We start from the raw sequence: 54452 nt of genomic DNA on the forward strand, positions 1-54452 counted from the left end.
ATCGCCCTCCGAGTTCGGGGGGGGCCCCGCCTCAGCTCCCCTGCCGGCCGTGTGGGATTTTGGGGCCCCCCGGTTGCGTGTGGTGGGGGGGGCGCCCCCGTCTTCTCCCGCTGCGCGGCCGGCCTGCCGTCCTACTGCCCTGCCGACCCGCTGCCCTGTTGCCCTGCCGACCTGTCGTCAGCCGGTCAGCGCGGCCTTCACCGCGGCGGCGACCCGGCCGCCCTCGGCCAGACCGTCGACCTTCGGCTTCACCAGCTTCATCACGGCGCCCATGCCCTGCGGCCCGGTCGCACCGCTCTCGGCGACGGCGGCGGTCACGATCGCCGCCAGCTCGTCGTCGGAGAGCTGCTTGGGCAGGTAGTCGGCCAGCACCTCGCCCTCGGCCCGCTCCCGGGTGGCCTGCTCGGTCCGGCCCGCGGTGTCGAACGCCTCGGCGGCCTCCCGGCGCTTCTTCGCCTCCCGGCCGATCACCTTCAGCACCTCGGCGTCCGAGAGCTCCCGCTTCGTCTTACCCGCCACCTCCTCGCTGGTGACCGCGGAAAGCGTGAGCCGGATGGTGGACGAGCGGAGCTCGTCCCGGACCCTGATGGCAGCCGTGAGGTCCTCCTGCAGCTGCGCCTTGAGCGTCGTCATGGCCCGAGTCTTTCACCTGCGGCGTTCAGCTGCCCGGCATTAAGCCGTGGGCCTCCGAACGAGGCCGGCCCCGTCGGCCCGCCCTCCCGCCGTCCTTCCTGTCCTCTTCTCCTCGGCCCCCATCCGCTCCCTTCCCCTCCCCTCCGTTCCCTTCCCATCGCGCAGAGTAACCCTTTAAGGTGGTTACATGACCGATGAGCGAGCCCCGGGGCTGGTCCTGCACCCCCCCGGCGGAGGAACCGCCTTCCACTTCGACCCCGGCGCGCTCTGCCTGGAACTGCTCGCCACCGGCGCGCCGGCGCCGTACACGCGCTACGAGACGCTGCACCGCCCGGCGGACCTCGCCGGGTGGCTCCCGCAGTCCCGGCTGGGCCTGCCGTACGAGGCCGTCCGGATCAGCGACGAGCAGCTCGCGGGCATCCGCACCCTGCGGGACGCCCTCTGGAGGCTCGCCGCGACCCGCGCGGGCGGCGGCGCACCCGGGCTGCTCGACAGCGGCAGGAGCGCCGGGGCCGGCGGGACGGCCGACGACTACGCCGTGCTCAACCGGGCCGCCGCGCTGCCGCCGCTCGCCCCCCAGATCGCCCCGGACGGCACGCCCGCCCCGCCGCTGCCCGGCGACGGCGCCCAACTCGCCTCGACCGTCGCCCGCGACGCGATCGCACTGTTCACCGGCCCGTACGCGGAACGGGTCCGCGAGTGCGGCGCCCACAACTGCCACCTGCTCTTCGTCGACACCTCGCGGCCCGGGCGGCGGCGCTGGTGCTCGATGGAACGGTGCGGCAACCGGCACAAGGTCCGGGCACTGCGGGCCCGGCGCGAACAGGCCGAGTAGCCCCAGGAACGCCGGCCACCCGCGAACCCCGTCGACGCACCCGGCACGTCCGGCACCTCCGGCGCATCCGGCATGCCCGAGTCCACCGGTGACGCACCCGGTCGGCCCAGCCGTCGCACCGGCCGACGACTGAACCGACCGGACGCACCACCGGTCGGCCCCCGCACGCCCACCGGCAGTTCACCCGCTGATCCGCCGTCTGAGACCATGGACCGATGCGACCGCTGTACTCCGTCCCCCTCGGAATCGCCGCCACCGGCGCCGCCTGCCTCGCCTACTCCGTTGGGTACGAGGTCCGTTCCTTCCGCCTCCGCCGGGTCGAGATTCCGGTCCTCCCCCGAGGCGCCCGCCCCATCCGGGTACTGCAGGTCTCCGACATCCACATGGTGAGCGGGCAGGGCAGGAAGCAGCGCTGGCTGCAGAGCCTCGCCGGACTCCGGCCCGACCTGGTGGTGAACACCGGCGACAACCTCTCCGACCCGCTCGGCGTCCCCGCCACCCTGGACGCGCTCGGGCCGCTGATGGAGTTCCCGGGCGTCTACGTCTTCGGGTCCAACGACTACTACGGCCCGGCCCGCAAGAACCCGGCCCGCTACCTCCAGGCCCTGCGCAGCGGCGTCCACGGCATGAACAACCCCGACGGCACCGCCGGGCGCGGCGTCAACGGCGCCGTCCACAACCCCTGGGAGAAGCTGCGCGACGGCTTCGACGCCGCCGGCTGGCTCGACCTCACCAACGCCCGGGGCCGGCTCACCGTCGGCGGACTCGACCTGGAGTTCACCGGCCTCGACGACCCGCACATCCGGCGCGACCGCTACAGCGCGGTCACCGGCGGCCCGTCGCCCGACGCCGACCTCTCGCTCGCCGTCGTCCACGCCCCCTACCTGCGTGTCCTCGACGCCTTCACCGCCGACCGATACCCGCTGATCCTGGCCGGCCACACCCACGGCGGCCAGCTCTGCATCCCCTTCTACGGCGCCCTGGTCACCAACTGCGACCTCGACGCCAAGCGGGTCAAGGGCCTCTCCACCCACCAGGCCGGCGGCCGCCGCTCCTATCTGCACGTCTCGGCCGGCTGCGGCACCAACCGCTACACCCCCGTCCGCTTCGCCTGCCCCCCCGAAGCCACCCTCCTCACCCTCACCCCGGCCGCCCGCTGACCCGCCCGGACGCTCGCCGAGAATCGGATTTCGTCTCTCGGCAAGCGTCCGGTAGAGTTCTACTCGTCGCGAAGGAGACGGAGCGACAAACAGCAGGACCGGGGTGTGGCGCAGCTTGGTAGCGCGCTTCGTTCGGGACGAAGAGGCCGTGGGTTCAAATCCCGCCACCCCGACCCAGTAAGACCAGCTCAGGGCCGGTCTCCCGCAAGGGAGACCGGCCCTGACTGGCTTTCCGGAGCCCCTCGGGAGAATCCTGGGAGAAAACCGCTCCGGACGATCTCCCGGCGGCCCTCCTACTGACCGACCCTCAGCAAGGTGTCGAGCACCCCCACGGGCGACCCCGGCGACATTCGTCGGCGGGCTTCGAGTGACGCGCCCCATACGGCCGTGAGGTCATCCATGAGCCGGCTCCGCATCTCGGGCGTGATGTGCGAGTAACGGGCCTGGACCGATCCGTCCTCGTGCCCCATCCGCTCATCCTTGAGCTTCGGCGGCGTGCCGAACCCGTCCATCATCGTCTTGTGCGTGTGCCGCAGACCGTGCGGCGTGAGACCGCGCTGAATCGGCATCCAGCACGCCTCCGCCCGGCCGGAGGCTCCCCGGCCGCGCGCCGGAATGCCTGGCCACGGCTCGGCGAGCAGCGGCACCGGGCGGGCATCCTCCGGTGCCTTCTTCGGGTACCAGCCGGTGACCGCAGGATGGAACAGCCACGTGGCGAAACCGTTCCTGCGCCAGTGCGCGGCGTTCTCCCCGGACGCCCACGCCCGGATGTAGCCGAGCTCGGCGATCGCCTTCTCCACCCGGGACCGGGTGTCGGGGGCGACCGCGTGGGGGCGGTTGAGGACGTTGGAGACCGTGCCGGTAGAGACGCCGACGGCGCGGGCCACGTCCACCAGCTTCGCGCCGGGCCGGCGGGCGGCTCCATTGGCGGCGCCGTGCCCGCTGAAGAGGTACCGCCGACCGTGGCACTCACACGGCTTCGCGCCAGCACGGACCACCTGCCCGGCGAGCAAACCGGCGAGGAACGGCGGGGTATCGATCGTCCGGTAGGAGTCGTCCTTGGGCGGGCAGCGGTGCATCTCTCCCGAGTCCAGCTCGTACAGCTGCCATTCGACGCGCACGGCCGCCGGGCGGATGAACTCAGCTTCGAGCCCGACGATCTCGCCCCAGCGCATACCCGTGTAGCCCTTGAGCACAACACCGACGAACTCGTCGTCCCGGCCCGACAACAGCGCGGTTCGCTCGGCAATCAGCAGAATGCCGAGCCCGGTAGTGATCACCTTCTCGCGGCTGCGGTTGCGCGAACGCCCGGCCCGCTTGCCCCGACCGCGCCGCCTACTCGCCGGGTTGGAGTCACGCAGTCCAGCGTCCACGGCATCGGCGAGGATCAGGTGAAGCGTGCCGCGCCACGTCTTGATACTGCTCGGCGCGTATTCGCGTTCACGCTCACGCCGCTCCCATGCGTCGACCGCACCCTTGGCGATCTCGTCTAGATAGACGTCTTCGAACTCCGGGAGCAGGTGTTCTTCGATGTGACGGCGGTAGTTCTGCATCGTCGACGCAGCAAGGTCTTGATCCTCGTACCAGACACTGGCGTACTCGCCGAACGTCATCCGCTCAGGGCCTGAAACGGCGGGCGGTTGAGCAGCCTCCTTGGCGGCCTCCTCCTCGGCAATCGAAGCGGCCTTCTCCGCCGCGCGCTTGGTCTTGTAGCGGACCGCCTTCCCGTTGGTGTCGAGGACGGTCCCGTACTTGCCGGGTGCGATCTTGTAGCGGGCGCGCCAGTAGTCGCCCCGGTTCTCGCCGTATCCCAATGTGAGCTCTCTATGTCAGGGGCCCGCCCGGTGGAGCCACCGGGCGGGCATTTGGGTGTGATCAGGCAGCGTCCGGCTGGTGGAGCGATGCCCTGCGCGGCGGCCTCGCGCGAAGGCGGACAGCGGGCCGGACCTGCTGCGGATTACGGTCCGGCGTCTTCAAGACGGCGACGGCGGTGACCTTGATCTGTGGCGCGACTCCCAGTGCCGGCCGCACCTCGTACATGCGGACGATCTCGGCGAACTGGTCAGCCGTGAAGCGGTAGGCGCGTCCGGGCTTGGTGAAGGGGATACGGCCACGACGGGCCTGCTCCTTCACCCACCACTCAGACATGCCAATGGCCGCAGCGATGTCGGCCGGGTAGTACAGCGACGGCAGTTGACCCCTGCCCTTGGGCATAGAGACCCTCCAGATCATCGGTTCCGGGGCTTTGCCCCTTCCTTCTCTGGGATCCGCTACTGCCGCTACTGCCGCTACCTCCCTGGTCAGAGGCATGTTTTTGGTAGCGGATTGGGTAGCGGTAGCGGATTGGTGCCGCTCCCGGCAGTGGTCGGGAGCGGCATGGCGACTACGGCAGCGCGCCGACCGCAGTGGCGTGTTCCGGGGTGGGTAGCGGATCGGTATCCGCTACCGCGTCCATATCCGCTACCGGAAACAGGGCCCTGACCTGCGCGGTAGCGGCAGTAGCGGCAGTAGCGGATTCCTCGGAAGAGGGGGGAGAGCAGTACCGCAGCCACGCGTCCGCAAGGTCGGCAGCGTAGTAGCCCTTCGCCGAACTCTTGGGACCCGTCTTGATGTTGCGGGGCTTGATCGGGTCGTTGTCAGCGGTGACGTAGTCGCCGAGCATGCGGGCGAGGGCGCGGGCGGTGATCGGCTTGCCGTCGAGATCGGCCCACGGCGCGTCGTCCACCTCGGCGAGCTTGCTGAGCAGATCGGCGCTGAGCAACCGCTCGGCGCCGCCGAAGATGTCCCGCAGGTCCGACAGGAGCCGGATACCGATGCTGCCCTTGTCGTTGGCCTTGGCTGCGGTCACGAGCTGGACGCACGCGGCGCGGGCGCGCTCCGGCCAGTGCCCGCCTGCGGCGTCGGCGATAGCGAGCAGTGGCTCCCACACGTCGGCGGGACGGTCGGTGACGCCCTCGGGCATCTCGGGCACGGCGTCCTGGAAGGTGGCTCGGGTGGCCTCGGCCCAGGCCGCGAGTCGCTTGCGCAGGGCGTGCCCCTCGGGCGCGGTGGTCCGCTCGCGGAAGGGCTCGACCTTCTCGTTGGGCGCGCGGCGGCGCATCCGGATGATGATCGAGCGGCTCATGATGGTGTCCGGAAGGTCACCGAGTCCGCCCATGGCGAGGGCGGCGTAGACCGGGAACGCCTGGACGGTCTGAGTGCTGCCGTCGCCGACACAGCGGTGCACGACCCCGGAGCGACGGTGGCCCGAGTTGATGAGTCCGCGCAGATCCTCGTTACCACCGGCCTTCGGCCCGAAGGTGGCATCCACCTCGTCGAACAGCACGGTCGGCCGGGCCTCGGGGTCCGAGACGGACCGAAACAGTGCGGCCGGCGACACGTCGGTGGTGAACATCGACCGGGGGGTGAGCGTGTCGATGATCTCCAGCGCACGGGTCTTCCCGGACCCGGGCTCCGGGGAGAGGAACGCAATGCGCGGGGTGGACTCGAAGGCGTCGAGCAGGTGAGTGTGGGCGTCCCACAGAACAACGGCTGTGTAGGCGGCCTCGCTGGGGAAGACGTTGAAGCGGCGGTGGAACGCTTCCACGGCGTCGAGCACAGCGGCGCCGTCCTCGGTGGTGACGGTCGGGGTGGGATCGGTCATGCTGGTCTCCGGTTCCGTAGGGACTGGATGGGAGCGGGCCGCCGGTCTTTGCCGAGAGGGCGGCCCGCTTCGAGCAGGTCAGGCAACGTGCGCGCCTGCGGCGGCGAAGCCCCGGTCGACGGCACGGGTGGCGTACTCGTGCGGGACGCCCACCGAGACGGCGGCGGCGATGACGTGCTGGGCGAGGGTGTCGAGACCGCAGGGGCCGGGGCACTGGGAGTGTTGGGCGGCCAGGAATCGGGCGACGCCGAAGGCTTGCGATCCGGCGCCGCTCTCTCGGTGGTCCGCGATTTTGGCGAGGCCACGTTGCAGGCCGGTGTGGATGTAGCGCTCGGTGTGGCGGCACCCGGCGGCCACGGTGCGGGTCCAGGGCGGCGGGGGTGAAGAGGCCACCCGCGCCCCGTTCGCCGGCCGGGTGGCCTCTTCCCTGACCATCAGCGCGCGGACGGCATCAGGCAGCGAGACCATGGAGCCGGTGCCGTAGCCGAGCCAACGGGCGTACTGCATTAGCGACTTGACGTCGACGCTGGGCCGGACGGCGTTCGCGGAGGCCACGGTGCCCCGGTAGACCCAGTGCTCGCCCCGGGTGGTGGTCACGGTGAGCGTGGCGGGCAGGGTCGCGCGGGCCCAGGCGAGGGCGTCGGCGCTGTCGAGGTCGACCACGGTGAGACCGGCGCCGCCCGGGTGGTAGGCCACGGTCTCGGCCTCCCTCCACGCGCGGGCCCATGCCCGGCTGGTCAGGACGGAGGGGTCGGTGGTGGCGGCGGCCCACGCGTGGCACGGCGCCGGGCAGGCGCACGGGCCGGGGTCCTTCATGTTCGACCGGCCGCCACAGGCCATGTTCGTGCAGGCCGGGCAGTTGTGGAGCGGGCCTTTCCCGGCCCGCAGTGGCAGCGCCGGAAGGCCGAGCCGGGCCAGTTCGAGGGCGAGTTGGAGGAGAGGGTTCACGCCGATCTCCAGACGTCGACGGAGGACTGTTCGGTGACGTGCTGTTCGGCACAGACCTTGTGCGCGGGTCTGCGCTGCTCGTCCCGCAGCGGGGTGGGGCGACCGCACCACCGGCACGGCAGGGTACGGGTGCGGTCGTAGTGGGATGCGTCGCGCCATTGGAGGGGAGAGGGCATGCTGATCCCTGTCTGTTAGGGACGCACGGCCCCGCAGCAACCGGTGTCACCAGCCAAGGTCTTCCGGTCGGTGCGGGGCCTCGTGCTGTCTGGCGGGAGCGGGTCTGTCCGGTCCCCCGCACCACCCGCGCCCCGGCCGCCGGCTGCGGCAGGGTTCGGGCGGCACGGCCGGTCGGGCAGACCGGGCTAGAAAGGCGGCTCGTCGCTGTAGACGGCGATGGACCAGCCGATCCAGCGGCGGGCGATCCAGCGCGGAACGGGCATCAGGCGGCGGACGTGGTCCGGGTCCCAGCAGTCGCAGTACTCAGTCCTGGTGCCGTCGTACTCGCCCGTCTCGGGGTGGCCGTAGTCGTAGTCCCACCCGCCTTCGCCCTTGCAGCCGGGGCACTTCGGGTTGGGGGTGTCGGTCAGCTCGATCACGGGGTCGGGCCAGATGTTGAAGCGCAGACGCATGCGGGCCATGGCGTTTCTCCTGGTCAGCGGTTGCGGTTGGAGACGGTCACGTTGACGTTCACGGCACCCTGGCCGCCCCGGCCGCCCCCGCTGCCGGTGGTTTTGGCGAGGGCGTAGGCGCCGACGCCGAGTGCGGCGAGGCCGCCGATGCTTCCGGCGGCGGCGGCAACGGCCTGGACCGCGTAGCCGACGCCGAGACCACCCGCGCCGAGCGCGACTCCTCCGGCGAGCAGACGGGCGGGCCACGGGTCCCGCTGCGAGGTGGGTGCGGTGGCCGGGGGCGGGGCGGGCAGGTAGACGGCGGTCGGGGCGAGCGCCGGGCCGTAGGTCGCCGGGGCGGGGGCGGTGGGGTGGTAGATGGCGGGCGGGGCGGTGAGAGTGGGGGCGGGGGTGAGGTAGTAGGGGGTGCCGTCCGGGCCGTGGTGCACCGGGGCGGCGAACGGCTGCTGCGGGGTGGTGCGGTCCATGGGGGGTCTCCCGTCGGCGGGGTGGTGCGCGGGTGGGGTCAGTGGCCGGAGATGAGCCGGACGAGGGAGGTGAGGAAGTCGTTCACGGGTCCGGCGACGCCCGTGGTGGCGGCGGTGAAGCCGGACAGCCAGAGCACGAGGGCGGTGGGCAGGGAGGCGCGTCGGCCCCGGATCAGGAGGGCGGAGATGACGGCGAGCACGGTGGCGGCGGTGGCGGTGACGATCACGGTGGGGACCTCTTGTCGGTCGGCGGGACGGGAGCAAACGGCCCGTCCGGGGCGGTGGTCCGGGCGGGGGTGTACCTGTCGTGCGGCCTGTCGCCTGTCCTGTCGCGTGCCTGTCCTGTCGCCTGTCCTGTCGCCTGTCGTCCGCAGGTCACAGGGGGGATACAGGGCGCGCGACAGGTGACCCGCCCCCTTTTCGGGGCCGGGCGACAGGCGACAAGACAGGGGCGGTCTCAGTCCTCGGCCGGGGGCCGGGGGATGTGCTGGCTGTGGACGTAGCGGGCCTTGCTGCCCTCGCCGACACGGACCGCCTCACCGCTCTCAGCCCAGGTCTTGAGCCATCCGGCGATGGCCTGACGACGGGTCCCGAATTCAGGGTGCAGGATCTTCTCCAGGGCGGACGCTCCGGTGCCTTCGGGTCCGGCGTCGCGCAGAAGCCGAAGCGCGGCGTCCTTCGCGTCGGGCGTCTCGGGCGCGGCGCTCTCGCGGCCGGTGGCCCAGGTGGACGGGTCGGACCAGTCGACGCCCGGCGGGGCGGCCTCGGGCTCGGCGGCGGGCAGGAGCCAGATGGATTCGAGGTCGTCCGGGTCGACGGCCGGGGTGGGGGCGGGCTGGTCCCAATGCGCGGTGGCCTTCCAGCCCCCGGCCGGAGCCGCACCCCGGCCCGGCCCTCCCGACGGCCCCGGGCCGGTGGCGGTCGAGGGGGAAGCCGCGGCTGCGAGGGGCGCGGTGTCGGAGTCGGCCCAGAGGTGGCCGCAGCGCTCGATCAGCCACCGGTCGGTGTAGTCGGTGCCGGCCGCTTCCAGCGACGGGGCGTCCAGGCCGGGGCGGCGGTGGGAGGTGAGCGCGCTGATGTCCTCGATCATGTCGGGGGTGATGCGCCACTGCCGGCCCTTGGCGGGTTGCTTGCCCTCGGTGCCGGCCAGCACCGACCCCGGCCCGGAGAAGCTGTCTTCCGCGCGCAGGGCCCGCCACCCGAAGAGGTGCCCGAGCTCGGAGTCTTCGAGGGCGCCGGTCGCGAGCCTGTTGGACGCCATCTTGCGCACGAGCGGGTCGGGCATGACGTCCTGGGTGACGCGCAGGACGGAGATGACCGCACGGATCGCCATGGCGCGGGCGATGCGCACGACTTCGGAGACACCGGAGAGCACGGCGCGGGCCTCGCGGGTGGCGGCGGCCTCCGCGCCCTCGTCCATGACGATGACGATCTCCGGTGTGTCCGGCCCGACCGGGAGTTTGTCGTCGTTGGCGTCGCGCATGGCGTCCTGGTAGGCGACCTTGCGACGCTTAGCGATCCGCACCGCCGCCGCCAGCATGCGCTTGGCCTCCTCCGGGGTGGAGGCGACCCAGTCCACGCCGGGCACGGGGATGTGGGCGTCGGCCCACCGGGAGCCGGGCCGCTTCAGTTGGGCGTCGCGCCATGCGTTCAGCCACGGCAGACCGATGCTCCCGCCGTTCAGGTCGATCACCCACACCAGTACGTCGTTCGTCTGGTTCAGACGGCCGATCAGGGTGTGGAGCCAGTTGGTCTTCCCGGTCCCGGTGGGGCCGGTCACGATGGTGGACGCCTGCCGAAGGTCCATCTCCGCGCGCGCCCCGGTCGACAGCAGCGCCACCGGCAGCGGGTTGTTGACGGTCGTGGTCTGCGCCATCTCGTCCATCGGGAAGGGAAGTTCCTCGCCAGTGAGGTTCTTCGTGGTGACGTGGATCAGCACGCGGCGCCGGGAGATGCCGGGCATCGTCTGAAGTCCGCAGCCGTCGGGAAGGTCCAGATCGGAGCCGAGTGCCTCGGTGCGATCGGTGATCGCCCGTCGGGTGGTGCCGCCCTCGGGAAGCTCGATCTCCACCGTGTATCCGGCGCCGGAGGGCCAGTGCTCGATCCCCAGCACGGTGACGTCCACCGAGCAGACCCGCTTGATCCGGTCGGTCCACTCGGCGGCGATCTGCCGGCGGGCCCCGATCAGCAGCAGGTGCGCGCGCTTGGACTGCTCGACCTCCTCGTGCGCGGCGAACCCGACCGCGAGGGTGCCGGCGGCGATTCCGGCGACGGCGAGGGACCCGATCTCGGGCCACTGCCAGGGCCCGCCGTGGGCGAGGGCCCAGGACGACCAGCCGCCGGCCGTCATCCAGCACGCGCCCCGGAAACTCAGGGTCGCGGCGGTCACCTTGCGGCGCAGTCCCGCCCCGAGGGCTCCGAGCGCACCGGCCGCTCCGGCGGCCAGGGCCCATCCGGCGGGCATGCCGGTCGCGTGTCCGAGGGCGGTGGTGGTCAGCGCTCCGGCGACGCCGTTGAGGGTGCCGGTCAAGGGGCCGTGTCCGGCCTTCCAGTCCACCCGCGACCGGGGCGCGGGGGTCTTCGTCTTCGGGGTCTTCGGAGTGTTGGTCATGTCGGCTCCAGCCGGATGCGGGCCGGGCCGCCCACGTCGTGTGGGCGGCCCGGTCGGGGTGCGGATTCAGATGGCGCGGGACGGGTGGAGGGACAGGGTCAGACGTTCCACTTCCGCTCGGCCTCCAGGCCGTTGCGCGGGTTCTCGTGGCGCTCCAGGTCTTCCGCGTGGGCCTTGCGGAAGGTCGCCCCGACCTCTTCCAGGGACTGGACGACCTTGCCCATGGCGCGGTAGCCCTCGGCGATCTCCTCCGCCACCACCGGGTCCAGCGGCAGCTGCTGGGCTCCCTTCTCGGCGAGGACGCGCAGCACGTCCTGGATCGTGGTGAACGCGACGGGCAGGTCGTCCGCGAGGGCCTGGAACTCGATCATGGTCTCGGGGTCGAAGGTGGTGGCGGCCTGCAACAGGACGTCGGCGGCGGAGGAGAGGCTGAAGGTGGCGGCGGTGCCGCCGAGCTGGTCGGACACGGTGGTGGGCTCCTTCACGGTGGGCTTTCCGAGGGCGATCGGGTCGGCGGTGCGGGTGTGGCCCGGGACCTTCAGGTCCGGCCGGGCGAACAGGCCGACCACGCCCGCCACCCGCGCGGCGGCGCTGGCCGGGGTGGGGCGACCGGGGATGTTGACGCTCTGAGCGGGGACCGGCACCACGGGCAGCTGCCCGCCAGCGGGGCCATTCGTGGCGGGGTTGGCGATGCCGTGGATGGCGGCGTCCCGCGCGGCCCGCACGGCGCGGGCACGGGCGGCCATCCGGGTCCAGACGCGGCGCATGTGGCCCGCGACCTTGCCCTTGTGGCGCCAGTTAAAGGCCGCCGCCGATGCGAGGCCGACCAGCCCGGTCGCGGCGGCGACACCGGCCATCCGCGTCCGGTGGCGCATCGCGGAGCGGCGCAGGGCCTTCGCCTGTACCGGCGACACACCCCCGCCGGCAAGCGGCGCCGTACCTCCCCGGGCGACGGCCGTCCCCGCTCCGGTGGCCGGGTCAATCCCGGCCGCCCGTTCCGCCTTCGCCTGGCCCTTCGCGACCCGCCGTGCCGTACGCTCGGCGACCTTCGCCAACCGGTCGTCCCTGCGCGCGGCCCGCACGGTGCCCGCCGGATCGGCGGAGCGTCCGGCCGTACCGGCCCGCACGGCGGCGGCCTTGGCCAGGGTGTGGGCGGCGCCGGACGCCACCCGGTGTCGCATCCCGCCCGCCCTCGGGCCGGTACGGCCGTTCGTGGCGCCCTGCGCGCTGCGAGCAGGACCACCGCCACCGGCCGTACCGGCGGCGGTGCGGCGGGCGGTCGGGGACGGGGTTCCGGCCGTTCGACCCATGGCGGAGGATCCTTTCCGAGACGCGGCGGAGGAGGTGAGACCGGCGGACGGGTGCCCGGCGGCGGTCGACGGACCGGCGGCACGGCCGGGCGAGCGAACACCGGGCGGGGAGTAACGGCTCGCCGTGGGAGCGGAGTTGGAGTTGCTGCCCGCCGTCGCCTGGCGGGCAGCGGAGGGGGCGGGGGTGAAGAGGCCACCCGGGCCGCCGGAGTGCCGGTCGGCGGTCCGGCGGAGCGCGGTGTTCGGGGTGTGGTGGCGGGCGGTGCGGGCCCGGCGGGCGAGGCCGCCGAGCGCGGCGGCACCGGCTGCGGTGCCGGCCACGGCGAGGGTGACCGGGCCACCGAGGGCCAGCGCCCCGGCGACGGTGCCGCCGAGCGCGTTCGCCACGGCCACGGCGAGCGGCACACCCGGCACCGCCCCCGACGGCGCGCCGGGTGGTGTCTTCACCCCGGGATCGGCGGCGGGCGGCTGGACCGGCGGAGCGGAAACGACCTCGACCAGCGTCGGGGTCTGTGGTTCGGACATGACTGCCTCCCTGGTCAGCGGTCGACGACGGGCTTGTCGAGGTCGCGGTGGGTGAGGCGGACGGTCGTGCCGGTCTTGCCGAGCCGTCGGGCCAGCGCCATGGCGACGGTGGCGGCGCGGTGCCGGCCGCCCGCGCAGCCGACCGCGACGGTCAGCGGCGCGTCGGCCGGTCCGGCGTCGAACGCGTCGACCACCAGCGCGGCAGCCACGATCGCCTCCCGGATGCCGGGCGTGCCGAGCACGGCCTGACGCACGGGCAGGTCGTTCGCGGTCTGGTGGCGAAGGGCCGGGTCGACGTGCGGGTCCCGGAAGTGTCGGCGCAGGTCGAGGGTGAGGTGGGCCTCGGGCGGGGCGCCGTGGAGGTAGCCGAAGCTGACCACCCGAATATCGGTCACGGACATGACAGGGGCCTCCTGTCGCTGGGGCAGCGGAGAAGATCAGGGAGGGTGGTTCAGGCCGCGCGCGGGATGCCGTCGGCGCACGGAAGGCAGGTGCCCAGGTGCGCGGGCAGGATGTATCCGGCATCCGCAGCGCAGGTCGGGCAGGTGCGGCGCGCCTTGTTGGCGGCGGCCAGCGCGCGCCACCGGCCCGGCGTCATCGGCCGCACGGGCTTCGCCCGGTCGAGCCGGTACAGGAAGGCGGCCCGGTCGCCGTCGCTCCGGCGGGAGCGCCAGAGGATCTGTGCGGCGACGTCCTGGCCGCCCGGCCGCAGCCCCCGGGCGCGGAGCTGGCGGCGGGTGAGGAGGTGGTCGGGGGCCATGCGCCACGGGTAGGTGGGCATCCCGCCGTGGCGCTCGCCGGTCGGGTCCCAGTGCCGGGGGCGGCTCATGGCTAGGACCAGGTGGTGGCGGGTTCGGGCAGGTAGTAGTAGCCGACCAGCTCCACGGGGACGCCGTAGGCGGTACCGGTGACGATGAGCCAGGCCAGGTTTCCGCCGTAGCTGTGCTTGCGGTTGACGTCGGCCGGGTCGAGGGCGAGCGCGTCGCGCCACTGCTCGAACTGGTCGAGGCCGTCGTGCAGGGACAGGCGCACGCCCCACGACCAGGTGCCGGCCGCGCTGATCTCCCGCAGCTCCGGGGACGGCGTGGGCAGAGCGCGGTGTGCGTGGACGATGGCCAGCAGGGCCCCGGCGGCGGCGATCTGGCCGGCGGCTGTGGCGGTCTCGGTGGTGTCGGTGGTCATGATGCGTACTCCCTCACGGCGGTGTCGTCGGTGGCGGGAACAGCGGAAAGGGCGGGGAGGGCCGGGCGTTCGGCCGTTGCGGCGCGGTGTTCCTGGTAGCGGGCGGCGACCCATCCGGTGGACCAGCCGGTCAGGTCGACCGCCCGGCGCTGCGGTAGGTCAAGTTTTGCGGCGGTCTGGACGGTCATCCGGGCCTGGTCTTCGGGCAGGCGCTCGGTCACGGCGGGCGCGGAGAGGAGCTCCTTTCGCAGTGTCTCGGCGGCCCGCTGCGCGTGCTGCTCGCGCTCACGGTGGGCGGCCCGCTCGCGGCGCTCACGGTCGTCCGCCTCACGCTCACGGCGCTCACGCTCGCGCTCATCGGCTGCCGCCCGCTGCTGCCGATCGGCCCTCTCGGCGGCTTCCCGACGGGCCTGCCTGTCCTCCTGTTCGCGGGCCGTGCGGTCGGCGTGTTCACGCTCATCGCGTGCCATCTGCCTCTCGTGCTCACGGCGCTCACGCTCGCGCTCATCGGCCCGCTCGTACTCCGCCACCCGATCCGCGCGCTCCTGGCGCCGCCGCTCCTCAGCCGCCCGCTCACGCTCGGCCCGCGCATCGCGCTCAGCCGCCTCACGAGCGGCCAGAGCGGCGGCGATCGCCCGCCGGTAGGCCAGCGAAGTCTCCGCCGTGACGATCAGCAGCAAAGGTGCCACCGCGTGGACCGCCACCCCGACCGGATCCCGGTCCAGGGCGGACTGACCCACGTTGAGCAGCACCGTCATGAGTCCGGTCATCCAGCGCAGGACCACCGGCCAGCGCCCGCCGTCGCCGCCAAGGCGGGCGAGCGTGGCGTCCATGCGGACCACGATCACCACCGCCGCGTCCACAACGAGCGGCAGGATCGGCGCCGTCCACCCCCACCCGGCCGGGCTGTGTCCGGACATCAGCGGGGTCACCGTGAGCACGCTGTACAGAACCGCCCCGAACGTGATCGCCCACGTCCCGACGGACAGCGCCCGGTCCGCCGAACGGATCTGCGCGGGACTCATCGGCGCCTTCATCGCGGCCCCCGAACCGGGCGCCGTGAGCGGGCGGTGAGCGCGCTCACGGTCGCCGTGAGCATCGCCAGCGCGGTCATGAGCGACCACCCCCGGCGACGCGCCGCACACGGGGACGGGTCGCCCTCCGCACCAGGTTGTAGCGCTCCCGCGCGGTCAAGCCACCGAAGACCCCGGCCGGTTCCTTGCGCTCCAAAGCATCGGCCAGGCACAGCGACTTCACCGGGCATCCCGCGCAGATCATCTTGGCCCGGCGCTCGGCCCACTCGGCGGCCTCCGGCCCGATCTCATCGGCGTCCGGGTAGAACAGGGCGGGGTCGGCCCCCTTGCAGGCGGCGCCCCGCAGGTCACCGTCCCCCGACGGGACGTACTCGGCGAGCACGGTCACGGCCGGGCGGGCCGTCCGGTGCGGGGTGCGGGTCGCCGCCCCGTTGAGGAGGCTGCGGGACTGGGTCATCACGCCGCCGCCTTCCACGTCTGCACCCGACGGCGCTCGGCGGTGCGCATCAGCGCGGACGCGAACCGGGCGGCCGGCGGGTCCAGGTCCCGCAGGACCTCCCGCGCCACATCCAGACGGGCGATCCGGTCGATCGGCGACTCGCCCTCGATACCGGTGAACAGCTCGGCATCGAGACCGAAACCGAAGGCGAGTTCCGCGAACTCGGCCGGCGTCGCGGCATCCTGCCCTGCGACAATCAACTTCATGGGTCGTGTTCCTCTACTCAGGACGGCCCTGAGCGGTCCCGGTGTTACAGCACCGGGACCGCAGCCGTAAGGCGAATCGGGCGCTCAACGAGCAGCCGCGCAAATCCGACGTGCCGCACCGCCAGCGAAGCGAACGGAACGGCACGGCACGTCGGAAGTCGTGAACGCTGGTGGAGCAGCCTCACCGGCCAGCGAAGGCCCGGCGAGGCGACCTATGTCTCACGCGGTCGATCAAGCGCATCAGGCACCTCCTTCGGTTCGAACGGTCAAGGGACACACACTGCAAGGGGGCCACTCATGCCCCACTCTCCGGCCGTTGCTCGCGGTCGCCGGGCCACCTCACCAGTCAGAGCCGAAGCCCCTATCCCCTGGCCTTTGCGGAGATTGCAGCGTCCTCCGCCTCAACTCACAGCCCCTTCGAACGCAGTCGAGCCGCTCGCCAGGGTGCGTTCGTGCAGGTCAGAGCAGCCCAAAGAGAGCCCCTCTGTGTCACCCCGGTCTCACTCGGTGTGATGCTGCGAACGTACTCGCAGAGAAACTGCGAGTCAAGGGCAACTGCTAGTCGCAGAGATTCAGCGACCGTGTCAGACTGGTGTTCTTCCTGATAGAGGAGCTGTGACCATGGGATATGGCCTCGTTGTCCGCTTCACCGCCACGGACGAGGCGGCTGCTCGCGCCTTCGATGAGCTCGTTGCCACCACACTGGAAGGCATCCGGGCGCATGAGCCCGGCACGCTGGTATACGTGAACCACCGTGTGCCAGACGAGCCGCGGGTGCGCGTCTTCTACGAGCTGTACGCCGACCGGTCAGCCTTCGAAGTGCACGAGGAACAACCTCACGTCCGGCACTTCCTGGCTGAGCGGGGGCAGTACGTGGAGTCGTTCGAGGTGACGTTCCTCAACGAGGTGGCTGGCAAGCTGCCCGCAGGCTCGGTGGGCAAGTGATGACTGAGGACTCACGCGCGTTCGGCGCCCGGGTTGCGCAGCTGCGGAGGCAGCGCGGGCTCAAGCAGGATGAGTTGGCGGCGGCGATTGGCCGTACCGCGAGCTGGGTGTCACAGGTGGAGCGTGGCGTCCAGCCGGTCGCCCGGCTGGACGTTCTCCAGCTATTGGCCGCAGGGTTGGGCGTCTCCGTGCAGGTGCTGAGTCCCGAGGTGCCACAGGCCGCGCCTGTCCCGCCACCGGTGGAGGAACAGCCCAACGACTTGGACGAGGCGCGACTCCTCATCTCCGGCCACCCGGCACTCGGCGTACTGCTGGCGCCCGTGCCGACGAGCGAGCAGCCGACGGTGGCGGAGCTGAAGGCCGCCGTTGCCGAGGTGTGGGAGCTCACCCACGCGGCACGGTTCTCAGAGCTGAGCGCACTTCTGGGTCGGGCCCTGCCACGACTGGAGAGGGCAGTGCGGATGGCCTCGCCGAAGGACCGGGCGGAGCTCGCGGGTCTGCTCAGCCAGTCGTACCAGGCACTCGCCGCCGCCTTCGTTCGCCAGGACGAGGCTGATGCGGCGTGGCTCGCAGCTGACCGTTCGATCCGCGCGGCCGAGCAGGCCGGGCGGCCCCTAGATGTCTTCGCCGGCATCTTCCGGTTGGCACAGGCCTTCGTCCGCTTGAAGCGCCTGGATCAGGCCGAGCATGCCGCGAGTAGTGCCGTGGCCGTGCTCAATCAGCACGCTGCAGACGCAGAGCCCGAGTTGTTGTCGGTTCTCGGTTCGTTGCATCTCGTGCTGGCACTCGTCGCAGCCCGGGGCGGCCAGCGAGAAGAGGCGCGCGCTCAACTGAGCCACGCTCGCCACGTCGCGGCTCGCATTGGAGAAGACCGGAATGACTTCAACCTGGAGTTCGGCCCGACGAACGTTGAGATCCAGACGGTCTCAACTGCCGTAGAACTCGGCGACGCTGGCGAAGCACTGGACGTGGCCCTCGGCATCGACGCGAGCCGCTTGTCGCCGGAGCGGCGGTCCCGTCTGTTGATGGACATGGGGCGGGCACATGCCCAACGCCGTCACACCGGGGAGGCTCTCGACTGCCTACTCCGGGCAGAGGAGTTGGCCCCCGAGACGGTGCGAACCCACATCGCCACGCGGGCCACTATCCGTGAGCTCGTTCTGGTCGCGGGGAAGGCAGCCTCGCCAGAGCTGCTGGCGCTGGCGGATCGATCGAACTCAGTGGGATAGTTCGTTGCATAGAGACTTTATCCACTGCTTCAAGGGCGTGCACGGCGTGCCAGCGCTCGGCCCTGCCGCTCGCCGCCGCTCCTGTCTGCGCCCCGCTCCGGCGGCGGCCGGCCGCAGAGCGGCCAGGCGCCGGGGAGGCTGAGCTTAGAACCTGCGGTGGCTGGGGCGGGTGGCTCACTTCACGAAGATCTCCACGACCGTCACAACGATCAAGGTAGCGGTGGCCCAGACCATGGCCCAGGTTGCCCTCCCAAGGCTCGCGGCCTGAGTCTCTGCCGCCTTCCTAGCCTCCAGGGCGGCTGCTCGGGTATCGAGCGCCAGTTGCGCATCGAGCTTGGCCCGAGCGGCGTGGTGAGCAGGCATGGTGGGGGTGTTCGAGGCGATCTCCCCCACGAGGGTCGCGTAGGGTTCAGGAAGAGGATCTATCGACGTCATGCCGCAGAGGGTAGAGCCGAACGCCCTCCAGGCGCGAGGCAGTTAAAGCAATCGGCCCCGCGCTCGTGGGAGGTCCCCGCCTCGCCCAGGCCGCAACCGGCCGCCAGCGATCAACCCCTTGTCTGCGGGGATTGCCCCGGTCGGGAAGCCGGTCGCTGGGAGAATCTGGGGAGAAGATCTTGGAAACTAGCCCACGTGAACCGAAGCGAGTCCGAGAGTAGCCAACGCTGTGACCTGTGCGTGAGCACGCCCGTGCAGGTCATCCACCACCCCGGACGTCATTCGGGACGAAGAGGCCGTGGGTTCAAATCCCGCCACCCCGACCCAGCAGTACAGAGGGCCCATCGGAGAGATCCGATTGGCCCTCTGGCGTTATGCGCGTTTAACTGAGTGACCGAGCCTCAGGGCCCTGGGAGAACAGGCCATCCATGACCGTGGCGCCAGTCTGGATCATGGGGCGATCTGGTGGCGGTAGGTCTCTTCGGTGGCCGCCGTACTGAAGGGGCCGACCAGACTGGAGATCGCTTCCAGGGACACACCGCTGTCCGAGAGCAGGGACACGAAGCTGTGGCGTAGCTCACGGGGAGCAAGAACGCCATACGGCGATGTGTGGCGGGATCTGCGGGGTGCCCGCGGGCCGGCTGATCGTGGATCGTGGTGGGTCGCCGGGTGGTTCCCTCGTCGCCCGGACCCCAAAGGCGCAGCCGGAACTCCAAGACCGGCGAGGCTGCCCGATCGACGATCGAACCATCCGCTCAACCTGAGTCATGGCAGCAGGTCATGCCGGGCGGTACGGGGCATAAATCGCAGGCGGGTTGTCATCTCGCCATGCGAAGCTGGATGCATGATTGGCGAGCCGCCCGGCGCTTACGTCGGCCAGGATTTCAGCACCCGCCGCTTGGCCCACGAGGCGGGAGTACACCGTCCGCTACAAGCCGGCATCTGTGGGACGAAGGTGACCGGCGCTGAGTCGATCGTCGTCTCTGGTGGCTACAAGGACGACGAGGACTACGGCGATGTCGTCGTCTACACCGGCCACGGTGGACAGGACTCATCGAAGAACCAGGTCGCTGACCAAACACTGGAGGATCCCGGGAACGCTGCCCTGGTCACCAGCTACCTGGAAGGCCTTCTTGTCCGAGTGCTGCGCGGGGCACACAAGGGCTCCAAGTATGCGCCCAAGTCGGGCTACCGGTACGACGGACTGTTCCGAGTCACGGGCTACGGCAGCAAACTCGGAATTGACGGTCACTTGATATGGCAGTTCCGCATGGAGGCGCACGAGGGCACGCCGATCCCCGCGGCCGTAGAAACAGCAGACCTACACAAGGCCGACGAACTCCCGCTCGAAGACGACGCTGAACAGCCTGTCACTGGCAGTGAAACCCCCGAACGGGTACCCACCACAGTGCAGCGCATCGTCCGTAGTAGCGCTGTAAAACGACAGGTCAAGGCCTGGCACGACAACCAGTGCCAGGTCTGCGCACTGCGCATTGAGGTTCCCGGCGGCAACTACAGTGAGGGCGCCCACATCCAAGCCCTTGGCAGCCCCCACAACGGACCTGATATCGCTGCGAACGTTCTCTGCCTCTGCCCGAACTGCCACGTCATGCTTGACGCCGGCGCCATAGTCCTGACTGACGATCTCATGGTCATCAAGGGAGGCGCCGAGATCGGCCCCCTGCGGACCCACCCCAAGCACAAGATCGACCTCAGTTGTGTGCGCCGGCACCGCGAGCGATGGCGTCAATGAGGAGCTCCAGTCGGCTTAGCAGTGCCGGACCGGTGGAGTGGGACCGGTGGAGTGTCTAGCATCCGAGTTGCCTCGGGACGAAGAGGCCGTGGGTTCAAATCCCGCCACCCCGACCCAGTAGTACCAGTCAGGCCCCATCGGAGAGATCCGACGGGGCCTGACTGGTTTCTGTGTGACTGGGCCTCAGGGGCCTGCTGGAACAGGTCGTGCATGACCGTCACACCCGCCCGGGCCGGACTTGCGGCTCCTGGCGTCGCACCGGGCCGCCCCGTGCGTGACGGCTCAACCGTGCCAGGTACGGCTGTCGCGGGCCACGGCGAAGATCTGGTCCACCTGGTCGCTCCGAAGCCGGGGCGACCACCCGGACAGATGCCGGTCCACGTGCGCTCCGTCCAACAGCAGAACCGGGGACTGCGCTGATCCGATCGTGATCGAGGCCGCCCCCACCACGGCGACCACCGGCTGGACCGGCACCGGGAACCCCGAGCGCGCCGAGAGCACTCGCGCGACCTTCGCCGATTCGCTCTGGCTCGCGGGCACGTAGCGTGTGGCCGAACGGTTGACGGTGATCGCCCGGTCCCCCTGCCAGACGGTGGCGCCCCGGTGGTGCTTCGTGTTGATCGTGAAGACGCCCGGCGGGCCGATGACCAGATGGTCGATGTCGGTTCCGCTGGAGAACTGCACCGAGTGGAGCACCCTCCACCCGCCGGGAAGACGGTCCAGCCGGCGGCCGACCAGACGCTCACCCCGCAGGCCGACTGCCCACGGGTGAGCCTGCGTCTGCTCCGAACTGAGCCAGTAGGCAAGGCGTCGTTTGATCCAGCTCGGCTCGACCTCGTCGATCTTTCGGCGGATGGAGTCACCAGGAGCGTTCAGCGACAGGTCGAAGCCGGGTGCCGCGGGAGGCGCGACAGGAGGTGCGGACGGCACGGGAGGCGGCACGGGCGGCGGCGGCACGGGAGGCGGCGGGGGCGGCTGAACCGGCGTCGGTTCGGGCCCGCCGGGTGCCGTGGCCAGGTGAGCGGCCAACACGGTCTCGACAACGGCCCGTTGGCGCTCGTCCCGCACCACGGTCTCGCCGGTCTTGAAGTCGTACCAGCCGAGGGCCTTCTCGGCACCGCGCCGGTTCACGTACAACCTGTCGTGGCCGTGACGGCGCCAGCGTCCGACGGTGAACTCGTCCATCCCCACCCCCGAGACAACGATCGTTCGACGATCCACCTCAGCACGGGGAAGGACGGCTGCCAAGAGGGCGTCGGGGACTGCCGGTCGGTATTGCGCGGGCGGGGAGCCCCGCCCGGCAGGGTCCTGCCGGAGAGGTCCGGCAGGACCCTGCCGATGGTCCTCGCCGAGCGTCGGCTCAGGCTCGCTGCGGCGGGCCGGACCTGACAGAGGGTCGGGCCGGCGGCGGACGGGCGGGGGAACCGCAGGCCGACGTTCTCCTGCGGCGCGGCGGTTCGGTTGTCGCGACCGTGCCAGGATCGGGCCGGACGGGGAGTAGCCTGGGCATCACCGAAGGCACTTCGCATGCCGGCACCGGATACTGGCGTCGTCTCCGGCGAACGGCCATGCCGGACTCGGCCTCCGGGTCGAGCCCGGAGACGGGTCCTTGATCATGACTGCGACCCTCGATCGCGCGACGACGCCCGCCGCCCCGGAACCCACCGCCCGGATCTCCCTCGCGCCCGTCGGCGCGCGGGCCGGCCGGTTGGACGGTGCCTGGTGGCCCCGCTCGCGTGATCTTCTTCGCGAACTCCCCTCCCTGGCCGCCGAGATCGACGAACGGTGGGGCCGGGTCACCCGGATCACCGTGAACCCCGCGCAGTGGCCCGTCGTCCCCCGGCGCATCCCGGTCGTCGGGCACACCGTGCACGCGGGTTGGTTCGGGGCCGAGCAGGACGAGCACACGATCGCGGTGTGCTCGTACGCCCCACGTCGGCTGAACCTGCTGGTCGTCCCGCCGTCGACGGATGCCGCCGTCGCCGCGCGGCTGATGTCCGAGGCGGCCGGCCCCGCCCGTATGCGGACCGCGAGCGAACTGCTCGCCGCCGAGGCGGACGGCGCTGCGGACGGGCCGGACTTCCGTTCCGACTTCCTGCCGTCGGCCGCCGCGCCGGGCGACGGCCCCGGCGAGGCCGGACGGCGTGCGGGCGTCGCCCGGAGCCGTGCCGCAGCCTGGCCGGCGACCGCCTAGCCCGCGGTCCTCCGACCGGCCGGGGCCGGGGCCGGGTGCGTCACTCGCGTGACCACTCGGTCTCGGCCCGGGGTTCGGCGGCGGGAACGGACCCGGGCTCGGCGTCGAGGTCGGGATCGAGCGCGTCCCAGAGGCGGACCCTGATCGCCCGGGGGCCGGGAGCGGGCCGGGAGAGCGTACGCACCAGCACGTCGCGCAGGTGGTTGGCGGCCCGCTGCGGCGGTCCGTCGTACTCCAGGGGGTTCGGCAGGGGGGCCTCGTCGTGCCGGGCCCAGTGGCCTTCGTCGTCCTGGGTGTCGAGCACCCACCGGTAGCGCGGCATCCTGTGCCTCCTGTGACGACCGACCTGTTCCAGGACAGACCGTAAGCGCCGGACCGGGTGGCGGCGACCGGTGGGCCCCGCGGGGGGCTGTCCGCTCAGAGGACTTCGCCCGGAGGGACGGACCCGATGCCGGCGGCGATCAGGATCTGCTGCGCCGAGTCGGTACCGCCCGCCAGGACGGCTTGTGCCATCGCGGCGTGGGCCGCCTCCAGACTCGCCTGCGGGGGGACGACGAGCAGGCTGAAGTGATCGCGGTCGCCCCGGGTGATGATCACCGTGTCGTCGCCCACCTGGTGGCGGTCGATGTGCACCGACCGGCCGTCGACGACCAGCCGGGCCGGGACGTCGTCCCACGCGTCCGTGTCGAGACCGACGCTCGCCACGGGCCCGAGGTGCTCGGTCAGCGCGGCGACCAGTTCGGGCAGCTCGGCGCCGATGTCCCGCGAGCGGGGCCACCACGTGCCGTCGAGAGCCCCCTCGCGCGACCGGGTGGTCTCCAGCCGGAGCAGAACCGTCCCCGGCCTCGCCGACCGGTGGAACCCGTCCGGCAGCAGACCCGCGTACGGGGCACCGGGTTCGTCCGACATGGCTCGCCACCGATCTGCAGGGACAGGGCCCCTGGTGCTGTGGAGGGCGGTCCTTCGGTTGTGGCGGTTCGGACCGTCCCGCAGCTCCCACGGTACTCCGCGTCCCGTCGGGTGCCCGGCGGTCGGACCTCAGCGCCACTCGATCAGGAACAGGGTGGCGTCGTCGCTGGTCCGCCCGCCCCGCTTCTCCTTCAGGACGTGGGAAAGGGCGCGCACGACCGCGCGCACGCCGCCCGCCGACCGCTCCACCCGCTCGACCCAGTCGATGAGCTGCTCCTCCCCGAACTGCTCGCCGCCCACCTCGCGCTCCTCGACCAGGCCGTCGGTGAAGCACAGGACCCGGTCACCGTGCCGGAGCACCCGCTCGCTGATCACCGGCTCCTCGCCGCCGAACCCGACCGGCAGCGTGGTCGCGCTCTCCAGCCGCTCCACGACGACGTGGCCGCGGATCAGCAGCGGTGCGGGGTGGCCCGCGTTGACCCACTGCAGCTGGCCGGTCGCGGTGTTCAGGCGCATCATCTGCGCGGTGACGAAGTGGTCGGGCCCGAACTGCTCGGCGATGGCCCGGTCCATGAACGCGTAGATCTCGGCCAGCCCGATGTCGGCGCGTCGGGCGTGCCGGTACGCCCCGATGGCGACGGTCGCCATCGTGGCGGCGTCCAGTCCGTGGCCCATCGCGTCGATCGTGGCCACGTGCAGGATGTCGTCGTTGAGCGCGTAGTCGAAGCTGTCGCCGGCCACCTGGTAGGCGGGTTCGAGGATACCGGCCACGGCGACCTGCGGAACGGTCATCGCCAACGGGGGCAGCAGGGACCACTGGATCTCGGCGGCCACGCTCATCGGTTCGAGGCGCCGGGCCTGGAAGATCCGGTCGGTGTAGCCGCTCTTGGCGATCAGCAGGTCCGCGGCCAGGCCGGCGAACCGGCGCAGGAGCCGCCGGTCGTCGTCGTCGACGGTGTCCAGGGTGAGGGCGAGGACCCCGACCTCGTCACCGCCGTCCAGCAGCGGCAGGTAGATCCTCACGCCGTCGGCCTGCGGCACCTCGACCGGCGCACCGCGCACGAAGGCCGTCCCCGCGTCGGACCCGACGATCGGCTCGCGCTCCCCGGTGACCAGGCCCCGGCCCGGCAGCGGCACGAGCACGAGCTGGCCGTAGTCCTGGAGGAGGACCGCCACGTCCCGGCCCCCGAAGCCGTCCAGTTCGTCGGCGATCAGCGGAGCGATCAGCCCGGGCGGCAGCTCACGGGCCAGGTCGAGCAGCCTCCCGAGCAAGCGCTCGCCGAACCCCTCCGACCGGTCCGGTCCCGCCGCGCCGGACTGCCGCTCACCGCTCATCTCCGATCATCTCCGCTCACCGCCGCTTCCCTCCCGGTCGCGTGGGCACCCGGCCGCGTCGCATCCGGCACGGTGCTTCGGCCGGCCCCGGCAGGGTGTGGTCATCAGACCGGTCCCTCCATTACGCCTGACGGCGGCGTCCTGCGCTCCCGGTCGCGTCCGGTCGCGTCCGGTCGTCTGCTCGTCTCCCGCCGGGCCAGAACGCGGGCCTCCGGGGTGGCGGAGGCGGGCGTCCCGCGGCACGGGGCGGTGCGGCGTGCCGGGACGGGGGCGCCGGGGCGGGATTCGAGGGCCCGTCGGCCGGAGCCGGCGGGCCCTCGAAGGCGCGCGGCGGGTGCCGGAGCCGATGCGCCGCGGGGCGGGGGGCGACGGGGGCGGCCGGGACGGGACGTCGGTCAGTCGGTCGGGAGCGGGGCCACCGTGACGATGACCGAGCACGACGGCGCGCCGGTGCCCTGCTGCAGGATCACGCCCACGCGGTCCCGGCGGGCCGGGTCGCGCGGCAGCTGGGTCACCTCCACCATGCACGGCTCGTCCAGCTCGACGTAGCGCGTGAAGTCGCACTCCATCGCGACGGCCACCACCGGCGCCGGGTGGCTGAGCGCCTGGGCGGCCTGGCGGGCGGCGTCCAGCAGCAGGGAGCCGGGCGCGTGGTCGACCGGGTGGTCGAAGTGGACCGGGTGGTTGGTGTCGACCCGCAGCTGCCAGCGCCGGGCGCGGTCGGTCGCGGAGAGGGCCACCTCGCGCGGGAGGGCGCGGCCGGCCCGGGCGACCGGGATCGGCGGGGCCAGCCGGACGGCACGCGCCATCATCTCCCCGGCGTCGCCCCGACCGGCCCGCAGGCGCCGGTAGATCGCCGGGGTCTGGACGGTGAAGCGGGTCTGCGCGGTCGCGATCGGCTCGCCGTCCCGGGTGACCACGTAGGCCAGGGTGAGGGCGACGACCCGGTTGCCGCGGCGGACGAGGTCCTGGCAGACGGCGTCCACCTGGACCTCGTCGTATCCGCGTCCCTGGCGGGCGGCGCGCTCGCTGCCGCGCTGCGCCGGTACCGCGTCGCGTGCGCCGGTCCGCAGGCCGCCGGGGATCAGCGCGTAGCTGAAGTGGTCCCAGATCAGGTGGTGTCCCAACGGGACCTCGAAGGCCGCGTGCGAGAGCAGCGGGAAGGTCTGGCGGACCGTCTCCACCAGGAGCATCGGGTCGTGGTGGCCGTGGCGGGCGGCGTAGGCCCGGTGGTCGCGCGGCCACCGGGCGGACACGCGGTAGGAGTCCTCGGCGACCCGCTCCCACCCGGTCAGCAGCACCTCGTCGGCCGCCCGCTTGTGGACGTGCTCCTTGGGGACGTGCTCGTTGTGGACGTGCTCGTTGTGGACGGCGGTCGGGCCGGACTCGGGTGCGACGGGCTCCGCCGCGGGCGCGCCGCCGGTGACGGCGGCGGCTTCGGTGCTGGTCATGGTGGTGCTGTGGTCTGTGCGAAACATGGATGCACTCCCCCAGAGTGGCCACAGGCAGGTGAAAGTGGGCGCTCCGGTGTGTACGCCGAGCCCCCTGGCGAATAACATAGAGGTCGTTCTTTTTGTTTGTCGAGGAGTTTGGAGTTACTCGTGGCAAGAGCCAAGCAGGACCGAGCCGTACGCACCCGGGACACGATCCTGCGCGCCGCTGCCCAGATCTTCGACGAGTACGGCTTCAGCGGGTCCAGCGTCAGCAAGATCATCAACCAGGCGGGCACCACCCAGGGCGCGATGTACTTCCACTTCAAGTCCAAGGAGGACCTGGCCAAGGCGGTCATCGACGAGCAGGCGTCCGACCTCGACCTGCCCGGCCGCCCGGCCGGCCTGCGCCAGCTCATCGGACTCAACCTCTACCTCGCCGACGAGTTGCAGGAGAACGTGCTGCTGCGCGCCGGCGTCACCCTCGCCGTCGAGCAGGGGCAGCTCGGGCTGCGCGACTTCAGCCCGTACGAGATGTGGGCCGAGCAGTTCCGCGCCGAGCTGGAGGCCGCCCGGCGGACCGGCGAGCTGCTCGACGAGGTCGACGTCGAGGAGCTCGCCCAGGTGCTGGTCGCCGCGTACACCGGGTCGCAGGTCATGTCGCACCTGCGCACCGGCCGCGCCGACCTGCCGGAGCGGATCGTCCAGCTCTGGTGGTACCTGCTGCCGGGCATGGCGCCCGCGCCGGTGGTCGCGGAGCTGCGGGCGTACCTCACGGAGCACGGGCAGCGGGCATGAGACGGGCGTCGGGCCCGGGCACAGAAGCCGACAGCGACACCGACACCGACACCGACACCGACACTGACACCGGCACCGGCACCGGCACCGGGCCGACCGTCCTGCTGACCGGGGCCGGCGGGTTCATCGGCTCCGCCGTGCTCGCGGCGCTGCGCGCGCTGCCGGGCCTCGGTGGGATCCGGGCGCTGACCCGGTCCGCCGCACCGGCCGGGACGGTCCGGGTCGCGGGGGACCTCGCCGACCCGGCGACGCTGCGCGGCGCGGCCGACGGCGCCGACGTCCTGGTCCACCTCGCCTCGCTGGTCGGCGGCCCCGAGGACGCCTGCACCGCCGTCAACGTGCACGGCACCCGGGCGCTGCTCGCGGAGGCCGGGCGGGCGGGCGTCGGCCGGATCGTCCACCTCTCCACCTCGGCGGTGTACGGCACCGGACCGCACCGGGGCATCGGCGTGGACGAGGTGGCGCCCGCCCCCGTCTCGGCCGCCAGCCGGACCAGGCTGACCGGGGAGCGGGCCGCGCTGGACGCGGGGGCCGTGGTGCTGCGCGCGCCCCTGGTCCTGGGCGCCGGCGACCGCTGGGTGGTGCCCTGCCTCGCGGACCTGCTGCGGCGGGTGCCCGCGCGCTGGGACGGTGGCGGGGCGCTGCTCTCGCTGGTCGCGGTGACCGACCTGGCCCGGCTGGTGGCCGCGCTGGCGCTCGCGCCGGAGCCGCTCCCGGTCCCGGCGCCCGGGGTCCACCACGCCGGACATCCCCGACCGGTCGGCATCGGGACGCTGTTGGCGGCGCTCGCCGACCACGGGGTGCTCCCGCCGGTACCCGCCGACGACTGGCCGTGGGACCGCTGCACGGCCGAACTCGGTAGGGTGCCGGGGGTGTTCGGTGAGCGCCAGTTCGAGCTGATGGCCCGCCACCACTGGTACCGCAGCGAGGACGTCTGGCGGCTGGCCGCCGTCGATCCCGGGCCGGGACCGCTGGAGCGGCTCGCCGCCGCCGCTCCCTGGTACCGCGCACACCTCGCGGCGCAGCCGCCCGCGGCTCCCGCCCCGGCTCGGCCGTCGACGGCTCCAACCGGTCCGGTACCACAGGGATTTGCGAAGGAGATGCCAAAGCTGCGGGGGGATGCGGCGGAATCCGTGCGTATGCGGCGATCCGGGGCGTAGCGTCGAAACGTCAGCGGACCGGCACACACCGGTCACCCCGGTAACCCCGGCCGCCCCCGACCGCCCCCGAAGGAGCCACGCCCACCCATGTGGTTCGTCAACCCTCACCCTCAGGCCGCTACCGCGGCACCGGCCGGACCGGACACACGCCTCGGCCCCATCACCCGGGCGGGCGGTGGGCGATGAAGCAGGAACGGGCCCATCAGACCCACCGGGCACTGCTCCGGGCCGCCGCCGCGGAGTTCGACGAACACGGTTACGCGGGTACGTCGTTGGCCCGGGTCAGTCAGGCAGCCGGCGTCACCATGGGGGCGCTGACCTTCCACTTCCCGTCCAAGGCCGCCCTGGCGGACGCGGTCCGGGCCGACGCCGCCGCGCTCACCCGGGCCGCGGTGGACCCCGACCCGGGGCGGACCCCGCCGCGGGAGGAGGGCGTGGCGGAGCTGACCGACACGCTGACCCGGCTGCTCCAGGAGGAGCCGAGCGTCCGTGCCGCGGCCCGGTTGACCTGGGAGCAGCCCGAGTCGGCGGGTAACTGGCACGCGGGCTGGAGCCCCGACCTGCGCGACCGGCTGGCCCGGGAGCGGGCCGGCGCCGCTCGGCCGGCCACGACGCAACCGACCGCAGCGCAACCGGCCACGACGCAACCGGCCGCAGCGGAGAGCGGAGACCTCGACGCGCTCGACTCCCTCGACCTGGAGACGCTGGCGCACTGCCTGGTCGTCGGCTCGGAGGCGCTGCGACGCGGCGTCATCACCCTGGGCGGCGGGGCACCCGTCTCCGAGGAGGAGACCCGCCGGCGGCTGCGACGGCTCTGGCGGCGTGTGCTGGCCGGGCCGCCGGCACCCGGCGGTCCCGCCTGACGCGTTTTCGACGGTGCACCCGGCGACGGCCGCGTGCCGACCGCGCCCGACCCCCCGCCCGTACCGGCTTCCTGACGCCGGTACGGGCGGTTCTGCGTGGGCGGGCGGAACCGACTCCGGGGGCCCGGGAGGGGCGCGGACTTGCCAAAACCGGACCACGGCCCGCCCGGGACTCAAAAACAAAGAGATCGTTCGCTATTCTTTTGGGGACGGCACCTCACGGCACCTCACGATCACGGGGAGCTCACATGGACGCGCAACCCCTCTCACCAGCCGGCGAAGCCGCGGTCTCCCGGTTCGCCGAGCAGGTCTTCGCCCACCTCGCCCGGATAGACCAGCGCCGCTGGGCCCGGGCCTACCTGCACGGACTGCTGGCCGCACCCGGCCGCAAGACGCTGTCGAACATGGCCGCGAGCCTGTCGACCGGGTCCACGGCGGCCACCGCCTCGCTCTCGCTCCAGCAGTTCATCAACGGCAGCCCCTGGGACTGGCGACCGGCACGGCGCGTACTCGCCGGCCTCGCCACCGGGGACCGGCCGGTCCGCGCCTGGACCGCCACCCTGGCGGTCATCCCCAAGCGCGGCGACCAGGCGGTGGGCGTCCACCGCCGGTTCGTCCCCGAGGCCGGACGCACCATCAAGTGCCAGGCCGCACCCGGACTCTTCGTCGCCACCGACCGGGACGCCGTCCCGGTGGACTGGTCGCTGCTGCTCGACTCGAACTGGACGGCCGATCCCGAGCGGCGCACCCGCGCCCGGATCCCGGAGACCGCCGCCCCGCGCCCCACCGGCGAACTGCTGGTCGAGATGGTCGACCGGCTCACCGCCCGACGGCCGCCGGCCCCGCTCGTCGCCGACCTCACCGTGGTCGACGACCCCGTCCGGCTGGCCGCCGCGCTCGCCCACCGCTCCGTCCCGTACGTGCTGGAGGTCCGGCCCAACCAGGCCGTCCGACCGGTCCTCCAGGCCACCACCGGACACCACGGGCGCGTGCAGCAGAGCACCATGCCGGCCGAGGCGCTGTTCCCCCGCCGGCGGGCACGGACGCCGGGAGCCCCGCAGCCGGTGCTGCGCGGTGCCCCCGTCCTGCTGCCCGGGCTGCCCCCCGGCCTGCCGGGCGGGCGCGGCGGACCGGTGCACCGGCTCTGGGCGCACGGCGGCGGATCCGGCGGGCCACGGCGGTACTGGCTCACCGACCTGGCCGAGGACGCCCCGGCGGTGCTCGCCCTGCTCGACACCGTGACGGTCACCCGGACCACCGTGGACCGGCTCGGGGCCGACTTCGGCCTGCTGGACTTCTCCGGCCGCTCCTACAGCGGCTGGCACCACCACATGACGCTGGTCTCGGCCGCGTACTCGCTCGGCCGCGACCTGGCGGCGTCGGCCGGGGAGACCGACGACCGCACCGACGAACGCACCGCCGACTACACCGCCGACCGCACCGGTGACGCGACCCTCGATCTGGTCGGCGCCCCCGTCGGCCGGCGGACGGGCGAGCGGCTCGACACCCGGCTCGGCGAGCGCTCCGGCGGTCGGCCCGGCACCCGGCTCGGCGAGCGGCTCGGCGCCCGGACCGGCGGCCCGGCCGTCGACGAGAACCTGCGGAATTCCGCGTAGCGGACCGCCCGGCACGACTTGCCGAACACGTTCGAACAGGATTGACCGGAATCGGCGGCACCGCCGAGAATTCAGTTACCGGCCGCCGGGAAATCACCCGGGAAACACCGGGGCCCATCGGCCGGAAATTCGAAGGAAGGAGGTGAGACACCATGGGTGCAGCAGCGACCGAAACCCCGCTCGAAGGAATTCCGAATATCCTGGGCGACCACATCTTCTCGTCGTTCGACCGCGCCGACTACCGGATCAAGGCCGAGGAATACCTCCACGGCCTCCTCGGAACGGCCGGCCGGAAGTCCATCAGCAACATCGCCCGGACGCTCGGCGACCCGGGGGCGGTCCAGCGGCTGCACCACTTCATCCGCAACTCCCCCTGGGCCTGGGCCCCCGTCCGGGAAGCGCTGGCGGCCCGGCTGGTCGAGGCGTGCGCCCCCCGCGCCTGGCTGGTCCGGTCGATGTTCATCCCGAAGTCCGGTACCCGCTCGGTCGGTGTCGGCCGGCGCTTCGTCCCCGAGCTGGGTCAGCTCGCCGGCGTCCAACAGGCCGTCGGCCTCTGGTACCTGGCCCCGCGGCTCAACGCGCCGGTCGACTGGCAGCTCCAGCTGACGGACCCGCCCCACCGGGCCGTCACGCCGGGCGCCGAAGCCCCGGCCGGGGACTCGCTGGAGCGGCAGGCCGCCCTGCTGGGGCCGCTCGCGGACCGCCTGCCAGCCACCGCCTCGGCCACCCTGATCTGGGACGGCTGCCCGGCCGAGCCGGGCGGGCTGTTCGCAACCGGCCGGGCGCTCGGCCTGCGGGTGGCCGTCCGGGTCGACCCGACGACCCGGCTCACCCCGGTCACGGCCCCCACCCGTGACCGCGGCCGGCCGCTCCCCGCGTACCAGCTGTTCGCCTCCGCCGGAGCCCGCAGGCTGGCCGGCACCTCGGGCCCGCCCGGGGTCGAGGCGCACGTCGTCCGGGTGGCCCTGCCGCCCACGGGGCCGGAGCTGCTGCTCTACGCGGAGTCCGGGGCGCGTCCCACCGCGTTCTCCGGATTCTGGCTGACCGATTCCGAACCGGACCGGGCTGCCGAATTCCCCCGCCTCTTCCGGCTCGCCGGCGACGTCGAGGAGGACCGCACGACCATCGGCGAACGCGTCGGCCTCCGCGATTTCGAAGGGCGCTCCTTCGAGGGCTGGCACCGGCACATGACGCTCGCCTCTGCAGCCTATGCCGCCGTCGCGCTCGGCCGCCGACCCGAACACGCGGACCGTTCCTCCGAATAACCGGCCGTCCGGCCGCACAGGCCCCCGCACGTTCCGCCGGACGAATTCTGCCACCTCCCTCCCCTGCACCCGCACCGCAGCTCGTGAATTCACCCACGCCTTCACAAGGGAAAAGGACATGCTTGTCTTCGACAATTACCCGAGCGGCCTCACCTACAGCCAGTCCTCGAAGTCCTGGCGCGTTCGGGCGGTCAAGCCGGTCGAGTACGAGGTGCGCGTCTGCGACGACGTCTTCGACCCGGCGAGCACCGCCCTGGTCGAGAAGTCCGCCGGAGCCACGGGCGGCAACCGCCGGTTCGTGGTGATCGACGCGGAGGTCGACCGTCTGCACGGCGACCGCGTCCGCAGCTACTTCGAGCACCACGGCGTCGACTACTTCATGCAGGTGGTCCGAGCCGACGAGACCCTCAAGGAGTTCGAGACCGCCTCGGACATCGTGGTCGCGCTGGACTCCTTCGGCCTGGACCGCCGGCGCGAGCCGATCATCGTGATCGGCGGCGGCGTCCTGATGGACATCGTCTGCCTGGTGGCCAACCTCTACCGCCGGGGCACCCCGGTGGTGCGTGTCCCCACCACGCTGATCGGCCTGGTCGACGCGGGTGTCGGGGTCAAGACCGGGGTCAACTTCAACGGCCACAAGAACCGCCTCGGCACCTACTTCGCCCCCGTGCTCACCCTGCTCGACCGCTCCTTCCTCGCCACCGTCGACCGCCGCCACATCGCCAACGGCATGGGCGAGATCCTCAAGATGGCGCTGATCAAGGACGCCCGGCTGTTCGAGCTGCTGGAGCAGCACGGCCCGTGGCTGGTCGAGCAGAAGTTCCAGGACGACGCCCGCCCCGGCGACCCGGCCGGTCAGGTGATCCGCCGCGCCATCCACGGCATGCTGGAGGAGCTCCAGCCCAACCTGTGGGAAGCCGAGCTGGAGCGGATCGTCGACTACGGTCACACCTTCTCCCCCACCCTGGAGATGCGGGCCCTGCCTGCCCTGCTGCACGGCGAGGCGGTCTCCGTCGACATGGCGCTCACCACCGTGCTCGCCTGGCGCCGCGGCCTGGTCGACCTGGAGCAGCGCGACCGGATCCTCGACGTCATGCGCTCGGTGGGGCTGCCCAGCTGGAACGACCTGCTCGACGCCGAGCTTCTCGACGTCGCGCTCCAGGACACCGTCCGGCACCGCGACGGCCAGCAGCGGCTCCCGCTGCCGGTCGGCATCGGTGACGCGATCTTCGTCAACGACGTGACCCGTGAGGAGCTCGCCACCGCGGTCGAGGACCTGCGCGAGCTCAACGCCCTCCGGGAGCTCAGCCGTGTCTGACGCAGCGGCGGCGGGATCGGCAACCAGGGTTACGGCCACGGCCACGGCAACCAGGGCCACGGCCACGGCCACGGCCACGGCCACGGCAGCAACGCCCGCGCCCGGCCTGATCGTCGCGGACACCCGGGACGCCTCCGAGATCTACGGCGTGCACGGCGCCCCCGGCCTCACCTACTGGAAGGCCCTCGCCGGCCGGCAGCACCTGGAGGCCGAGGTCGAGGCGATCGAGGTCGCCCGGATCCCGCCCGGCGGGCTGAGCGGCGAACACCGCCACACCCGCACCGAGGAGATCTACTTCATCCTCCGCGGCCACGGCGAGTTCCTGGTCGACGGCGAACCGCGGCCGGCCCGCCCCGGGTCCCTGCTGCTCACCGGGATCGGCACCGTGCACGGCCTGCGCAACACCGGCGCCCCCGCGGGCGTCACCGACCCCGGCTACGGCAGCGCCCCCGAGGGGCACCTGGAGTGGCTGGTCATCGAGATGCCGTCCCCGGCCACGTCCGCCGTCCTGCACGGGCCGGCGCCCGACCCCACGACCACCCGTCCGAGCGAGAGGAAGACCGAGACCATGCGGCTGCACGACCTGCGGGAGGAGAGGGCGGTCGACCCGGCCGGCGTCTTCACCGGCCCGCTGCGCCTGGTGGAGATCCGGGAGCTGGCGGCCGGCGACTCCGCCGCGTACAGCTCGCACGCCGGCGAGCACACCGTCTTCGTGCTGACCGGCTCCGGCACCGCCACGGCCGGCTCCACGGAGGTGGAGATCGCGGCGGGCACGGCGGTGACCCTGCCGTTCGGGGTGGACGCGGTGATCACGGCCCACGAGGGAGGCCTGGAGTTCTTCCACGCCGAGCTCGCGGTACCGGGGCGGGCCGCGCGATGATCGTCAGCCGCGCGCTGCGCCCGGTGGACTGCGCTCCGGCCGCGACCGGGTCGCGGGAACGGACCTGGTCCTGCCTGGCCCGCCGGGGCATGCTGCACAGCGAGACCGAGACGGTCGACCTGTGGCGGCTGCCGCCCGGCGACACCCTGCTCCACGAGCCGCACGACGGGGTCGAGGAAGCCCTGTTCGTCGTCGCCGGCACCGGCACCGCCACCCACGGCCTCGACGAACTCCCCGTCACCGAAGGCACGTTGCTGCTCGCCCGGCACGAATCCGAGATTACCGTGACGGCCGGCCCGGACGGACTGCGGCTGCTGAGCACCCGCGTCCTGCCGCAGCGGCTCAGCGCCGCACTGCCGCCCCGGATCCCCCAACTCGACTGAACCGCGCCATCACTGACAGGAAGTGGGAAGAGTTCCATGCGAAATCTCAGTCGCCGCACGTTCGTGGCCGGTGCCGGGGCGACCGTCGGCACCGCCACGGCCGGCGGGCTGCTCGTCCCGGCCGCCGCGGCGGCCGCGGAGGACACCGGTCGGGCGTCCGGAGCGGTACGGAACGGGGACCTGATCAGCGTCACCCCCGAGAACCCGCGCTACGTCGACCTGATATCCGGCTTCAACCCGCGCTGGGAGGCCAAGCCGAAGGGCGTCCGGCTGCCGCGCACCACCGCCCAGGTGGTGCAGGCGGTGCAGGACGCGGCCGACAAGCGGCAGCGGCTCACCGTCCGGGGCGGCGGGCACTGCTACGAGGACTTCGTCTACAACCCCGAGGTCGAGATCGTCGTCGACATGAACCTCATGGACGCGGTCGGCTACGACCCCGGCCGCCGGGCGTTCGAGGTCGAGGCGGGCGCCACCCTGCTGAAGGTCTACCAGACCCTGTACGAGGGCTGGGGGGTCACCGTTCCGGGCGGCGTCTGCTACGCGGTCGGTGTCGGCGGGCACGTCCAGGGCGGCGGCTACGGCAACCTGTCCCGCAAGCACGGCCTGGTGGTCGACCACCTGTACGCGATCGAGGTCGTCACCCTCGACGCCAACGGCCGGGCCCGGGCGGTCGTCGCGACCCGCGAGCCGAACGACCCGCACCGCGACCTCTGGTGGGCCCACACCGGCGGTGGCGGCGGCAACTTCGGCGTGGTCACCCGGTACTGGTTCCGCTCGCCGGGTGCCACCGGCACCAACCCGTCGGACCTGCTGCCCAAGCCGCCGGCCGAGGTGCTGATCGCCATCCCGAGCTGGTCCTGGGAGAACATCACCCAGCGCGGCTTCACCGAGATGGTGCGCCACTACGGCACCTGGTTCGAGCAGAACAGCGCCCCCGACTCGGTGTACAACGGCCTGACCAGCTGGCTCTTCCTCAACCACAAGGTCTCCGGCAGCCTGGTCCTGCTGCTCCAGGTCAACGGCGACGTGCCGCAGGCCGAGCAGCGCGCCGACGACTTCGTCCAGGGCCTGAGCACCGCCCTCGGTGTGCCCCACCAGGGCGACGTGGTCCGGCTGCCGTGGCTGAAGGCGGTCAAGTACATCGGCACCATGGACGCGACCCAGACCAACCCGCAGCTGCGGGCCGGCCACAAGTCGGCGTACATGCGCCGCGGCTTCCCCGAGAACCAGATCGCGGCCGTCTGGAAGCACCTGACCCGCACCGACTACACCAACCCGCGCGGCGGCGTCGCCGTGATCTCCTTCGGCGGCCGGATCAACAGCGTCGCCTCCGGCGCCACCGCACTGCCGCAGCGGGACGCGATCTTCAAGCTGCTGTACCAGACCTACTGGACGGCGCCGGCCGACGACGCCCCCAACATGGCCTGGCTGCAGGAGTTCTACCGCGAGGTGTACGGCGACACCGGCGGCGTCCCGGTCTCCAACCGGGTCACCGACGGCTGCTACGTCAACTACGCGGACCGCGACCTGAGCGACCCGGAGCAGAACACCTCGAACGTCCCGTGGAGCGCGCTCTACTACAAGGACAACTACCCGAGACTGCAGCGGATCAAGCAGCAGTACGACCCGAAGGACTTCTTCCGCCACCGCCAGTCGATCCGGCTCCCCGGGAGCACCCGGTGAGCGCGCCCACCCGGGAGGCACTCTCCCGGCTGCCGTCGCTGACCGGCATGCGGTGGATCGCCGCACTGCTGGTCTTCCTGACCCACGTGTCGGTCGCCAAGCCGTTCGACCGGCCCGGCCTGAACGACTTCATGTCGACGTACCTCAGCCGGGCGGGCTTCCTCGGCGTCGGGTTCTTCTTCGTCCTGAGCGGCTTCGTGCTCACCTGGTCGGCCCGGGACGGCGACCGCCCCGCCGCCTTCTACCGCCGCCGGCTCTTCAAGCTGTACCCCAACCACGCCGTCACCTGGCTGGTCGGGCTGCTGCTGATGGCCCGGGCCGGCGCCGAGCTGACCACCGCCGGGACGGTCCCCTCGCTGCTGCTGCTGCAGAGCTGGATCCCCTCCCTGGAGGTGATCGGCGGGACGAACGGCCCGAGCTGGTCGCTCGCCTGCGAGGTGCTGTTCTACCTGAGCTTCCCGGTGATCCTGCCGCTGGTGAAGCGCATCCGGCCGGAGCGGCTCTGGCTCTGGGTGGGCCTGGTGACGGCGGCGCTGTTCGCCCTGCCGCTGCTCGCCCAGCTGCTCCCGGGGAGCCCGGACTCGCCCTGGCAGCCGCTCTCCTTCTGGCGGTACTGGTTCGTCTACTTCCTCCCGGCCTCCCGGCTGCCGGAGTTCGTGCTCGGCATCCTGCTGGCACGGATCGTCCGGACCGGGCGGTGGGTGGCGATCGGCTGGCCGGTGACGGTCCTGCTCGTCGCCGCCGGCTACGCACTGATGATCACGCTGCCGGACGCCTGGGGCATGGCCGCCCCGACCGCCCTGCCGGTCGCGCTGCTGATCGCCGCGGTCGCCGTCAAGGACGCCGCGGGGCTCGGGACACCGTTCGCCGGCCGGACCATGGTCTGGCTCGGCGAGGTCTCCTTCGCCTTCTACATGGTCCACTTCCTGGTCATCCAGTACGGACCGCTGGGCCTCGCGGCGACCGGATCGGCCGGCGCGAACACCTGGGACACCCCCGGTGCCCTGGGGGTCATGGGGATCACCCTGGCGCTGAGCATCGTCTTCGGCTGGGCGCTGTACCGCCTGGTCGAGGTGCCGGTGATGCGTCGATGGGGTCGGTCCCGGCCCGCTACCCGGCCCGGTACCCGGCCGGTTCCTCCGTCGGCTCCCCGGGCGGCGACCACCGCGGCCACCGCGCCCGCCGGAACCGCCGTACCCGCCGTACCCGCACCGGCCGCCACCGCGGCGGCCGAGTAACGGGCACCGGGGCGGGGCGCTACACCGGTACCGGTTCCGCCGCCTCCCGCCGGGCCGCCGCGACGATCCCCGCCAACGCGGCCCGGCTCGCCCCGAGCGACAGCATCTGCCGGTCCAACAGGTCCAGCCGGTGCTCCAGCACCTCCAGCATGCAGGGCGCCACCGAGCCGTCGCCGCCCACGCAGGGCAGCACGTCCCGGATGGCCCCGGTGGAGAGCCCCGCCCCCAGCAGGGCCCGGATGTTCCGGACCACCGCCGGCGCCTCCTCCCCGTACCGGCGGTGGCCGCCCTCGCGGCGGTGGGTCTCCAGCAGGCCCTGCTCCTCGTAGTACCGCAACAGGCGGACGCTGACCCCGGTCAGCGCCGCCAGCTCACCGATCCGCATGTGACACCCCTCACAACCACTTGAATCTCACACGAATGGGAGATTGTACCGTGACCAGCGTGACGAACACCGAGATCACCACCCAGATCGACCGCCAGTCCTTCGCTGTCGGAGGAGACCTGACGGTCCGCCGGATCGGCTACGGCACCATGCGCCTCGCCGACACCCCGGACATCAAGCCGACCGAGGCGATCGTCTGGCACGGCCCGACCCCGCGCGCCGCCGCCCTCGGTGTGCTGCGCGCCGCCGTCGAGCACGGCGTCCAGCTGATCGACACCGCCGACTCCTACGCCCTCGGCGCCGGCGAGGAGCTGGTCTCCGAGGCCCTGCACCCGTACGCCCAGGACGTCGTGGTCGCCACCAAGGTCGGCATGACCCGCCCGAGCCCCTCCGAGTGGGTCCCGGTCGGCCACCCGGCCTACCTCCGCCAGCAGGCCGAGCTGAGCCTGCGCCGGCTCCAGGTCGAGCGGATCGACCTGCTCCAGCTGCACCGGATCGACCCCGAGGTGCCGCTGGCCGACCAGATCGGCGCGCTCAAGCAGCTCCAGGACGAGGGCAAGGTCCGGCACATCGGGCTCTCCGAGGTCACCGTCGACGAGCTGAAGCAGGCCCTGGAGATCGCCCCGATCGCCTCCGTGCAGAACTGGTACAACCTGGCCACCCGCCAGCACGACGCGGTGGTCGACTTCACCGCCGAGCGCGGCATCGCGTTCCTGCCGTTCTTCCCGATCGCCATCGGCGGCCACGCGGGCGAGGACAGCCCGGTCTCCGAGGTCGCCCGCGAGATCGGCGCCACCCCGGCCCAGACGGCGCTCGCCTGGCTGCTGCACCGCTCGCCCAACATCCTGCCCATCCCGGGCACCACCTCCGAGAAGCACCTCGCGGAGAACCTGGGCGCGCTGGCCGTCGAGCTGACCCCCGAGCAGTACGCCCGCCTGGACGGCATCGCCGCCGCGGAGGCGGCCAAGGCCGCCGAGGCGGAGGCCGCGTCCGCGGCGTGACGTCCGCGGCGTGACTGCGGTGCGATGACCGCGGCGTGGTGACCGCGGTGCGATGACCGGCCCACCCGGCGGCGTGCTCCGCCGGGTGGGCCACCCGACCGGCAAGGGCCCCCGACCCCCGTGGGGGCCCTTGCCGTTTCCGCCTGTCCGGCCGGGCCCGCTGCCATCAGCAACGTCGCCGCCGTCACTGCCGTCGACGGCTTCCCCGGCGGGTCTCAGGACCGGCCCTCGGGCATCAGCCCCAGGTCGGTCACGTCCGCCGCCAGCGCCTTGAGCAGCGAGCCGGCCCGCTTGTCGTCCGGCCCCAGCGCGATCAACCGGTTCATCACGTACGAGACCCCCAGGCCGACCCGGGGCCACGCCTGGTTCGCCGAACCGCCGCCGCCGTCATGGCCGAAGGTCTCCCCGTCCGGGCCGGGCCGCTCGGCCGTCCGCAGCCGGTACCCGCCGCCGCCGTACGCCATCACCACGTCGATCAGCCGGTCCGTCTTGCGGGCGTACACGCCGCGCGCCTCGTCCATGGTCGTCCGGGAGAGCAGCAGCGGGGCGTCGTCCCGCGGGCGGACGGCGTCCTCGGCCAGGATCCCGTACAGCGTCGAGAACGCCCGGGCGGTGCCGCTCACGTTGATCGCCGGTATCAGCGCGGACCGGCGCTCCGGACGGCCCCAGACGCCTTCGTCGTCCGGGAACGGCTGCGGGTTCTGCCAGATCCGCCGGGTCAGCGGGTCGTCGCTGTGGAAGAAGCCGGTGAACTGGGGCAGGAAGTTGGTCCCGTAGGTGGTGCGGGCCAGCCGGGGCCAGTCGGCCGGGCCGGTGCCGTAGTGGATGTCGAGCCCCAGCGGCCCGGCGATCTCCTCGCGGAAGAACCGGTCCAGCGGGCGGCCGTCCACCCGGCGGATCAGCTCGCCGACGATCCAGCCGGCCGACAGCGGCCCATACAGGATGCCGTCGGCGCGCGGGTCGCTCTCCAGCTCCTGGGCGGCGATCAGCTTCGCCATCAGGACCGGGTCGTTGGCGTCGTCCTGGCTGACCGGGGCCCACATGCCGGGCAGCCGGCCGGTGAAGGTGACCACCTCCCGGACGGTCACCGCGGCCTTGCCGGCCGCCGCGAACTCGGGCCAGTAGTGGGAGACCGGGCGGTCCAGCTCGATCGCACCGCGGTCCACCAGCTTCAGCAGCGCGGTGACGGTGATGCCCTTGCTCCCGGAGAAGATCGTCTGGAGCGTGTCCCGCTCCCAGCGGGCGCCGGTCCGCGCGTCCGCCGTCCCGCCCCAGAGGTCCACCAGCGTCTCCCGGCCCAGGTGGACCGAGAACGCGGCGCCCAGATCGTCCCGTTCGAGCAGGTTGCGCTCGAACTCGGCACGGACCCGCTCGAATCCCGGGGCCACCCGGCCGGCGACGTGAACCTCGGACGTGATCGTCATGTGAACCAGCTCCGCTCGAATACGTGGGAGAAATTCCCGATCGGCCCAACAGCAGAACACAGTCGGCCGGAATCGTGAACGCCCGGAGCGCCGGTTTGGCACCTTGACAAAGTCCGCCGGAGCTCGTTGCCCCCACCGCCGGTCGGCCCCATTCTCGAATCAGCCGGCTACGGACAGTCGGCCGGGAAATCCCGCCGGGCCCACCGGCGGGATCCCTCGGAACGGGATCGAACGAAAGAGGATTCCCATGGCCAAGATTCCGGGCGCCCGGGCGGTCCACCACATCGCCTACACCGTGCCCGACCTCCGGCAGGCCGTCGACTTCTTCGTCGACGTCATCGGCGCCGAACTCGCCTACCGCCTCGGCCCGGTCGAGGACCCGGAGACCGACTGGATGGCCCGCAAGCTGAACGTCGACCCGCGGGCCTCCGCGAACATCGCCATGCTCCGCCTCGGCCCCAACGCCAACCTGGAGCTCTTCGAGTACACCGCCCCCGAGCAGGACCGCGAGCAGCCGCGGAACAGCGACATCGGCGGCCACCACTTCGCGATCTACGTGGACGACGTCGACAAGGCCGCCGACTACCTGCGCAAGCACCCCGGCGTCACCATCCTCGGCGAGCCCGAGACCATCGAGGACGGTCCGATCAAGGGCGACCGCTGGGTCTACTTCACCACCCCCTGGGGCATGAGCATGGAACTCATCAACATGCCCTCCGGAATGCCGTACGAACAGGCCACCGAAACCCGCCTCTACCTTCCCTCCGAATACTGGCCGGAGAGCTGACGGCCATGCCGGACAGCACGGAGACCAGAACGGCCGACGGCCCGCAGAGTTTCCCGGAAAGTCCTTCGTCGGCTTTTCCGAAGGACTTTCCGGAAAAGGATCGGGTCGCGCGGCAGGTGAATCACCCGGCGAATCGCCCGGCGTTCCTCGCCCTGGCGCTCACCGCCTTCGTCGTCGGCACGTCGGAGTTCGTCGTCGTCGGAATCCTCGGCCCGATCGCCGACGGTTTGGGGACCGGACTGGGCACGGTCGGCCTGCTGGTCACCGGCTACGCCCTGGGCATCTCCCTCGGCGGGCCGGCCCTCACCGCACTGACCCTCCGGCTGCCGCGCCGCACCCTGTTGCTCGGCGCGCTCGCCGCCTACGTGGCGGCGAGCGCCGGCGGGGCCGCCGCCGGGAACGTCGCCGTCCTGCTGGCCGCCCGCTGCGCGGCCGGGCTCGCCCACGGGGTGATCGTCGGCGCCGCCACCAGCGTGGCCGTCGCCCTGGCCGGCCCCGGCCGGCAGGGACGGGCCATCTCGCTGGTCTTCGGCGGCATCTCGGTCGCCACCGTGCTCGGCGTGCCGCTCGGCACGCTGGCCGGGCAGTGGCTCGGCTGGCGCGCCGCACTCGCCGCCGTCACGGTGCTCGGGGTACTCGCCCTGCTGGCCGTCCGGCGGACCGTCCCGCCGACCGCGGCCATGGGGGCGGCGAGCCTGGCCGGACAGCTCCGGGGCGCGCTGTCCGGCCCGGTCCTCGCCGTGCTGGGCATCGCCGTGGTGCTGTTCACCGGCCAGTTCACCGCGTACACCTACCTGGCCGGCTACCTGGAGGGCGTCACCGGCGTCACCGGCGGGCTGGTCGGCGCGTACCTGCTGGCCTTCGGGGCGGCCAGCGCCGTCGGCACCTTCACCGGCGGCCGGCTGGCCGACCGCCGGGCCGCCGGCACGCTCACCCTGGGCTGCGCCGGACTCTCCGCCGCACTGCTCGCGCTGCACCTGTTCGGCCGGTCCGGGGCCGCCGCCGCGGTGATCGTCGCGTGCTGGGGCCTGGTCGGCTTCGGTCTGGTCCCGGCCCTGCAGTCCCGGATCGTCGAACTCGCCGGCTCCGGCGGTGACTTCGCGGCCACCCTGGGTGTCTCGGCGGCCAACGCCGGAATCGCCGCAGGGGCCGCGCTCGGTGGCCGGACGGTCACCGCGCACGGGGTCGGGCCGGTGGTCCCGCTCGCCGCCGCGATCTGCCTGGCCGCCCTGGTCGCGGTAGCGGCCAGCGCGCGGCTGCGGCCCGCCGACCCCGCCGTTCGCCCCGCACCCTCCCCTCCACCCGCTCCCGGAACCGTGCCACCCACTCCGCACCCCCACCCCCTCGACCCGGAAAGGACCGTCCCCGCATGATCGGCACCCTGGAGCGCCCCCCGGTACGCACCGCCACCGGCCTCGGCGTCTGGTACCAGCACACCCCGTCCGGCGCCGCCGGCCACGACCGGATCCGCCGCCTCGCCGAAGCCGGCCGGATCACCTCCGTCGCCCTCACCGGACCGGTCCCGGAGAGTGAACTCCGCCTGCTGTGCGACGTGTTGCTCCCCGTGTACAAGCGCAGCGAAGGACGCGACGGACTGGTCTCCGTACCGGTCGCCGCCCGGACCCGCGCCGCCACCGCCCAACTGCACGCCGCCCGCCGGCTGGCCGCCACCGTCGCGCGGCCCAACCTGCTGGCCGCCCTGCCGGCCTCCGACGCGGGCGTCGCCGCCCTGACCCCGCTGCTCGGCGAGGGCATCGGCGTCCGGCTCGGCCCGGTGCACTCCGTCACCCGCTACCGGCAGGCCGTCCGGGCCCACCTCGACGGGCTCGAACTCGCCCGCTGGCGCGGCCTCGACCTCACCACCCTCGGCTCCGTCGCAGCCTTCGGCGTCGGCGGCATCGACGTCGAGATCGACGCCCTGCTCGACCGGGCCGGCAGTCACGAGGCCAAGGCCCTGCGCGGCATGGCCGGAACCGCCACCGCCCGGCTGGCCCGCAGAATCCACGCCGACGCCCACGATCCCGACGCCTCCGCCCGCTGGCGCGCCCTCACCGCGGCCGGCGCCCGACCGCAACAACTGGTCTGGACGCAGCTCTACCACGGCGTCCCCGGCCACCGGACCGCCGACTACCTGGACGGGCTCGCCGCGCCCGGCGACACGGTCGAACTGTGCACCCCGGCCCTGGAGTCGATCGACGGGCCGCTCCCCGCGCGGGCCCCGCAGAGCCGGCGCGAGGAGGCGGAGGCGCACGCCTTCACCGAGCGGCTGGTCGCCTACCTGCGGTGGTTCGACATCCGGCACGAGTCCGTCCTGCACGAGCTCGACGCCTCCCACGCCCACCACTAGCCGGTCGGTCACGTCCGGCCCCACTGCCCCGGCCCCACTGCCCCCGGCCCGGCTGCCCCCGGCCCGACCCGCCCCAGGAGGGGAACCCGCTCATGGCACCGCAGCTCCACCTGGACGTCGCACCGCCCGCCGCACCCGACGTCGCGCCACCGCCCGTGCCCCGTATGGCCCTCGCCACCGGCGTGGTGGCGCTCGGCGGCCTGCTGTTCGGCTTCGACACCGGCGTCATCTCCGGTGCGCTGCTGTTCCTCAAGGACCAGCTCGCGCTGAACGCGTTCCAGGAGGGCGCGGTCATCTCCGCGCTGCTGCTCGGCGCGGCGGTCGGTGCGCTGGCCGGCGCCCGGCCGGCCGACCGCTTCGGCCGCAGGAAGGTGCTGATCGGCGTCGCCGCCACGTTCACCGTCGGACTGCTGCTCGCCACCCTGGCCCCCGACTTCTGGACCCTGCTGGCCGCCCGGGCCGTCCTCGGCCTCGCGGTCGGCAGCGCTTCGACGGTCGTGCCGCTCTACCTGGCGGAGATCGCGCCGCCGAGGCTGCGGGGGCGGATGATCACGGTCAACCAGATCCTGCTGACCGTGGGCATCCTGGTGTCGTACCTGGTCAACCTGGCCTTCGCGGACGCCGCCGACTGGCGGGCCATGTTCGCGGTCGGGTTGGTGCCGTCCGTGGCGATGCTGATCGGGACGCTGTTCATCCCGGAGACGCCCGCCTGGCTGGACGGCCGCACCCGGACGGCGCGGACCGAGCGGCCGCGCGCCCTGCTCACCACCCCGGGGGCGCGGGCCGCGCTGGTCATCGGGGTGACGCTGGCGGCGGTGCAGCAGTTCGGCGGAATCAACTCGATCATCTACTACGCGCCGAGCATCATGGCCCGGGCCGGGCTTCCGGCCACCGACTCGATCGGCTACTCGGTGGCGATCGGCACGGTGAACGTGGTGCTCACGATCGCCGCGATCCCGCTGATCGACCGCGTCGGGCGACGCCCGCTGCTGCTCTGGTCGCTGGGCGGCATGGCGGTCTCGCTGGTGGCGCTGGGCGCGGCCCTCGGGCCTCAGCAACCGGGGCCGGTCGCCGACACGGTCGCCCTGGTCGCGATGACGTCGTACGTGGGGGCGTTCGCGATCGGGCTGGGGCCGGTGTTCTGGATCCTGGCGGCCGAGATCTTCCCGCCCGAGTCGCGGGCGCGGGGGACGGGCCTGTGCGCACTGGTCAACTGGGCCGCCAACTTCGTGGTCGGCCAGGCCTTCCTGCCGACGGCCGATGCGATCGGTGAGCGCTGGGTGTTCTGGTTCTTCGCGGCGGTGTCGCTCGGGGCGGTGCTGTTCGTGGCACGGAAGGTGCCGGAGACCAAGAACCGGTCGCTGGCGGACATCCAGCACGCGCTGGCCGCCCGGTGAGCGCCCCCGAGGAGGAGCGGCCCACCCCGCTCGCGGAGGGCGCGACCGCCCTGGCCCGCTGGCGCGCGGGCGTGCCGCCCCCGCCGGAGGAGGCCGGGGAGGAGAGGTAGCCGGAAGGCCCCGCCCGGTCGGGCGGGGCCTTCCGGCACCAAGCATCAAACCTCTCCGAACTCCCCGGCCCGGACGGCAGCGACGAAGGCGGCGAAGGCAGCGGCCGGAAAGAGGAGAGCGGGGCCGTGGGGGTCCTTGGAATCGCGGACGGGAACGATGCCGGGGAGTTCGGGGGCAATCTCGACACACGTGCCCCCGTTGTCGCTGTACGTGCTCTTGCACCACCGGGCAGTCGTGAGGTCGACACGCGTCATCCGGGAGCCCTTCCACAAGGGAGTTGGTACCAGCACCGTTCACGGTACGCGCGCCGAACGACCGGGTGAATCCCAGAACCGGCCGAGTACGACGATGGCCCTGACCGGTGAACGGTCAGGGCCATCGGGCGATGGCGATCAACCCTCGCCGAATTCGCCGGCCTGGAGGGCAGTGACGAAGGAGCGCCACCCATCGACAGGGAAGACGAGCGCAGGACCGGATGGGTCCTTGGAGTCACGGACGGGGACGAGGTCGGAAGAACCGAGCGCTACCTCAACGCAGTTGCCGCCCTGCTGGCTGTACGTGCTCCTGCGCCAGTGAGAGATGGTGCGGTCGATGCCTGCCATCCGATGGCCCTTCGGCGGGGGAGTCAGCTCTGCCACAAGCCAAGGTACGTGCACCGAACAACCAGGCACACCCCTAGAACCCGCCGAGTACGACGATGGCCCTGACCGGTGAACGGTCAGGGCCATCGGGCGATGGCGATCAACCCTCACCGAATTCGCCGGCCTGGAGGGCAGTGACGAAGGAGCGCCACCCATCGACAGGGAAGACGAGCGCAGGACCGGATGGGTCCTTGGAGTCACGGACGGGGACGAGACCGGGGAAGCCAGGCGCAATCTCGACACAGTTCCCACCGTTGCCACTGTGTCGCGACTTCACCCATCGAGCGCCGGCCAGGTTGATAGGCGTCATTCAAGGTCCTTCCGAACAGCGCGGATCATGGCCAGTGAGGCCGCCGTGGACAGCGACTCCACCTGGAGCTGATCGTAGTCCGCTTCCCACGCCGCGATAGTGGTACGACCTCTCTCCAGATACCCCCGCAACTGCGACTCGGCATACCCCACCACAGTCCGGTCAGGCAGCGTGAGCAGCACCAGAGGAAGCACAAATGGACGTTGCTCGGCCAGTTCGAACGGTGCGATCTGGGCAGTGATGTTCGGCCGCCCTGCCAACCGTTTGAGGTGATCGAGCTGTTCGCACATCACCGCGCGCCCGCCGATCGGCCGGAGGAGGCAACTCTGCTCCAGGACCGCCTGGATGGTCGGCGGGACCTTCTGCTCAAGCAGCCGTTGTCGATGAATCAGGAACGCCACCCGTTCACTGGTCTGCGCCTGACCCAAGCTGCCACGCCGGACATTCGCTGCTTCCAGAGCGGCTGCGTACGCCTCCGTCTGAAAGAGTCCGGGGATCACGCCCAGCTCAAAGGTGCGAAGCCGTCGGCACCTGGACTCCGCATCCGCGAACTCGGCGAATCCCTCAAGCAGGCTGGCTCGCGTGTATCGCCGCCACAGCTCTAGGAAAGTACCGCCAGTCTGAAACACGTCGTCAGCTCGAACCGCGAAGTTAGAAGTTACCGGCTTCTTCGCTCGTTCGATCTAGGAGACCATGGCATCCGAGAATCCCATTCGTCGCCCGAGTTCGGCCTGCGACCATCGCATGGCCCTCCTCGACCTGCGGAGTTCTATGCCAAGGCGGACGAGCGGCGACAACGTTGCGTCATGATCGTTAAATTCCAAGGGCGTTGCCACCCCTAACCAATCCGGACGGTCAAGGGTTAGATGCTGGTCATCGTAGGCCAGGGCAGGTCACCATGGCTACACCCCGTGAGAGATCCGGGACCCTGTGTGACCAATGGAGCCCCCATGCCCAGTTGCCCCCGCATGCCCGTGTACACCCCCGTCGTCGGGGAGGTGGTCCGTGACTTCGGGTGCCGTGTCCCCGCCGGTGGGGTGCTCGAAGGCGTCTACATGGACACCCTCGGCGGCCTCGCCTACCTCCGCCACGAGGGCGGCGGCTGCGAGTGGACCACCAGGCCCGAACTCGTCCGCCCCCTGCGCTCCGTCCTCGCCACCGACTACGTCGACGCCCGACACCTCCCCGAAGCCGTCAACTTCGTCTACTGGGGCGGCCGACTCACCCCCGCCCAGGAATCCACCGTCGCCCGCCACCGCCCGCCCCACACCATCACCGCCGTCCACTGGCTCCACCGCGCCCAACTCACCGACGCCATGACCCCCGACCAACACCACCGCACCACCCAGGCCCTCGACGCCCTCGCCCGGGGCGCCCACCTCCCCTTCCTCCTCCGCGGCATCCCCGCCGAGTAGCCCGAACCACCGGCGACCCACCCGGCTACCCGGCTACCGGCGGGCGGTCGGCCCGGACGAGTCTGCGGAGGGCGACCGCCTCAGCCGCACAGGGCCGCCGTCTGCACCTGCGCCGCACCCGGGCCCAGCGGGACGGGCACCTCGTCCTTCAGGTCCGCGCCGAGGTCGTAGACGTTGAGGGCGAGGACCAACTGCCGCTCACCGTCGACGGTGCTGAACGACAGGCTCATGAAGCCGGGGCCGCCGCCGTCGGTCGCCCAGGTGCTGACCTGTTTGGCGTCCGGACCCGTGCCGCAGGTCACCTCCCTGCGCTGCACGCCCAGTCCGTACGCCGGCCCGCCCGTGAACTTCACCGTGGTCAACAGCTCACGCTGCTGGGCCGGGCGCAGCAGCTTGCCGCCGAACAGGGCCCGGTGGAACCGGGCCAGGTCGTCGACGGTGGAGATCATGGCGCCGGCGGTCCAGTCGTACGACGGGCTGAACCGGGTCACGTCGCGGCCCGCGAGGTCGTACCCGTGCAGGTGGGGGCCGCGGATGTCCGGGTCGGTCACGGGGAAGGAGGTGTTCCTGAGGCCGAGCGGGACAAGGATCCGTCGGTGGATCTCGGAGGGCGCGCTGTGGTGCGTGACCGCCTCGATCACCAGCCCGGCGAGCAGGTAGTTGGTGTTGGAGTACGCCCAGCCGCTCCCGGGCGGCGTGAACGACGGCGTGTGCCGGACTGCGCGGGCGATCACCTCCCGCGGGGTGTAGACGTAGCCCCACTCGTGGCGCTCCAGGTAGGGGGCGAAGAACTCCGGCTCGTCGGTGGGGTCGTAGATGCCCGAGGTGTGGTTGAGCAGCTGCCGGACGGTGATGGCGTTGCCGTCGTTGCCGTTCCCGCCGACCACGCCGGGCAGCCACTTCTCCACGCTGTCGTCGAGCGAGAGCCGCCCCTCGCCCTCCAGTTGCAGGAGCACCGTCGAGACGAACGACTTGGTGTTGCTGGCGATCCGGAACCGCTGGTCCGGTCGGGCCCGCTCGCCGGTCGCCGTGTCGGCGAGCCCGGCCGCCGTCCGTGACTCCCGCTCCCCCTGCCTGGCGTACGCGACGGCGGCCGGGAATCCGTCCGCGACCGTCTGTTCGACGGCCGCCCTGAGACCGGCGGGGGGCGCGGCCGACGCCCGCTCCCCCGCAGCGGCGGCAGTCGGGAAGAACCCCGAGACCGCCATCGCGCACGTCCCCGCCAACAGTGCTGCGGCCCCCGCACGTGCCTTCACCGATCACTCCCTTGTCGCTGTCGCCCTGGGTCGTTCGCGCTCCAGCCTGCCGCGCGGCCGCACCGCCGCCCATCCTGCTGACGCCATGATCGACACGGGGGCTGTCCCCACCCCCTGCGGGACGCGAAGGCCGGCTCCCGCTTCACCCGGAAGGTGGCGCTCACCGGCAAGAACGGTGCCGTGGACCTGCCGTGCTCCGGTCCCGGGGAGGGCAGTGCCCAAGATCGGAAGCGGGACGGCCGCCGGAGGCGAGAGCCTGCTCACCGCCACCTCCGAGTACAGCGACGACGCCTTCGGCGCGAGTCGCCTCGACGGCGACGGCGTGCTCCCTCAGAACAGCGCGGCCAGCTCCGTCCGCGCGGCGATCCCCAGCTTCGGGTAGGCCTTGTAGAGGTGGTGTCCCACGGTCCGGGGGCTCAGGAACAGCTGCGCCGCGATGTCCCGGTTGGTCAGCCCCGCGGCGGCCAGCCGGGCGATCTGCAGCTCCTGCGGGGTGAGCACGGTGAGCACGCCCGGCGGCGCCCCGGCCGCCGCCGGGGCCGCCCCGCCGGTGGCGGTCAGCTCGCCGCGGGCCCGGTCCGCCCACGGCCCGGCACCGAGCCGTTCGAAGGTCTCCAGCGCCACGCCCAGGTGCGGCCTGGCATCCGTTCGGCGCCGTTCCCGGCGCAGCCACTCCCCGTACAGCAGGGCCGTCCTTGCCTGTTCGAACGGCCGGTCGGTCCCCTCGTGCAGCGCGAGCGCGGCCAGGTACGCGGACTCGGCCGACTGGTGCGGCCCGAGCAGCGCCTGGCAGCGCAGCCGGAGCGCCTCCGCCCAGGGCGTCCCCGCCGCCCCCGCCCAGCGGGCGAACCGTTCGTACGGCTCGGCCGCCCGCCCCGGGGCCCCCAGCCGCACGACGGCCTCGACCAGGTCGGGCACCGCCCGGGTGGCGCTGACGTGGTGCCGGTACGGCCCGGTGGTGAGCGTGTGCAGCCGGTCGGCGGCGACCCCCGCCCGCCCCCTCCCGAGGTCGAGCAGGGCGATCCCCCAGTGCGCCCAGGGCGCGCCGGCGGCGGGCGCCGGAGAACCGGAGTCGAGCGCCTCGTCGGCCAGCTCCGTGCACCGCTCGTCCGCGCCGCCGAGCGCGGCGACACAGGACAGCAGGGCCGCCAGCTGGCTGGTCCACTGGCGCTGTCCGGTGTCGCGGGCCAGGGTGAGCGCCTCGGTGGCAGTGACCTCGGCATCGCGGTGGCGGCCGTGGAACAGCTCCGCCTCGGCGAGGAAGAACTGGAGCGTGGGCAGGACCCCGACGGTTCCCTTGGCCCGGGCCTCCGCCACCAGCTCGGAGGCCAGTTCGAGGGTCTCGGCGTCCCGGCCGAGGATCAGGGTCGCGCCGCACAGCTGGACCAAGTCGCTCGGGCTCTCCGCACCGGCCTTGCGGGCGGCCTCGACGGTCTCTCGGAGCACCGGCACCGGATCCGCCGGGCGGTCCAGAACGGGCAGGACGGCGGCGGGCAGGTGGCGGGCCAGCGGCGCGAGCGGCTCCTCCGGCGCGAGCGGCAGCGCCGCCAGCCGGTCGAGCACCGTGGCGACCGCCTCCTCGCCCACGTACCAGGCGGGATGGAACGCCTGGAGCAGCATCCGGGCGGCGTGGGCCGGCTCGATGTCGGTGGCCGCGGCGTCGAGCAGTAGCCGGTAGGCGGCCGGGTAGGACCCGCGCCAGAAGTGTGCGACCGCCCGGACCTGGTCCAGCAGAGCGTGCGCGAAGACGCTGTCGGTCCGCGCCCGGGCCCGGTCGGCCAGTTCCTCGGCCTGCGCCAACTTGCCTTCCTCGGTGGCTGCTTCGGCGGCCAGCACGAGCCGCCGGGTGGCTCCGTCGCGGTCCGGGGTGAGCCGGGCCGCGCGCTCGTACGCGGCGGCGGCGCCACCGTGGGCACCCCGGGACTCGGCCCGGACGGCGGCCCGTTCCAGCGCGTCCGCGAGATCGGCGTCGGGACCGGTGGCGGCGAGGACCAGGTGCCAGGTGCGGCGGTCGCCGTCCTCCAGCGCCTCGCCGATCATCCGATGGGCCGTCAGGCGCTGTTGCAGGGGTGCACGTTGGAGGACGGCGGCACGCAGGAGCGGATGCCGGAAGGAGAGCCGGCGGTCGGCGCCGACCGTGACCAGTCCGGCCTGTTCGGCGGGCGCCATCGTGTCGGCGCCGGCCCCGAGGGCGGCGGCGGCCGACAGGACGACGTCGAGGTCGCCGTTCTCCTCCGCGGCGGCGACCAGCAGCAGCGTCTGGGTGGCCGGCGGCAGCCCGGTGACCTGGCCGTGGAAGGCGATCTGCAGCCGGCTGGTGAGCGCCAGCCCTCCGGCGTCCGACTCGGCTTCGGTGAAGGGGAGTTCGACGAGGGCGAGCGGGTTCCCGGCGGCCTCGGCGAGCAACCGGCGGCGGACCGGATCGGCGATCCCTCCGGCGGCCCGGGCGTCCAGCAGCCGTTCGGCGTCCGGCCCGGCGAGGCCGGCCAGGCGCAGTTCGGGGAGCCCGGCGAGCGGCAGGGCGTCCGCGCCGCCTGCGGTCGGGAGCGCGTCCCGGGCTGCGAGCAGCAGGGCGACGCCCTCCGCCTGGAGACGGCGGGCGGCGAGCAGCAGCGCGTCCAGCGAGGCGCGGTCCAGCCACTGCACGTCGTCGACGACGCACAACAGAGGCTTGTCGGAGGCGAGTTCGGCGAGCAGTCCGAGGGTCGCCAGTCCGGTGAGCAGCCGGTCGGTGGGCGCACCGCCACCTTCCCCCAGTCCGAACGCACCCTCCAGGGAGCGTCGTTGCGGAGCGGGAAGGGCGTCCAACCGGTCCAGCCCCGGCCCGAGCAGCAGGCTCAGTCCGGCGAAGGGGAGTTCGGCCTCGTACTCGACCCCGGTCGCGCGGACCACCCGGAACGCCCGGCCCGCCGTCGCGACCGCGTACTCCAGCAACGCGGTCTTGCCGATGCCCGGTTCACCACGGAGCACCAGCACCCCGCTGCGGCCGTCCCCCGCCCCGTCGAGCAGCGCGTCGACCGCGGCCTGCTCCCGTTCCCGCCCGTACAGCGTCCCCATGCCCCCGACCCTACTGGCGCGGCCTACGTAGGCCCCTACCTATCCGTGACGGATTCGCCCGCCGTCCGCCGTCCGTACCTTCGTGAACAGCGGGAACGACCCGCCCCACCGGGGCCGATCGGCCCACCGGACAAGGGAGAAGAACCATGAACGCCATCCAGCCGACCGACCTCCAGCAGCTCGCCGAGCGTTACCTCGCCGTCTGGAACGAGACCGACCCGACCGCCCGCCGGAAGCTGATCGACGAGGTGTGGGCCGAGGACTGCCGGTACACCGACCCGCTGGCCGCGGTCACCGGCCGCGAGGGCGTCGACGCGCTGATCGGCGCCGCCCAGGGGCAGTTCCCCGGCCTGGTGTTCACCCTCGGCCCGGTCGACGCGCACCACGACATCGCCCGGTTCACCTGGAACCTGGGGCCGGCCGGCGCGGAGCCGCTGGTGATCGGCTTCGACGTGCTGGTGGCCGACCCGGAGGGCCGGATCGCCTCCGTGCACGGCTTCCTGGACCGCGTCCCGGGCGCCTGAGCCGCCGTCGTGCCGCCTGCGGGGGCGGCCACACACCCGGTCCGCCCCCGCCACCGCCCCGGCCCTCGGTGGCTGCGAGCCCCGACCTCCGACGACGCCCCCGCCAGCGCCTCCCCCCTCCGACGACGCCCCCTCCCGCCCCTGAGGAGCACCTGCCGTGAGCACCGCCCTGCGCACCGTCCTTCGCACCGCCCCCCGCCCCCGCCCGGGCGGCCCGGACAGCCCGGCCGACGGCGCGGCCCCCGCACCCCGGGGCCTGCTGCCCGTCGTCCTCACCGCCACCTTCATGACCGCCCTCGACGTCTTCGTGGTCAACGTCGCCATACCCTCCGTCCAGGCCGATCTGAGAGCCGGACCCGCCGCCGTCCAGTGGGTGGTGGCCGGCTTCGGCCTGGCCCTCGCCGCCGGCCTGATCACCGCCGGGCGGCTCGGCGACCGCTACGGGCGCCGCCGGGTGTTCGGCCTCGGCCTGGCCCTGTTCACCCTCGCATCCGTGGCCTGCGGCCTCGCCCCGACGGCGGGTGCCCTGGTCGGCGCCCGGGTCGCGCAGGGACTGTCGGCGGCGCTGATGGGCCCGCAGGTGCTGGCGATCCTGCGCACCGCGTTCAGCGGGGCCGCCCAGGCCCGGGCGTTCGCGATGTACGGGCTGACCATGGGGCTCGGCGCGGTGTTCGGGCAGCTGATCGGCGGGGTGCTGATCCGCGCCGACCTGTTCGGCCTGGACTGGCGCAGCTGCTTCCTGATCAACCTGCCGGTCGGCCTGGCCGCCCTGGCCCTGGTCCGCCGCTGCCTGCCGGAGTCGCGTGCCCCGCAGCGGCCCGGGCTGGACCCGGTGGGCGTGCTGCTGGTCACGACCGGGCTGACCGGCCTGGTGCTGCCGCTGATCCAGGGCCGCGAGGCGGGCTGGCCGCTCTGGACGTGGCTCTGCCTGGCCGGCTCGGCCGCCGTGCTCGCCGTCTTCGGGGTCCACCAGTACCGGACGGGCCGGTCCGGCTCGCCGCTGGTCGACACCCGGCTCTTCCGCACCCGCGCCTTCACCGCCGGGCTGTTCGCCCAACTGGCCTTCTGGCTCGGCCAGGCGTCCTTCTTCCTCGTGCTCGCCCTCTACCTGCAGCCGGGCCGCGGTCTGGACGCGCTCGGGGCCGGCCTGGTGTTCACCGCGATCGGTGCCGGCTACCTGCTCACCTCGACCACCGTGCACCGTTTCGTGGCCCGGCTCGGCCGGCAGGCGATCGCACTGGGCGGGCTGCTGATGGCCGCCGGACTGGGACTGCTCGGCCTCGCCGTGTACGCGGCCGGGGACACCGGCAGCGTCTGGTGGCTTGCGCCCGGACTGTTCGTGGACGGCCTCGGGATGGGTCTGGTGATCGCCCCGGTGACCTCGACGGTGCTGGCCTGCGTCGAGCCGCGGCTGGCCGGTTCGGCGGCGGGTGTGGTGGCCACCGTCCAGCAGGTGGCCGGGGCGCTCGGCATCGCGCTGATCGGCATCCTCTACTACGGGGCGGCGGACCCGGCCACCGCGTTCGGCGTCAGCGTCGGCGCGCTGGCGGTGCTGGAGCTGCTGCTGGTGGGCCTGGTGCAGCTGCTGCCCCGCCGAACGGCCTGAGCGGAAACCGCGGCCGGGACCAGGGGCGGGAAGCCGATCGGGAAACGGAAGACGAACAGGTACGGAAGCGGGAGCGAGGACGTGGCGGAGGAGAGACGGGCGGGCGCGGGGGCGGGAAGGGTCCGCTCCCGCGCCCGCCCCCGTTCCGTTCCCGCCCCCCGATCGGGTTGGATGGGTGGATGAGCGAGGAGAAGAGCGCCGTTCCGGCGTGGGAGCAGCGGTTCAGGGCGGCACGGGTCTCCCTGCCGGACTGGGCGGAGGACGCCCCCGACCGGGCGCTGTACGTGTCCAACGCCAGCGGCACCTACGAGATCTACGCCTGGGACCGCGCCACCGACACCCACCGGCGCGTCACCGACCGGCCGAACGGCACGACCGACGCCGAGCTGTCCCCCGACGGCGCGTGGATCTGGTGGTTCGACGACAGCGACGGTGACGAGTTCGGCATCTGGCGCCGCCGGCCCTTCGAGGGCCGCCCCGAAGGCTCGACCGGCCCCGACGAGGAGGCCGTCCCCGGCCTCGACCCGTCCTACGACGCGGGCCTGGCCCTCGGCCGGGACGGCACCGTCGTGGTCGGCCGGTCCACCGACGAGCACGGCACCACCCTGCACCTGCGACGGCCCGGGGCGACCGAACCGGTCGAGATCTACCGGCACGCGGAGTACGGCGGCGTCGGCGACCTCAGCCACGACAGCACCCTGCTGGCCATCGACCACACCGAGCACGGCGACGCGATGCACGGGGCGATCCGGGTGGTCCGCCTCTCCGACGGCGCGACCGTCGCCGAGCTGGACGAGGTCACCGGGCACGCGGAACCGCGCGGTGTGGCCTGCATGGGCTTCGCCCCGGTCGACGGTGACACCCGGCTGCTGGTCGCCCAGCAGCGCACCGGCCGCTGGGAACCGATGATCTGGGACGTCGCGACCGGTGTCGAGACCGCGCTGCCGCTCCGCGACGAACAGGGCCGCGAACTGCCCGGCGACGTCTCCGCCCAGTGGCGGCCCGGCGCCCGGTCCCTGCTGATCGAGCACGAGTACGAGGCGCGCAGCGAGCTGTTCTCGTACGAGCTCGACGG

The 54452-nt window shown here is 72.7% G+C and carries 58 protein-coding genes, 1 tRNA gene and 1 pseudogene (1 of these 60 only partly in view); 28 read left to right on the forward strand and 32 right to left on the reverse strand.

Going from position 1 to position 54452, the window contains the following annotated elements; translation table 11 throughout:
- Positions 1-177 precede the first annotated feature (177 nt).
- Positions 178-633, reverse strand: a complete 456-nt coding sequence (locus tag ABZY91_RS09225; protein WP_329874570.1) for a GatB/YqeY domain-containing protein — start codon at positions 631-633, stop codon at positions 178-180.
- 187 nt (positions 634-820) lie between these two features.
- On the opposite strand from ABZY91_RS09225, the gene ABZY91_RS09230 reads away from it, so the two are divergent.
- From ABZY91_RS09230 to ABZY91_RS09240, 3 genes are all read left to right on the forward strand, one after another.
- Positions 821-1468 carry a CGNR zinc finger domain-containing protein gene (locus tag ABZY91_RS09230; protein ID WP_329948059.1) on the forward strand — a complete coding sequence of 216 codons (648 nt, stop codon included), beginning with the start codon at positions 821-823 and terminating at the stop codon, positions 1466-1468.
- A 215-nt stretch (positions 1469-1683) separates the two neighbouring features.
- On the forward strand, positions 1684-2628 hold the full coding sequence (locus ABZY91_RS09235) for a metallophosphoesterase (RefSeq protein WP_329874573.1): 945 nt from the start codon (positions 1684-1686) through the stop codon (positions 2626-2628).
- Between the two features lie 99 nt (positions 2629-2727).
- Positions 2728-2801 (forward strand) — tRNA-Pro (locus ABZY91_RS09240).
- Positions 2802-2921: 120 nt separating this feature from the next.
- On the opposite strand, the gene ABZY91_RS09245 is transcribed toward ABZY91_RS09240, so the two are convergent.
- The 14 genes from ABZY91_RS09245 to ABZY91_RS09310 form a co-directional block, all read right to left on the reverse strand.
- Positions 2922-4442 carry a LacI family DNA-binding transcriptional regulator gene (locus ABZY91_RS09245; RefSeq protein WP_355400991.1) on the reverse strand — a complete coding sequence of 507 codons (1521 nt, stop codon included), beginning with the start codon at positions 4440-4442 and terminating at the stop codon, positions 2922-2924.
- 61 nt (positions 4443-4503) lie between these two features.
- Positions 4504-4842 (reverse strand): DNA-binding protein, encoded by a 339-nt coding sequence (locus ABZY91_RS09250; RefSeq protein ID WP_355400993.1) that lies wholly within the window; start codon positions 4840-4842, stop codon positions 4504-4506.
- Between the two features lie 169 nt (positions 4843-5011).
- The gene (locus ABZY91_RS09255) at positions 5012-6271 is read right to left on the reverse strand and encodes a DUF3631 domain-containing protein (protein WP_355400995.1); all 1260 of its coding nucleotides are present in this window, start codon (positions 6269-6271) and stop codon (positions 5012-5014) included.
- Positions 6272-6349: 78 nt separating this feature from the next.
- On the reverse strand, positions 6350-7219 hold the full coding sequence (locus tag ABZY91_RS09260; RefSeq protein WP_355400997.1) for a bifunctional DNA primase/polymerase: 870 nt from the start codon (positions 7217-7219) through the stop codon (positions 6350-6352).
- Positions 7216-7395: a hypothetical protein gene (locus ABZY91_RS09265; RefSeq protein WP_355400999.1), complete on the reverse strand. Its 180-nt coding sequence runs from the start codon at positions 7393-7395 to the stop codon at positions 7216-7218. The genes ABZY91_RS09260 and ABZY91_RS09265 overlap by 4 nt, the downstream gene beginning before the upstream one ends.
- A gap of 186 nt (positions 7396-7581) precedes the next feature.
- Positions 7582-7857, reverse strand: coding sequence for a hypothetical protein (locus ABZY91_RS09270; RefSeq protein ID WP_355401001.1), 276 nt, complete (start codon positions 7855-7857; stop codon positions 7582-7584).
- Positions 7858-7871: 14 nt separating this feature from the next.
- Positions 7872-8315, reverse strand: coding sequence for a hypothetical protein (locus tag ABZY91_RS09275; RefSeq protein WP_355401003.1), 444 nt, complete (start codon positions 8313-8315; stop codon positions 7872-7874).
- Positions 8316-8353: 38 nt separating this feature from the next.
- Complete coding sequence (locus tag ABZY91_RS09280; protein WP_355401005.1) at positions 8354-8542, reverse strand: hypothetical protein; 189 nt, start codon at positions 8540-8542, stop codon at positions 8354-8356.
- Positions 8543-8772: 230 nt separating this feature from the next.
- Positions 8773-10926, reverse strand: coding sequence for a hypothetical protein (locus ABZY91_RS09285; protein ID WP_355401007.1), 2154 nt, complete (start codon positions 10924-10926; stop codon positions 8773-8775).
- A 98-nt stretch (positions 10927-11024) separates the two neighbouring features.
- Complete coding sequence (locus ABZY91_RS09290; RefSeq protein ID WP_355401009.1) at positions 11025-12761, reverse strand: hypothetical protein; 1737 nt, start codon at positions 12759-12761, stop codon at positions 11025-11027.
- 14 nt (positions 12762-12775) lie between these two features.
- Complete coding sequence (locus ABZY91_RS09295) at positions 12776-13162, reverse strand: RNase adapter RapZ (RefSeq protein ID WP_355401011.1); 387 nt, start codon at positions 13160-13162, stop codon at positions 12776-12778.
- A gap of 50 nt (positions 13163-13212) precedes the next feature.
- Positions 13213-13590: an RRQRL motif-containing zinc-binding protein gene (locus tag ABZY91_RS09300; RefSeq protein WP_355401013.1), complete on the reverse strand. Its 378-nt coding sequence runs from the start codon at positions 13588-13590 to the stop codon at positions 13213-13215.
- A 2-nt stretch (positions 13591-13592) separates the two neighbouring features.
- Positions 13593-13943, reverse strand: a complete 351-nt coding sequence (locus ABZY91_RS09305) for a hypothetical protein (RefSeq protein ID WP_355401015.1) — start codon at positions 13941-13943, stop codon at positions 13593-13595.
- Positions 13940-14776 carry a DUF2637 domain-containing protein gene (locus tag ABZY91_RS09310; protein WP_355401017.1) on the reverse strand — a complete coding sequence of 279 codons (837 nt, stop codon included), beginning with the start codon at positions 14774-14776 and terminating at the stop codon, positions 13940-13942. The genes ABZY91_RS09305 and ABZY91_RS09310 overlap by 4 nt, the downstream gene beginning before the upstream one ends.
- Here ABZY91_RS09310 and ABZY91_RS09315 point away from each other — a divergent pair.
- Positions 14775-15017 carry a hypothetical protein gene (locus ABZY91_RS09315; protein ID WP_355401019.1) on the forward strand — a complete coding sequence of 81 codons (243 nt, stop codon included), beginning with the start codon at positions 14775-14777 and terminating at the stop codon, positions 15015-15017. The two genes, ABZY91_RS09310 and ABZY91_RS09315, sit on opposite strands and share 2 nt — an antisense overlap.
- Before the next feature lie 36 nt (positions 15018-15053).
- Here the strand turns inward: ABZY91_RS09315 and ABZY91_RS09320 are convergent, their stop codons facing one another.
- Positions 15054-15434, reverse strand: a complete 381-nt coding sequence (locus tag ABZY91_RS09320) for a WhiB family transcriptional regulator (RefSeq protein ID WP_355401021.1) — start codon at positions 15432-15434, stop codon at positions 15054-15056.
- Complete coding sequence (locus ABZY91_RS09325) at positions 15434-15682, reverse strand: hypothetical protein (protein WP_355401023.1); 249 nt, start codon at positions 15680-15682, stop codon at positions 15434-15436. Before ABZY91_RS09325 ends, ABZY91_RS09320 begins: the two co-directional genes overlap by 1 nt.
- Positions 15683-16303: 621 nt before the next feature.
- Between ABZY91_RS09325 and ABZY91_RS09330 the strand changes: the two genes are divergently transcribed.
- Positions 16304-16627, forward strand: coding sequence for an antibiotic biosynthesis monooxygenase (locus ABZY91_RS09330; protein ID WP_355401025.1), 324 nt, complete (start codon positions 16304-16306; stop codon positions 16625-16627).
- Complete coding sequence (locus ABZY91_RS09335) at positions 16627-17856, forward strand: helix-turn-helix transcriptional regulator (protein WP_355401027.1); 1230 nt, start codon at positions 16627-16629, stop codon at positions 17854-17856. Before ABZY91_RS09330 ends, ABZY91_RS09335 begins: the two co-directional genes overlap by 1 nt.
- A 174-nt stretch (positions 17857-18030) precedes the next feature.
- On the opposite strand, the gene ABZY91_RS09340 is transcribed toward ABZY91_RS09335, so the two are convergent.
- Together ABZY91_RS09340 and ABZY91_RS09345 are read right to left on the reverse strand one after the other, a co-directional pair.
- Positions 18031-18291, reverse strand: coding sequence for a hypothetical protein (locus ABZY91_RS09340; RefSeq protein WP_355401029.1), 261 nt, complete (start codon positions 18289-18291; stop codon positions 18031-18033).
- Positions 18292-18673: 382 nt separating this feature from the next.
- Positions 18674-18876: pseudogene (locus tag ABZY91_RS09345) on the reverse strand (site-specific integrase); the annotation flags it as partial.
- Positions 18877-19135: 259 nt separating this feature from the next.
- Here ABZY91_RS09345 and ABZY91_RS09350 point away from each other — a divergent pair.
- Entirely contained in the window at positions 19136-20044 is a 909-nt protein-coding gene (locus ABZY91_RS09350) for a YDG/SRA domain-containing protein (protein WP_355401031.1), read from the forward strand.
- 282 nt (positions 20045-20326) lie between these two features.
- Here the strand turns inward: ABZY91_RS09350 and ABZY91_RS09355 are convergent, their stop codons facing one another.
- The gene (locus ABZY91_RS09355; protein WP_355401033.1) at positions 20327-21229 is read right to left on the reverse strand and encodes a nuclease-related domain-containing protein; all 903 of its coding nucleotides are present in this window, start codon (positions 21227-21229) and stop codon (positions 20327-20329) included.
- Positions 21230-21659: 430 nt separating this feature from the next.
- On the opposite strand from ABZY91_RS09355, the gene ABZY91_RS09360 reads away from it, so the two are divergent.
- Entirely contained in the window at positions 21660-22238 is a 579-nt protein-coding gene (locus tag ABZY91_RS09360) for a DUF5994 family protein (protein ID WP_355401035.1), read from the forward strand.
- Between the two features lie 40 nt (positions 22239-22278).
- On the opposite strand, the gene ABZY91_RS09365 is transcribed toward ABZY91_RS09360, so the two are convergent.
- The 4 genes from ABZY91_RS09365 to ABZY91_RS09380 all read right to left on the reverse strand — a co-directional run bounded on the left by ABZY91_RS09365 (position 22279) and on the right by ABZY91_RS09380 (position 25933).
- Complete coding sequence (locus ABZY91_RS09365) at positions 22279-22560, reverse strand: hypothetical protein (RefSeq protein WP_355401037.1); 282 nt, start codon at positions 22558-22560, stop codon at positions 22279-22281.
- A gap of 95 nt (positions 22561-22655) precedes the next feature.
- On the reverse strand, positions 22656-23147 hold the full coding sequence (locus ABZY91_RS09370; RefSeq protein WP_355401039.1) for a DUF5994 family protein: 492 nt from the start codon (positions 23145-23147) through the stop codon (positions 22656-22658).
- A 129-nt stretch (positions 23148-23276) separates the two neighbouring features.
- On the reverse strand, positions 23277-24482 hold the full coding sequence (locus tag ABZY91_RS09375; protein ID WP_355401041.1) for a PP2C family protein-serine/threonine phosphatase: 1206 nt from the start codon (positions 24480-24482) through the stop codon (positions 23277-23279).
- A 395-nt stretch (positions 24483-24877) separates the two neighbouring features.
- The gene (locus ABZY91_RS09380; RefSeq protein WP_355401043.1) at positions 24878-25933 is read right to left on the reverse strand and encodes a ScbA/BarX family gamma-butyrolactone biosynthesis protein; all 1056 of its coding nucleotides are present in this window, start codon (positions 25931-25933) and stop codon (positions 24878-24880) included.
- 150 nt (positions 25934-26083) lie between these two features.
- Between ABZY91_RS09380 and ABZY91_RS09385 the strand changes: the two genes are divergently transcribed.
- The 10 genes from ABZY91_RS09385 (at position 26084) to ABZY91_RS09430 (ending at position 37116) form a co-directional block, all read left to right on the forward strand.
- Entirely contained in the window at positions 26084-26710 is a 627-nt protein-coding gene (locus tag ABZY91_RS09385) for a ScbR family autoregulator-binding transcription factor (protein ID WP_329883865.1), read from the forward strand.
- A complete protein-coding gene (locus tag ABZY91_RS09390; protein ID WP_355401046.1) occupies positions 26707-27870 on the forward strand; it encodes an NAD-dependent epimerase/dehydratase family protein in 1164 nt (387 codons plus the stop codon). The genes ABZY91_RS09385 and ABZY91_RS09390 overlap by 4 nt, the downstream gene beginning before the upstream one ends.
- Positions 27871-28052: 182 nt before the next feature.
- Positions 28053-28733, forward strand: a complete 681-nt coding sequence (locus ABZY91_RS09395) for a TetR family transcriptional regulator (protein ID WP_355401048.1) — start codon at positions 28053-28055, stop codon at positions 28731-28733.
- A gap of 248 nt (positions 28734-28981) precedes the next feature.
- Positions 28982-30349: a transposase gene (locus tag ABZY91_RS09400; protein WP_355401050.1), complete on the forward strand. Its 1368-nt coding sequence runs from the start codon at positions 28982-28984 to the stop codon at positions 30347-30349.
- A gap of 152 nt (positions 30350-30501) precedes the next feature.
- Positions 30502-31614, forward strand: coding sequence for a transposase (locus ABZY91_RS09405; protein ID WP_355401052.1), 1113 nt, complete (start codon positions 30502-30504; stop codon positions 31612-31614).
- Positions 31615-31732: 118 nt separating this feature from the next.
- Positions 31733-32932, forward strand: coding sequence for a sedoheptulose 7-phosphate cyclase (locus tag ABZY91_RS09410; protein ID WP_329948069.1), 1200 nt, complete (start codon positions 31733-31735; stop codon positions 32930-32932).
- Positions 32925-33812: a cupin domain-containing protein gene (locus tag ABZY91_RS09415; protein ID WP_355401054.1), complete on the forward strand. Its 888-nt coding sequence runs from the start codon at positions 32925-32927 to the stop codon at positions 33810-33812. Before ABZY91_RS09410 ends, ABZY91_RS09415 begins: the two co-directional genes overlap by 8 nt.
- A complete protein-coding gene (locus tag ABZY91_RS09420) occupies positions 33809-34195 on the forward strand; it encodes a hypothetical protein (RefSeq protein ID WP_329948071.1) in 387 nt (128 codons plus the stop codon). The genes ABZY91_RS09415 and ABZY91_RS09420 overlap by 4 nt, the downstream gene beginning before the upstream one ends.
- A gap of 36 nt (positions 34196-34231) precedes the next feature.
- A complete protein-coding gene (locus tag ABZY91_RS09425) occupies positions 34232-35878 on the forward strand; it encodes an FAD-binding oxidoreductase (RefSeq protein ID WP_355401057.1) in 1647 nt (548 codons plus the stop codon).
- A complete protein-coding gene (locus tag ABZY91_RS09430; protein ID WP_355401059.1) occupies positions 35875-37116 on the forward strand; it encodes an acyltransferase in 1242 nt (413 codons plus the stop codon). Before ABZY91_RS09425 ends, ABZY91_RS09430 begins: the two co-directional genes overlap by 4 nt.
- 19 nt (positions 37117-37135) lie before the next feature.
- Here the strand turns inward: ABZY91_RS09430 and ABZY91_RS09435 are convergent, their stop codons facing one another.
- Positions 37136-37501: a MerR family transcriptional regulator gene (locus ABZY91_RS09435; RefSeq protein ID WP_355401061.1), complete on the reverse strand. Its 366-nt coding sequence runs from the start codon at positions 37499-37501 to the stop codon at positions 37136-37138.
- A 59-nt stretch (positions 37502-37560) separates the two neighbouring features.
- Here ABZY91_RS09435 and ABZY91_RS09440 point away from each other — a divergent pair, with 59 nt between their 5' ends.
- On the forward strand, positions 37561-38502 hold the full coding sequence (locus tag ABZY91_RS09440; RefSeq protein WP_355401063.1) for an aldo/keto reductase: 942 nt from the start codon (positions 37561-37563) through the stop codon (positions 38500-38502).
- A gap of 215 nt (positions 38503-38717) precedes the next feature.
- Here the strand turns inward: ABZY91_RS09440 and ABZY91_RS09445 are convergent, their stop codons facing one another.
- Positions 38718-39926 carry a serine hydrolase domain-containing protein gene (locus ABZY91_RS09445; RefSeq protein WP_355401065.1) on the reverse strand — a complete coding sequence of 403 codons (1209 nt, stop codon included), beginning with the start codon at positions 39924-39926 and terminating at the stop codon, positions 38718-38720.
- 247 nt (positions 39927-40173) lie between these two features.
- Between ABZY91_RS09445 and ABZY91_RS09450 the strand changes: the two genes are divergently transcribed.
- From ABZY91_RS09450 to ABZY91_RS09465, 4 genes are all read left to right on the forward strand, one after another.
- Positions 40174-40713 (forward strand): VOC family protein, encoded by a 540-nt coding sequence (locus ABZY91_RS09450; protein ID WP_329883852.1) that lies wholly within the window; start codon positions 40174-40176, stop codon positions 40711-40713.
- 116 nt (positions 40714-40829) lie between these two features.
- A complete protein-coding gene (locus ABZY91_RS09455; protein WP_355401068.1) occupies positions 40830-42086 on the forward strand; it encodes an MFS transporter in 1257 nt (418 codons plus the stop codon).
- Positions 42083-43060 carry a transaldolase family protein gene (locus ABZY91_RS09460; protein ID WP_355401070.1) on the forward strand — a complete coding sequence of 326 codons (978 nt, stop codon included), beginning with the start codon at positions 42083-42085 and terminating at the stop codon, positions 43058-43060. The genes ABZY91_RS09455 and ABZY91_RS09460 overlap by 4 nt, the downstream gene beginning before the upstream one ends.
- A 92-nt stretch (positions 43061-43152) precedes the next feature.
- Positions 43153-44457 (forward strand): MFS transporter, encoded by a 1305-nt coding sequence (locus ABZY91_RS09465; RefSeq protein ID WP_355401075.1) that lies wholly within the window; start codon positions 43153-43155, stop codon positions 44455-44457.
- A gap of 155 nt (positions 44458-44612) precedes the next feature.
- Here ABZY91_RS09465 and ABZY91_RS09470 read toward each other — a convergent pair whose 3' ends face one another.
- The 4 genes from ABZY91_RS09470 to ABZY91_RS09485 all read right to left on the reverse strand — a co-directional run bounded on the left by ABZY91_RS09470 (position 44613) and on the right by ABZY91_RS09485 (position 46148).
- Positions 44613-44822 (reverse strand): DUF397 domain-containing protein, encoded by a 210-nt coding sequence (locus tag ABZY91_RS09470; RefSeq protein ID WP_329948079.1) that lies wholly within the window; start codon positions 44820-44822, stop codon positions 44613-44615.
- Between the two features lie 138 nt (positions 44823-44960).
- The gene (locus ABZY91_RS09475; protein ID WP_355401077.1) at positions 44961-45365 is read right to left on the reverse strand and encodes a DUF397 domain-containing protein; all 405 of its coding nucleotides are present in this window, start codon (positions 45363-45365) and stop codon (positions 44961-44963) included.
- Positions 45310-45519: a DUF397 domain-containing protein gene (locus ABZY91_RS09480; RefSeq protein WP_329883847.1), complete on the reverse strand. Its 210-nt coding sequence runs from the start codon at positions 45517-45519 to the stop codon at positions 45310-45312. Before ABZY91_RS09480 ends, ABZY91_RS09475 begins: the two co-directional genes overlap by 56 nt.
- Positions 45516-46148 carry a DUF5753 domain-containing protein gene (locus tag ABZY91_RS09485; protein ID WP_355401079.1) on the reverse strand — a complete coding sequence of 211 codons (633 nt, stop codon included), beginning with the start codon at positions 46146-46148 and terminating at the stop codon, positions 45516-45518. The genes ABZY91_RS09480 and ABZY91_RS09485 overlap by 4 nt, the downstream gene beginning before the upstream one ends.
- A 321-nt stretch (positions 46149-46469) precedes the next feature.
- Here ABZY91_RS09485 and ABZY91_RS09490 point away from each other — a divergent pair, with 321 nt between their 5' ends.
- Positions 46470-46934, forward strand: coding sequence for a hypothetical protein (locus ABZY91_RS09490; protein WP_355401081.1), 465 nt, complete (start codon positions 46470-46472; stop codon positions 46932-46934).
- A gap of 80 nt (positions 46935-47014) precedes the next feature.
- Here the strand turns inward: ABZY91_RS09490 and ABZY91_RS09495 are convergent, their stop codons facing one another.
- Positions 47015-48190, reverse strand: coding sequence for a serine hydrolase domain-containing protein (locus ABZY91_RS09495; protein WP_355401083.1), 1176 nt, complete (start codon positions 48188-48190; stop codon positions 47015-47017).
- A gap of 214 nt (positions 48191-48404) precedes the next feature.
- Here ABZY91_RS09495 and ABZY91_RS09500 point away from each other — a divergent pair, with 214 nt between their 5' ends.
- Entirely contained in the window at positions 48405-48572 is a 168-nt protein-coding gene (locus ABZY91_RS09500) for a hypothetical protein (RefSeq protein ID WP_355401085.1), read from the forward strand.
- Here ABZY91_RS09500 and ABZY91_RS09505 read toward each other — a convergent pair.
- Positions 48521-51247 carry a LuxR family transcriptional regulator gene (locus tag ABZY91_RS09505; protein ID WP_355401087.1) on the reverse strand — a complete coding sequence of 909 codons (2727 nt, stop codon included), beginning with the start codon at positions 51245-51247 and terminating at the stop codon, positions 48521-48523. The two genes, ABZY91_RS09500 and ABZY91_RS09505, sit on opposite strands and share 52 nt — an antisense overlap.
- Positions 51248-51393: 146 nt before the next feature.
- Between ABZY91_RS09505 and ABZY91_RS09510 the strand changes: the two genes are divergently transcribed.
- The 3 genes from ABZY91_RS09510 to ABZY91_RS09520 form a co-directional block, all read left to right on the forward strand.
- Positions 51394-51771 carry a nuclear transport factor 2 family protein gene (locus ABZY91_RS09510; protein WP_355401089.1) on the forward strand — a complete coding sequence of 126 codons (378 nt, stop codon included), beginning with the start codon at positions 51394-51396 and terminating at the stop codon, positions 51769-51771.
- 157 nt (positions 51772-51928) lie between these two features.
- Positions 51929-53377 carry an MFS transporter gene (locus ABZY91_RS09515; protein WP_355401091.1) on the forward strand — a complete coding sequence of 483 codons (1449 nt, stop codon included), beginning with the start codon at positions 51929-51931 and terminating at the stop codon, positions 53375-53377.
- Between the two features lie 179 nt (positions 53378-53556).
- Positions 53557-54452 carry the 5' portion of a prolyl oligopeptidase family serine peptidase gene (locus ABZY91_RS09520; RefSeq protein ID WP_355401093.1) on the forward strand. Its footprint extends 991 nt past the window's final position, so only the first 896 of its 1887 coding nucleotides appear in the window; the start codon lies at positions 53557-53559; its stop codon lies off the right edge, out of view.

It is taken from the genome of Kitasatospora sp. NPDC002965, from assembly GCF_040611255.1.
In the GTDB taxonomy this organism is placed as follows: domain Bacteria; phylum Actinomycetota; class Actinomycetes; order Streptomycetales; family Streptomycetaceae; genus Kitasatospora.

What these genes read in the sequence shown, in the direction of transcription:
- ABZY91_RS09360 (WP_355401035.1), top strand. Translation starts at nt 21,660, where the DNA reads ATGACTGCGACCCTCGATCGCGCGACGACGCCCGCCGCCCCGGAACCC.
- ABZY91_RS09465 (WP_355401075.1), top strand. Translation starts at nt 43,153, where the DNA reads ATGGCACCGCAGCTCCACCTGGACGTCGCACCGCCCGCCGCACCCGAC.
- ABZY91_RS09285 (WP_355401007.1), bottom strand. Translation starts at nt 10,926, where the DNA reads ATGACCAACACTCCGAAGACCCCGAAGACGAAGACCCCCGCGCCCCGG.
- ABZY91_RS09400 (WP_355401050.1), top strand. Translation starts at nt 28,982, where the DNA reads ATGGACGCGCAACCCCTCTCACCAGCCGGCGAAGCCGCGGTCTCCCGG.
- ABZY91_RS09230 (WP_329948059.1), top strand. Translation starts at nt 821, where the DNA reads ATGACCGATGAGCGAGCCCCGGGGCTGGTCCTGCACCCCCCCGGCGGA.
- ABZY91_RS09475 (WP_355401077.1), bottom strand. Translation starts at nt 45,365, where the DNA reads ATGGGTGGCGCTCCTTCGTCACTGCCCTCCAGGCCGGCGAATTCGGTG.
- ABZY91_RS09350 (WP_355401031.1), top strand. Translation starts at nt 19,136, where the DNA reads ATGATTGGCGAGCCGCCCGGCGCTTACGTCGGCCAGGATTTCAGCACC.
- ABZY91_RS09305 (WP_355401015.1), bottom strand. Translation starts at nt 13,943, where the DNA reads ATGACCACCGACACCACCGAGACCGCCACAGCCGCCGGCCAGATCGCC.
- ABZY91_RS09265 (WP_355400999.1), bottom strand. Translation starts at nt 7,395, where the DNA reads ATGCCCTCTCCCCTCCAATGGCGCGACGCATCCCACTACGACCGCACC.
- ABZY91_RS09460 (WP_355401070.1), top strand. Translation starts at nt 42,083, where the DNA reads ATGATCGGCACCCTGGAGCGCCCCCCGGTACGCACCGCCACCGGCCTC.
- ABZY91_RS09410 (WP_329948069.1), top strand. Translation starts at nt 31,733, where the DNA reads ATGCTTGTCTTCGACAATTACCCGAGCGGCCTCACCTACAGCCAGTCC.
- ABZY91_RS09450 (WP_329883852.1), top strand. Translation starts at nt 40,174, where the DNA reads ATGGCCAAGATTCCGGGCGCCCGGGCGGTCCACCACATCGCCTACACC.
- ABZY91_RS09290 (WP_355401009.1), bottom strand. Translation starts at nt 12,761, where the DNA reads ATGTCCGAACCACAGACCCCGACGCTGGTCGAGGTCGTTTCCGCTCCG.
- ABZY91_RS09270 (WP_355401001.1), bottom strand. Translation starts at nt 7,857, where the DNA reads ATGGCCCGCATGCGTCTGCGCTTCAACATCTGGCCCGACCCCGTGATC.
- ABZY91_RS09445 (WP_355401065.1), bottom strand. Translation starts at nt 39,926, where the DNA reads ATGACGATCACGTCCGAGGTTCACGTCGCCGGCCGGGTGGCCCCGGGA.
- ABZY91_RS09435 (WP_355401061.1), bottom strand. Translation starts at nt 37,501, where the DNA reads ATGCGGATCGGTGAGCTGGCGGCGCTGACCGGGGTCAGCGTCCGCCTG.
- ABZY91_RS09340 (WP_355401029.1), bottom strand. Translation starts at nt 18,291, where the DNA reads ATGACGTCGATAGATCCTCTTCCTGAACCCTACGCGACCCTCGTGGGG.
- ABZY91_RS09335 (WP_355401027.1), top strand. Translation starts at nt 16,627, where the DNA reads ATGACTGAGGACTCACGCGCGTTCGGCGCCCGGGTTGCGCAGCTGCGG.
- ABZY91_RS09470 (WP_329948079.1), bottom strand. Translation starts at nt 44,822, where the DNA reads ATGACGCGTGTCGACCTCACGACTGCCCGGTGGTGCAAGAGCACGTAC.
- ABZY91_RS09380 (WP_355401043.1), bottom strand. Translation starts at nt 25,933, where the DNA reads ATGACCAGCACCGAAGCCGCCGCCGTCACCGGCGGCGCGCCCGCGGCG.
- ABZY91_RS09225 (WP_329874570.1), bottom strand. Translation starts at nt 633, where the DNA reads ATGACGACGCTCAAGGCGCAGCTGCAGGAGGACCTCACGGCTGCCATC.
- ABZY91_RS09505 (WP_355401087.1), bottom strand. Translation starts at nt 51,247, where the DNA reads ATGGGGACGCTGTACGGGCGGGAACGGGAGCAGGCCGCGGTCGACGCG.
- ABZY91_RS09490 (WP_355401081.1), top strand. Translation starts at nt 46,470, where the DNA reads ATGCCCAGTTGCCCCCGCATGCCCGTGTACACCCCCGTCGTCGGGGAG.
- ABZY91_RS09235 (WP_329874573.1), top strand. Translation starts at nt 1,684, where the DNA reads ATGCGACCGCTGTACTCCGTCCCCCTCGGAATCGCCGCCACCGGCGCC.
- ABZY91_RS09425 (WP_355401057.1), top strand. Translation starts at nt 34,232, where the DNA reads ATGCGAAATCTCAGTCGCCGCACGTTCGTGGCCGGTGCCGGGGCGACC.
- ABZY91_RS09255 (WP_355400995.1), bottom strand. Translation starts at nt 6,271, where the DNA reads ATGACCGATCCCACCCCGACCGTCACCACCGAGGACGGCGCCGCTGTG.
- ABZY91_RS09300 (WP_355401013.1), bottom strand. Translation starts at nt 13,590, where the DNA reads ATGAGCCGCCCCCGGCACTGGGACCCGACCGGCGAGCGCCACGGCGGG.
- ABZY91_RS09275 (WP_355401003.1), bottom strand. Translation starts at nt 8,315, where the DNA reads ATGGACCGCACCACCCCGCAGCAGCCGTTCGCCGCCCCGGTGCACCAC.
- ABZY91_RS09325 (WP_355401023.1), bottom strand. Translation starts at nt 15,682, where the DNA reads ATGAAGTTGATTGTCGCAGGGCAGGATGCCGCGACGCCGGCCGAGTTC.
- ABZY91_RS09355 (WP_355401033.1), bottom strand. Translation starts at nt 21,229, where the DNA reads ATGGACGAGTTCACCGTCGGACGCTGGCGCCGTCACGGCCACGACAGG.
- ABZY91_RS09315 (WP_355401019.1), top strand. Translation starts at nt 14,775, where the DNA reads ATGCGGACCACGATCACCACCGCCGCGTCCACAACGAGCGGCAGGATC.
- ABZY91_RS09480 (WP_329883847.1), bottom strand. Translation starts at nt 45,519, where the DNA reads ATGACGCCTATCAACCTGGCCGGCGCTCGATGGGTGAAGTCGCGACAC.
- ABZY91_RS09310 (WP_355401017.1), bottom strand. Translation starts at nt 14,776, where the DNA reads ATGGACGCCACGCTCGCCCGCCTTGGCGGCGACGGCGGGCGCTGGCCG.
- ABZY91_RS09370 (WP_355401039.1), bottom strand. Translation starts at nt 23,147, where the DNA reads ATGTCGGACGAACCCGGTGCCCCGTACGCGGGTCTGCTGCCGGACGGG.
- ABZY91_RS09295 (WP_355401011.1), bottom strand. Translation starts at nt 13,162, where the DNA reads ATGTCCGTGACCGATATTCGGGTGGTCAGCTTCGGCTACCTCCACGGC.
- ABZY91_RS09390 (WP_355401046.1), top strand. Translation starts at nt 26,707, where the DNA reads ATGAGACGGGCGTCGGGCCCGGGCACAGAAGCCGACAGCGACACCGAC.
- ABZY91_RS09375 (WP_355401041.1), bottom strand. Translation starts at nt 24,482, where the DNA reads ATGAGCGGTGAGCGGCAGTCCGGCGCGGCGGGACCGGACCGGTCGGAG.
- ABZY91_RS09365 (WP_355401037.1), bottom strand. Translation starts at nt 22,560, where the DNA reads ATGCCGCGCTACCGGTGGGTGCTCGACACCCAGGACGACGAAGGCCAC.
- ABZY91_RS09320 (WP_355401021.1), bottom strand. Translation starts at nt 15,434, where the DNA reads ATGACCCAGTCCCGCAGCCTCCTCAACGGGGCGGCGACCCGCACCCCG.
- ABZY91_RS09405 (WP_355401052.1), top strand. Translation starts at nt 30,502, where the DNA reads ATGGGTGCAGCAGCGACCGAAACCCCGCTCGAAGGAATTCCGAATATC.
- ABZY91_RS09395 (WP_355401048.1), top strand. Translation starts at nt 28,053, where the DNA reads ATGAAGCAGGAACGGGCCCATCAGACCCACCGGGCACTGCTCCGGGCC.
- ABZY91_RS09420 (WP_329948071.1), top strand. Translation starts at nt 33,809, where the DNA reads ATGATCGTCAGCCGCGCGCTGCGCCCGGTGGACTGCGCTCCGGCCGCG.
- ABZY91_RS09330 (WP_355401025.1), top strand. Translation starts at nt 16,304, where the DNA reads ATGGGATATGGCCTCGTTGTCCGCTTCACCGCCACGGACGAGGCGGCT.
- ABZY91_RS09510 (WP_355401089.1), top strand. Translation starts at nt 51,394, where the DNA reads ATGAACGCCATCCAGCCGACCGACCTCCAGCAGCTCGCCGAGCGTTAC.
- ABZY91_RS09250 (WP_355400993.1), bottom strand. Translation starts at nt 4,842, where the DNA reads ATGCCCAAGGGCAGGGGTCAACTGCCGTCGCTGTACTACCCGGCCGAC.